The 56,553-nt window shown below is 69.1% G+C and carries 53 protein-coding genes (2 of these 53 only partly in view); 18 read left to right on the top strand and 35 right to left on the bottom strand.

The features are described 5' to 3' along the window. Together KEG38_RS14540 and KEG38_RS14535 are read right to left on the bottom strand one after the other, a co-directional pair. On the bottom strand, positions 1–776 hold the start of the coding sequence (locus KEG38_RS14540) for a sigma 54-interacting transcriptional regulator (RefSeq protein WP_272420030.1). 3,760 nt of this gene lie to the left of the window's left edge; 776 of the gene's 4,536 nt are visible here — the first part of the coding sequence; it begins with the start codon at positions 774–776; its stop codon lies beyond the left edge, outside the window. Between the two features lie 26 nt (positions 777–802). Next, positions 803–1,708, bottom strand: a complete 906-nt coding sequence (locus tag KEG38_RS14535) for a hypothetical protein (protein ID WP_272420029.1) — start codon at positions 1,706–1,708, stop codon at positions 803–805. A 281-nt stretch (positions 1,709–1,989) separates the two neighbouring features. On the opposite strand from KEG38_RS14535, the gene KEG38_RS14530 reads away from it, so the two are divergent. Then, the gene (locus KEG38_RS14530) at positions 1,990–3,033 is read left to right on the top strand and encodes an alpha/beta hydrolase (protein WP_272420028.1); all 1,044 of its coding nucleotides are present in this window, start codon (positions 1,990–1,992) and stop codon (positions 3,031–3,033) included. Positions 3,034–3,110: 77 nt separating this feature from the next. On the opposite strand, the gene KEG38_RS14525 is transcribed toward KEG38_RS14530, so the two are convergent. Continuing rightward, the gene (locus KEG38_RS14525) at positions 3,111–3,554 is read right to left on the bottom strand and encodes a hypothetical protein (protein WP_272420027.1); all 444 of its coding nucleotides are present in this window, start codon (positions 3,552–3,554) and stop codon (positions 3,111–3,113) included. A gap of 172 nt (positions 3,555–3,726) precedes the next feature. On the opposite strand from KEG38_RS14525, the gene KEG38_RS14520 reads away from it, so the two are divergent. After that, positions 3,727–4,005 carry a hypothetical protein gene (locus tag KEG38_RS14520; protein ID WP_272420026.1) on the top strand — a complete coding sequence of 93 codons (279 nt, stop codon included), beginning with the start codon at positions 3,727–3,729 and terminating at the stop codon, positions 4,003–4,005. Between the two features lie 6 nt (positions 4,006–4,011). On the opposite strand, the gene KEG38_RS14515 is transcribed toward KEG38_RS14520, so the two are convergent. From KEG38_RS14515 to dnaB, 8 genes are all read right to left on the bottom strand, one after another. Next, a complete protein-coding gene (locus KEG38_RS14515) occupies positions 4,012–4,446 on the bottom strand; it encodes a hypothetical protein (RefSeq protein WP_272420025.1) in 435 nt (144 codons plus the stop codon). A gap of 227 nt (positions 4,447–4,673) precedes the next feature. Further along, complete coding sequence (locus tag KEG38_RS14510) at positions 4,674–6,728, bottom strand: PrkA family serine protein kinase (protein ID WP_272420024.1); 2,055 nt, start codon at positions 6,726–6,728, stop codon at positions 4,674–4,676. Between the two features lie 21 nt (positions 6,729–6,749). Beyond that, complete coding sequence (locus KEG38_RS14505) at positions 6,750–7,934, bottom strand: hypothetical protein (RefSeq protein WP_272420023.1); 1,185 nt, start codon at positions 7,932–7,934, stop codon at positions 6,750–6,752. 62 nt (positions 7,935–7,996) lie between these two features. Further along, positions 7,997–9,271 (bottom strand): YcbK family protein, encoded by a 1,275-nt coding sequence (locus tag KEG38_RS14500; RefSeq protein ID WP_272420022.1) that lies wholly within the window; start codon positions 9,269–9,271, stop codon positions 7,997–7,999. 61 nt (positions 9,272–9,332) lie between these two features. Next, entirely contained in the window at positions 9,333–10,337 is a 1,005-nt protein-coding gene (locus tag KEG38_RS14495; RefSeq protein ID WP_272420021.1) for an L-threonylcarbamoyladenylate synthase, read from the bottom strand. Between the two features lie 40 nt (positions 10,338–10,377). Further along, on the bottom strand, positions 10,378–11,133 hold the full coding sequence (locus KEG38_RS14490) for a cysteine hydrolase family protein (RefSeq protein WP_272420020.1): 756 nt from the start codon (positions 11,131–11,133) through the stop codon (positions 10,378–10,380). Positions 11,134–11,231: 98 nt separating this feature from the next. Further along, complete coding sequence (locus KEG38_RS14485) at positions 11,232–12,485, bottom strand: hypothetical protein (RefSeq protein ID WP_272420019.1); 1,254 nt, start codon at positions 12,483–12,485, stop codon at positions 11,232–11,234. 40 nt (positions 12,486–12,525) lie between these two features. Further along, positions 12,526–13,989, bottom strand: coding sequence for a replicative DNA helicase (gene dnaB / locus KEG38_RS14480; protein ID WP_272420018.1), 1,464 nt, complete (start codon positions 13,987–13,989; stop codon positions 12,526–12,528). Between the two features lie 88 nt (positions 13,990–14,077). Between dnaB and KEG38_RS14475 the strand changes: the two genes are divergently transcribed. Then, complete coding sequence (locus tag KEG38_RS14475) at positions 14,078–15,097, top strand: PfkB family carbohydrate kinase (RefSeq protein ID WP_272420017.1); 1,020 nt, start codon at positions 14,078–14,080, stop codon at positions 15,095–15,097. Between the two features lie 64 nt (positions 15,098–15,161). Here the strand turns inward: KEG38_RS14475 and rplI are convergent, their stop codons facing one another. The 6 genes from rplI to KEG38_RS14445 form a co-directional block, all read right to left on the bottom strand. After that, positions 15,162–15,617 (bottom strand): 50S ribosomal protein L9, encoded by a 456-nt coding sequence (gene rplI, locus KEG38_RS14470; RefSeq protein WP_276072821.1) that lies wholly within the window; start codon positions 15,615–15,617, stop codon positions 15,162–15,164. 13 nt (positions 15,618–15,630) lie between these two features. Further along, positions 15,631–15,948 (bottom strand): 30S ribosomal protein S18, encoded by a 318-nt coding sequence (rpsR, locus tag KEG38_RS14465; protein ID WP_136929515.1) that lies wholly within the window; start codon positions 15,946–15,948, stop codon positions 15,631–15,633. A 3-nt stretch (positions 15,949–15,951) separates the two neighbouring features. Further along, the gene (gene rpsF / locus KEG38_RS14460) at positions 15,952–16,491 is read right to left on the bottom strand and encodes a 30S ribosomal protein S6 (RefSeq protein ID WP_272420016.1); all 540 of its coding nucleotides are present in this window, start codon (positions 16,489–16,491) and stop codon (positions 15,952–15,954) included. A gap of 123 nt (positions 16,492–16,614) precedes the next feature. Continuing rightward, positions 16,615–17,307, bottom strand: a complete 693-nt coding sequence (pth, locus tag KEG38_RS14455; protein WP_272420015.1) for an aminoacyl-tRNA hydrolase — start codon at positions 17,305–17,307, stop codon at positions 16,615–16,617. Between the two features lie 99 nt (positions 17,308–17,406). Continuing rightward, the gene (locus tag KEG38_RS14450; protein ID WP_272420014.1) at positions 17,407–18,144 is read right to left on the bottom strand and encodes a 50S ribosomal protein L25/general stress protein Ctc; all 738 of its coding nucleotides are present in this window, start codon (positions 18,142–18,144) and stop codon (positions 17,407–17,409) included. 168 nt (positions 18,145–18,312) lie between these two features. Beyond that, positions 18,313–19,257, bottom strand: a complete 945-nt coding sequence (locus KEG38_RS14445) for a ribose-phosphate pyrophosphokinase (RefSeq protein ID WP_272420013.1) — start codon at positions 19,255–19,257, stop codon at positions 18,313–18,315. 194 nt (positions 19,258–19,451) lie between these two features. Here KEG38_RS14445 and ribF point away from each other — a divergent pair, with 194 nt between their 5' ends. After that, on the top strand, positions 19,452–20,441 hold the full coding sequence (ribF, locus tag KEG38_RS14440; protein ID WP_272420012.1) for a riboflavin biosynthesis protein RibF: 990 nt from the start codon (positions 19,452–19,454) through the stop codon (positions 20,439–20,441). 10 nt (positions 20,442–20,451) lie between these two features. On the opposite strand, the gene KEG38_RS14435 is transcribed toward ribF, so the two are convergent. Genes KEG38_RS14435 through KEG38_RS14425 form a run of 3 tightly spaced genes read right to left on the bottom strand, consistent with a single transcriptional unit; the run spans position 20,452 to position 23,814 of the window. Then, positions 20,452–21,465, bottom strand: a complete 1,014-nt coding sequence (locus KEG38_RS14435; protein ID WP_272420011.1) for an Lcl C-terminal domain-containing protein — start codon at positions 21,463–21,465, stop codon at positions 20,452–20,454. Beyond that, the gene (locus tag KEG38_RS14430) at positions 21,462–22,358 is read right to left on the bottom strand and encodes a tetratricopeptide repeat protein (RefSeq protein ID WP_272420010.1); all 897 of its coding nucleotides are present in this window, start codon (positions 22,356–22,358) and stop codon (positions 21,462–21,464) included. The genes KEG38_RS14435 and KEG38_RS14430 overlap by 4 nt, the downstream gene beginning before the upstream one ends. 46 nt (positions 22,359–22,404) lie before the next feature. Continuing rightward, the gene (locus KEG38_RS14425) at positions 22,405–23,814 is read right to left on the bottom strand and encodes a serine/threonine-protein kinase (protein ID WP_272420009.1); all 1,410 of its coding nucleotides are present in this window, start codon (positions 23,812–23,814) and stop codon (positions 22,405–22,407) included. A gap of 307 nt (positions 23,815–24,121) precedes the next feature. Between KEG38_RS14425 and aroA the strand changes: the two genes are divergently transcribed. The 9 genes from aroA to KEG38_RS14380 all read left to right on the top strand — a co-directional run bounded on the left by aroA (position 24,122) and on the right by KEG38_RS14380 (position 33,837). Beyond that, positions 24,122–25,486, top strand: coding sequence for a 3-phosphoshikimate 1-carboxyvinyltransferase (gene aroA, locus KEG38_RS14420; protein ID WP_272420008.1), 1,365 nt, complete (start codon positions 24,122–24,124; stop codon positions 25,484–25,486). Further along, on the top strand, positions 25,483–26,205 hold the full coding sequence (cmk, locus tag KEG38_RS14415) for a (d)CMP kinase (protein ID WP_272420007.1): 723 nt from the start codon (positions 25,483–25,485) through the stop codon (positions 26,203–26,205). Before aroA ends, cmk begins: the two co-directional genes overlap by 4 nt. Continuing rightward, a complete protein-coding gene (locus KEG38_RS14410) occupies positions 26,174–27,148 on the top strand; it encodes a hypothetical protein (RefSeq protein ID WP_272420006.1) in 975 nt (324 codons plus the stop codon). Before cmk ends, KEG38_RS14410 begins: the two co-directional genes overlap by 32 nt. 18 nt (positions 27,149–27,166) lie before the next feature. Further along, positions 27,167–28,327: a hypothetical protein gene (locus KEG38_RS14405; protein WP_272420005.1), complete on the top strand. Its 1,161-nt coding sequence runs from the start codon at positions 27,167–27,169 to the stop codon at positions 28,325–28,327. A gap of 231 nt (positions 28,328–28,558) precedes the next feature. Next, a complete protein-coding gene (locus KEG38_RS14400) occupies positions 28,559–30,340 on the top strand; it encodes a 30S ribosomal protein S1 (RefSeq protein ID WP_272420004.1) in 1,782 nt (593 codons plus the stop codon). A gap of 89 nt (positions 30,341–30,429) precedes the next feature. After that, entirely contained in the window at positions 30,430–30,825 is a 396-nt protein-coding gene (locus KEG38_RS14395) for a YfiM family lipoprotein (RefSeq protein WP_272420003.1), read from the top strand. A gap of 39 nt (positions 30,826–30,864) precedes the next feature. Beyond that, the gene (locus KEG38_RS14390; RefSeq protein ID WP_272420002.1) at positions 30,865–31,401 is read left to right on the top strand and encodes an HIT family protein; all 537 of its coding nucleotides are present in this window, start codon (positions 30,865–30,867) and stop codon (positions 31,399–31,401) included. Beyond that, on the top strand, positions 31,398–32,783 hold the full coding sequence (locus KEG38_RS14385; RefSeq protein WP_272420001.1) for an AI-2E family transporter: 1,386 nt from the start codon (positions 31,398–31,400) through the stop codon (positions 32,781–32,783). Before KEG38_RS14390 ends, KEG38_RS14385 begins: the two co-directional genes overlap by 4 nt. A gap of 58 nt (positions 32,784–32,841) precedes the next feature. Then, the gene (locus tag KEG38_RS14380) at positions 32,842–33,837 is read left to right on the top strand and encodes a tetratricopeptide repeat protein (RefSeq protein ID WP_272420000.1); all 996 of its coding nucleotides are present in this window, start codon (positions 32,842–32,844) and stop codon (positions 33,835–33,837) included. A gap of 6 nt (positions 33,838–33,843) precedes the next feature. On the opposite strand, the gene KEG38_RS14375 is transcribed toward KEG38_RS14380, so the two are convergent. Then, positions 33,844–34,242, bottom strand: coding sequence for a response regulator (locus tag KEG38_RS14375; RefSeq protein WP_276072813.1), 399 nt, complete (start codon positions 34,240–34,242; stop codon positions 33,844–33,846). A gap of 31 nt (positions 34,243–34,273) precedes the next feature. On the opposite strand from KEG38_RS14375, the gene KEG38_RS14370 reads away from it, so the two are divergent. Together KEG38_RS14370 and KEG38_RS14365 are read left to right on the top strand one after the other, a co-directional pair. Next, a complete protein-coding gene (locus tag KEG38_RS14370; RefSeq protein ID WP_308216883.1) occupies positions 34,274–34,783 on the top strand; it encodes an HIT domain-containing protein in 510 nt (169 codons plus the stop codon). 7 nt (positions 34,784–34,790) lie between these two features. Continuing rightward, positions 34,791–36,215 (top strand): hypothetical protein, encoded by a 1,425-nt coding sequence (locus KEG38_RS14365; RefSeq protein ID WP_272419999.1) that lies wholly within the window; start codon positions 34,791–34,793, stop codon positions 36,213–36,215. Between the two features lie 15 nt (positions 36,216–36,230). On the opposite strand, the gene KEG38_RS14360 is transcribed toward KEG38_RS14365, so the two are convergent. From KEG38_RS14360 to KEG38_RS14305, 12 genes are all read right to left on the bottom strand, one after another. Then, a complete protein-coding gene (locus tag KEG38_RS14360) occupies positions 36,231–38,900 on the bottom strand; it encodes a PEP/pyruvate-binding domain-containing protein (protein ID WP_272419998.1) in 2,670 nt (889 codons plus the stop codon). Next, positions 38,897–39,388: a MarR family winged helix-turn-helix transcriptional regulator gene (locus KEG38_RS14355; RefSeq protein ID WP_272419997.1), complete on the bottom strand. Its 492-nt coding sequence runs from the start codon at positions 39,386–39,388 to the stop codon at positions 38,897–38,899. Before KEG38_RS14355 ends, KEG38_RS14360 begins: the two co-directional genes overlap by 4 nt. Positions 39,389–39,445: 57 nt before the next feature. Then, positions 39,446–40,837 (bottom strand): asparagine--tRNA ligase, encoded by a 1,392-nt coding sequence (asnS, locus tag KEG38_RS14350; protein WP_272419996.1) that lies wholly within the window; start codon positions 40,835–40,837, stop codon positions 39,446–39,448. Positions 40,838–40,896: 59 nt separating this feature from the next. Further along, the gene (locus KEG38_RS14345; protein WP_272419995.1) at positions 40,897–41,748 is read right to left on the bottom strand and encodes a sulfurtransferase; all 852 of its coding nucleotides are present in this window, start codon (positions 41,746–41,748) and stop codon (positions 40,897–40,899) included. 11 nt (positions 41,749–41,759) lie between these two features. After that, positions 41,760–43,052, bottom strand: coding sequence for a hypothetical protein (locus KEG38_RS14340; protein WP_272419994.1), 1,293 nt, complete (start codon positions 43,050–43,052; stop codon positions 41,760–41,762). A gap of 8 nt (positions 43,053–43,060) precedes the next feature. Further along, a complete protein-coding gene (locus KEG38_RS14335) occupies positions 43,061–44,905 on the bottom strand; it encodes a serine/threonine protein kinase (RefSeq protein WP_272419993.1) in 1,845 nt (614 codons plus the stop codon). Between the two features lie 7 nt (positions 44,906–44,912). After that, positions 44,913–46,286, bottom strand: coding sequence for a hypothetical protein (locus KEG38_RS14330; RefSeq protein ID WP_272419992.1), 1,374 nt, complete (start codon positions 46,284–46,286; stop codon positions 44,913–44,915). Beyond that, entirely contained in the window at positions 46,283–47,638 is a 1,356-nt protein-coding gene (locus KEG38_RS14325; protein WP_272419991.1) for a hypothetical protein, read from the bottom strand. Before KEG38_RS14325 ends, KEG38_RS14330 begins: the two co-directional genes overlap by 4 nt. A 70-nt stretch (positions 47,639–47,708) precedes the next feature. Then, the gene (locus tag KEG38_RS14320) at positions 47,709–49,361 is read right to left on the bottom strand and encodes a DUF2254 family protein (protein WP_272419990.1); all 1,653 of its coding nucleotides are present in this window, start codon (positions 49,359–49,361) and stop codon (positions 47,709–47,711) included. A gap of 28 nt (positions 49,362–49,389) precedes the next feature. Then, a complete protein-coding gene (locus KEG38_RS14315) occupies positions 49,390–50,229 on the bottom strand; it encodes a RomY N-terminal domain-containing regulatory protein (RefSeq protein ID WP_272419989.1) in 840 nt (279 codons plus the stop codon). Between the two features lie 142 nt (positions 50,230–50,371). Beyond that, positions 50,372–50,719 carry a hypothetical protein gene (locus KEG38_RS14310; RefSeq protein WP_272419988.1) on the bottom strand — a complete coding sequence of 116 codons (348 nt, stop codon included), beginning with the start codon at positions 50,717–50,719 and terminating at the stop codon, positions 50,372–50,374. Continuing rightward, complete coding sequence (locus KEG38_RS14305; protein ID WP_272419987.1) at positions 50,707–51,042, bottom strand: hypothetical protein; 336 nt, start codon at positions 51,040–51,042, stop codon at positions 50,707–50,709. The genes KEG38_RS14310 and KEG38_RS14305 overlap by 13 nt, the downstream gene beginning before the upstream one ends. Positions 51,043–51,164: 122 nt before the next feature. Here KEG38_RS14305 and KEG38_RS14300 point away from each other — a divergent pair, with 122 nt between their 5' ends. The 3 genes from KEG38_RS14300 to KEG38_RS14290 all read left to right on the top strand — a co-directional run bounded on the left by KEG38_RS14300 (position 51,165) and on the right by KEG38_RS14290 (position 54,513). Then, the gene (locus KEG38_RS14300) at positions 51,165–52,082 is read left to right on the top strand and encodes a tetratricopeptide repeat protein (protein WP_272419986.1); all 918 of its coding nucleotides are present in this window, start codon (positions 51,165–51,167) and stop codon (positions 52,080–52,082) included. A gap of 62 nt (positions 52,083–52,144) precedes the next feature. Then, on the top strand, positions 52,145–53,542 hold the full coding sequence (locus KEG38_RS14295) for a protein-disulfide reductase DsbD family protein (RefSeq protein ID WP_272419985.1): 1,398 nt from the start codon (positions 52,145–52,147) through the stop codon (positions 53,540–53,542). Positions 53,543–53,589: 47 nt separating this feature from the next. Further along, entirely contained in the window at positions 53,590–54,513 is a 924-nt protein-coding gene (locus KEG38_RS14290) for a hypothetical protein (protein WP_272419984.1), read from the top strand. Between the two features lie 119 nt (positions 54,514–54,632). Here KEG38_RS14290 and KEG38_RS14285 read toward each other — a convergent pair whose 3' ends face one another. Together KEG38_RS14285 and KEG38_RS14280 are read right to left on the bottom strand one after the other, a co-directional pair. Next, entirely contained in the window at positions 54,633–55,559 is a 927-nt protein-coding gene (locus tag KEG38_RS14285; RefSeq protein ID WP_272419983.1) for a dihydrolipoyllysine-residue succinyltransferase component of 2-oxoglutarate dehydrogenase complex, read from the bottom strand. A 102-nt stretch (positions 55,560–55,661) separates the two neighbouring features. After that, on the bottom strand, positions 55,662–56,553 hold the 3' portion of the coding sequence (locus tag KEG38_RS14280) for a DUF4912 domain-containing protein (RefSeq protein WP_272419982.1). 542 nt of this gene lie beyond the right edge of the window; the window shows 892 of its 1,434 coding nt (coding positions 543–1,434); its start codon lies off the right edge, out of view — the gene reads right to left on this strand; the stop codon is at positions 55,662–55,664.

Below are 56,553 nucleotides of genomic sequence, written 5' to 3'. Positions count from 1 at the left end.
ACGATCGGCCAGACGAGCGCGTCACGCGAGGCGAACGATTCGGGCATCGGCAGGGAGGCGGCGCGGCGGATGGCGCTCGCGAGCTCGTCCGCGCTCGGGAAGCGGCTCGTCGGATCGGCCGCCGTGGCGCGACGCTCGACGTCTTCGAGCGCCGATACGACGGCCGGATCGAGCGCGGGCCCGACCGCCACGAGCGCCTCGCGCAGCGTGACGCCGAGCGCGTAGATCTCCACGCGCACGCCGAGCGGCGCGCCCGAGAGCAGCTCCGGGGCGGCGTACCGCGGCGTCATGCCCGACGGGAGCTCGCCGCCTTCGCGGAAGTTCGCCGCGAGCCCGAGGTCGACGAGCGTCGCCTTGCCGTCCGGCCCGACGATGATGTTCGCGGGCTTCAGATCGCCGTGCAGCAAGAGCGCACGGTGGAGCCGCGTGAGCTGATCGGCGGCCTGCGCGATCGCGTCGAGGATCTCGAGGGGCTCATCGGGTTCGGCGAACCGCGCGGCCAGGCTCTTGCCGACCACGAGCTCCCGCACGAGGTACGCGCGGCGGCTGTTCGGCAGACGTCCGAAGCCGAGGATGCGCGGCACGCCGAGGCCTTCGAGGCCGGAGAGCGCGACGGCTTCGCGGACGAGGGCGAGCATTTCCGCCTCGTTCGCGCCCTCGGCGAGGACCTTCACGGCGACGGTCACGCCGGTGATGCGGTCTTTCGCGGACCAGACCTCTCCACCGCCGCCCTTGCCAAGGGGTGCGATAGGCTCGTATCGGGGCGGGAGCTGCAACGTTCCCTGGGCTCCTCTTCCTTAGCTTAGAGGATGTAGTCGATGCTGGCGCCGAAGTACACGCCCGAGCTAATGGCGAAGCCCACGTCGGCGCGCGCCTGGAGCATCTTGATGGGTTTGTAGCGGAAGCTCACCTGCGGAAGGGCGATCCACGGGAAAATGAAGGGCTTCGAGCCGCCGTTCGCCCAGCTCGGCTCGGCGTAGTTGCCGAAGTGGCCGTTGTCGTTCGCGCAGTAGATGCCGTCCGGCTCGCCTTGGGCCGTGCAGTCGTTCCACTGCGACGGGACCCCGGGATCGTTCCCCGAGCCCGGGTAGACCTGCCGCCGATAGAGATCACCGATCACGCCGCCGATGCCCACGCCGCCGCCGAAGAGCAGGGAGAAGCGGCTCCGCTTGTCGAGCGGCACTTCGTAGAGGATCTCGACCTTGCCGAAAATCACGGCGAGATCACTCTGCACGCGCTCGTACGCCGTGTCCGGCTGGGCCTTGCCTTTGAAGAGCATCTCGGCGCTCGAGTAGTCGGCGTACGAGAGCGAGAAGATGTATTCGAGCCTGTCGCGGCGCGTGCCGAACTCGAGGCCCCCCATCGGCACGCCCACCGTCGCGCCGCCGTCGAGGAAGATGTTCAGGATCCCCTTCGGGATGATGGCGTGGCGGTAGCGGAGGCCGACGTAGCGGTACGCCTTCGTGGGATCCTCTGTCGTGTCCCAGATCCCGGTGTCGCCGCTCTCCGCCGTTTTCTTCTCCTTCTCGCCCGGCATCTTGTCGCCGGCCGCCGCCTCCTCCTTGTCGTTCGCCTTTCCGGCCAGCGTATCTTCGGCGTCCTTGTCGAACCCGTCCTCGGAGGCCTGCGCATACGCGGTGCCGGTCACGAAGAGGGACGCGCCAAGGGTCAGGAGGGCGAAGCGTGCAAGCAGGGCCTTCTGGAACATGGGACGCTCTTTCGTCGGTGTGTTCGAAGAAGAAGAAGGACGCCGAGACAGTACACGAGCCCGCCCGTCTTGAAAGCCCCCCCCGACGCACAACCCGCCAAGAGGCCCAAGGAGTGATCCATCCCACCTGAAGACGTGCACGTGCCATCCATTTCGGGATCTGCATCGCGCGGCTTCCCGGTTTTCCGGGAAAACGAAGGCGCGCGCAAGCCCCGAATGACCGGGAAGTGCTCGGCGCGTTGCATGCTCGGCACATTCTTGTAGGTAATCGGAGGGTACCGATGATCCTGCATCAACTCCGGGTCGAACAGGCGATCGATCGCGACGCGCGCGGGCGTTTCGTGAAGGAGCTGTGCATCGTACGGGGGGGCGCAGCCGATGACGGGATTCCGCTGGCGATGGTACGAAAGCGCTCAGCGGAGCTCGGCGGGACACGAGGGAGCGTGCTCCTCATTCACGGCTACGGGCAGAATCGGTACGCCTGGCATCTGCCCGCCCGGAGCCTCTCGAACTACCTGGCCCGCGAGGGCTTCGACGTCTTCAATCTGGACCTGCGTGGCCACGGCCGTTCCCGACATCTCGGCGCGCGGCGGCCGACGGACGTGAGCGAGTTCGTGAAGCAAGATGTGCCCTGGGCGCTCGAAGAGGTGCAGCGCCTCGCCGGTCCGCGGCCGGTGTTCCTCCTGGGGCACTCGCTCGGGGGGCTCGTCAGTTACGCGTCGGCGCCGCTCGCCCACGGCGCGGTGGCGGGCGTCGTGACCCTCGGCAGCCCGTACCATTTCACGCGCGGCTCGCTGCCGCTCACGCTGGCGGGGCACGTGCTCCTCGCCGTGGACCGGCGCATGTCGTTCGGGCATGGCGCGCTCGGGCTGCGCGCCTTCGGCGAGGTCGTCAGGCTCGCGCGCGTGCTCGTGGAGAGCCCCATTTTCCCCCTGCCGATCCGCGGCTTCCGGCCCGGATCGATGGAGCCCGTGGTGCTCTCGCAGCACATGTCGCTGGCGATGGATAGCGGCAGCATCACGGTGCTCCGGAACATGTTCCTCGCGGCGGCGGAGGCGCGGCAGAGCGGGCATCGGCTCGGCGGTTTGTCCGGATTCGTCGAGGGCTTCGAGGCGATGGACGTGCCGCTGCTCGTGGTCGCGGGCGAGAGCGACGACCTCGCGCCGCCGGCGTCGGTGGAGCCCGCGTATCGATCGAGCCGCTCGCGGGACAAGACGTACCGCATATTCCCGCAAGGGCACATCGATCTGATCATGGGCAGCCGCTCGACGCACACGGTATGGCCACTGCTCGCGCGGTGGCTCGGCGCGCGCGTCGCCCATTGAAGAAAGACCGATCGAGGAAAACGCGCGGGGGCTCGGCACGGCCTCGCGCGCCGCGCCCCCGCGCGCAAAGATTGCATTCACCAGTTGACGGTGATCGCCAGCGGATCGGTGGAGGACGGGGGCGCCGAATCCGGCGCGGGTTCCTCGGGCTGGCGGAGGACGACGCGGATCGGGCGCGGCGGCGGCGGCGTCGATTCTGCCTTGCGCCCGAGGGCCACGGCCACGGTGATGTCGGTGACGGGCATGATGACCTCGGCCCACGGGACGTAGCCCGGCGAAATGGCGCGCAGGACCCGCCAGCGCAGCTCGCACGGAATGCGCCCGCGATGCGGCCCGATCGAGATCAGCGTATCGTCGAGATAAATGCGCGCATCCGGGGGCGTGACATGGACGCAAAGCAGGACCGTGGAATCGGGCAACGCCTCGGCCGAGCGCTGGGTCCTGGGCTGGGTCGACGGCGGATCGTCGTCGGATTCAGGAACGCCCGGTACGCAGCGATTGGCGAGGCCGTTCGAGTGCATTCGCTCCCCTCCCGAGCACACGCGCGGGAAAAATCCGGCGCAAATGGCTCTGCAGGACTGTGACAAACGTAACCACAAACGCAAATCGAACCCACGCTTTTAGGGGAGGACGGGGGCCGGAGGCCGCCCTCGCTGAACCCCGGAGGTCGCGCGGGTCTGCTAGGCTCGGGCCATGTCCATCAAGGATCGAATCGTCTCCGAGGGGATGAAGCTCGCGGCGAGCCCGCAGGTCGCGAAGCTCATGCAGGACGAGCGCTTCATGAAGCTCGTGATGACGGCGATGAGCATGCCCGGGCGGGTGTCGACGTTCACGACGGAGCAAAAAGAAGCGTTCGCGAAGTCGATGGGCCTCGCGACCTCGGACGAGGTGCGCGATCTCCGGCGCGTCGTCTCGTCGCTGGAGCAGAGCGTGTCACGCCTGCGCGCGAAGCTCGAAAAGGACGCTTCGTAGCGGCAGCTAAGGCGCGGGCTCGATTTGTCGAACGGTGCGGAGGAGCGGCGCGTCCTGGGCAGGCTCCTCGCTCACGCTCTGCTCCTTGGCCTTCTCCTCGATGCCGGCGAGGCGCCCGCGCGCATCCTGGAGCTTTTGCTTCTCCTCGGGCCGCAAGGTCCCGGGGCGCTGCGCCTCGACCTGCTCGGTGAAGTCGAGCCAGCGCTCGGCGCCGTCGTGGTCCCCGAGCATGATCAGGGAAAGCCCCAGATACAGCCCGTAACTCACCTGCTTGCGCGGCGAGAGCTCGGCGACTTCGTCCTCGTGATCCCCGAGCTTCTCGGCCGCTTCGAGGTAACGGCCATCCTGGTATGCGCGCTGGGCGCTGCCGATGTATCCGCCGCAGCCCGCGGAAAACAACAGGAAGAGGGACGAACCAAGGAGCGCGCCGAGGCGTCGCATGAACGATCTATAACCTGGAAAAGACCAGGCCCCAATGGGGAGATCCGCGAAAATTGCCGCGAAATGGGTTTTGCGTAGCGCGAAGGCGGCTGCGCAGCGAGGGCCTTTCGCGAGGTTTCGCGTGTATTCGAGTGTGGCGCTGGGCTCACAGCGCACCGCGGCAAAATGAAAAAGGCTCCCCGCTCGGTGGGAGCGGGGAGCCTCGGGACGCGCTTCCGGAGACGGGGCTACTTGGTATCGCCGCGGGCGTAGATGCTCGCGACGTAGTCGAGGACGTCGCGCGCGGAGACTTCGTTGTAACCGAAGTATTTGATCATCCGCGTCTTGATGATGTCGATCTTCTCCTGGGTCTCCTTGTCGATGACGCTGGAGACGAGGGTCTGGAGCTTGATCGCGTCCTTCTGATCCTCGAACAGCTTGAGCTCGAGCGCGCGGCGCAGGCGGTCGTTCGTGTGCCACTCGAACTTCTTGCCGTCGACCGCGAGCGCGCCGATGTAATTCATGATCTCGCGGCGGAAGTCGTCCTTCCGGTTCTCGGGGATGTCGATCTTCTCCTCGATCGAGCGCATGAGCCGCTCGTCCGGCTCGACGTCCTCGCGGGTGAAGCGATCCTTGACCTTCTCCTTCAAGGTGTAGGCCTTGATCGAGTCGATGTAGTTCGCCGCGAGCTTCTGGATCGCGTCCTCGTCGGCGCTGATGGCGCGCTGGACCTCGTTCTTGACGATCTCCTCGTACTCGCGCTTCACCATGCCGATGCACTCGCCATAGCGCTTGCGCTGCTCGTCGCTCGAGATGAGCGAGTGGTGGCGCAGGCCCTTCTCGAGCTCGGAGAGCACCATGAACGGGTTGATCGTGCCCTCGCCGATGTCGTTCACGAGCGCGTTCGAGATCTTGTCCTGCACGTAGCGCGGGCTGATGCCCTCCATGCCCTCGCGCGGCGCCTCCTTGCGCAGCTCCTTCACGGTGTCCTGCGTGTAGCCCGGCAGGACCTTGCCGTCGTAGAGCTTCATCTTCTGCACGAGCGAGAGGTTGTGCTTCTTCGGATCCTCGAGCCGCGTGAGCACGGCCCACATCGCCGCCACCTCAAGGGTGTGCGGGGCGATGTGCTTGCCGCGGATCTTGTCGCGGTTGAAGTCCTTCTCGTAGATTCGGATCTCCTCCGACACCTTCGTGATGTACGGGATGTCGATCTTGATCGTGCGATCGCGCAGGGCCTCCATGAACTCGTTGGAGAGGAGCTTCTTGTACTCGGCCTCGTTCGTGTGGCCGAGGATGACCTCGTCGATGTCCGTCTGCGCGAACTTCTTCGGCTTGATCTTGTGCTCCTGCGACGCGCCGAGCAGGTCGTAGAGGAACGCGACGTCGAGCTTGAGCACCTCGATGAACTCGACGACGCCGCGGTTCGAGATGTTGAACTCGCCGTCGAAGTTGAACGCGCGCGGATCCGAGTCCGAGCCGTACTCGGCGATCTTGCGGTAGTTGATGTCGCCCGTGAGCTCGGTTGAGTCCTGGTTCTTCTCGTCCTTCGGCTGGAAGGTGCCGATGCCGATGCGGTCCTTCTCGCTGAGCACGAGGCGACGCACGCGGATGTGCTGCATGACCTTGCCCCAGTCGCCGCCGTACCGCTCCATCAGCTTGTTGAAGATGAAGCGGCAGGCCGGATCGAGATCACCGTCGACGCGCACGTTGAACGTGGGGTTACTGAGCTCGAGCTCTTTGATCGCGCGATCGCGCCACGAGGGCGGGATGAGGCGCAAGGGCTCCTCGTGCATCGGGCACTTGAAGCGACCGCTCTCGGGGCCCGCCATGCCGACGCCGTCGAGGTTCACCCAGTCGAACGTGTAGAGCGCTCCGTCCGGGGACATCGAGTAGTGCTCGATGCCCTTCTTCATGAGCCGCGCGATCGTCGACTTCGAAGAACCGACAGGGCCGTGGAGCAGGATGACGCGCTTCTCGGGGCCGTAGCCTTCCGCCGCCGCCTTGAGCACGTGCACGAGGCGCATGAGCGGGATGTCGAGGCCGTAGATGGCGTCCTGTCCGCCGTTCAGTTCGTCCTTGAAGAAGTTGTACCGGACGAGCTTCTTCTTGTTGTCGGTGTACTCCTCGGTCCCGTACCGAATGATCATGTCGTACGCACGCTGGAACGCGTTGCGCGTGACTTGCGGCTGCTTGCGAATGAGCGCCAGGTACTCCTCGAAGCTCCCTTCCCAAGACAGGTCCCGATACAGGGCGTAGTCCTGCATCGCAGCGATCTTGCCCACCAGACTTTGCGCGTCGCCCATGTGGATACCTTACAACACGGATCACGGTGACGCGAACGCGGCCGCACCGTTCAGAAACGCCTTCCAGGAGGCCTTTTCCTGACCCTGCTCGGTGAAGAGCCCGAGCGAGCATGCATAAGCTGCGTAGGGTCCGTCTGCAGGCTCGCCCAAGACGGCCACGCGCTCTCCGCACCGGACGGGACCAAGGTCGTGCAGCGCTTCGATGTTCACGAACACGAAGCGATCCCGCCTGGGCGCAAGCGCGCCGAAGAACGTCTCGAGGAAGAGCGCCTGCTTGTCCTCCGATCCCCCGACGACGGACGAGCTCGGAGACCCCACGGATTCGAGCACCACGGCCTTGTCCGCAGCATGCGCGAGGATCGTGTCGGCATGCGCGGAGATGTCGCTCGCACGCCCCGCCTCCGCGGCGCCAAGGCCAGGGAGGTACGAAGCGACCGCGACGTCGCTCGCGTCGAGCAGCGGCAAGAACGAGGGATCCGGAGCGGACACGCCCTCGAACGAAAAGCCCACGCCCGCGCGGATGTCCGGCGCGGCGAGCGGATGTGCGCGGACGTAGTCGAGGACGTCGCTCGCGAAGAGCTCGAAGGCCGCGCGCTCGTCGGGGTGAGCCGCGAGGCGAACGTCGACGTCGCGGCCGAGCACGAAGAAACGCGCCGAGGGGCCGAGCGCCGAGAGCGCCGCGTCAATCGAGGCGTGCGCGAAGGAGAGGACCTCGGGCGCGGTCCAAGGCATGTCCGCGAGCTCGGGCGGGAGGTGCAGGGCAGCGCGATCGACGATGACGAGCGAGAAGCCGAGGACGACGCCGCGGCTGTTGAAGAAGGCAGCCTCCTCGGCGAGCGCTTGGACGCCCTGTTCCGTGGCGAGCTCCATCGGCGTGCGTCGCACCATCGTGGCCCGCGCGCCGAGCGCGAGCGCGCCGAGCCGCGCCGTGATCACGTCGCCAGGCTTCGGCGGTCCATCACCCATGGGCGTCGGCGTGAGGCCAATCCAGACGGGCGCGGAGGGGACATCCGGTGCGTCGGGATCGCCGGCGTCGCCGTCCGGGAAGGCGTCGGCCGAGCCGCCGTCGGAGGAGGGACCGGCGTCGCCGGGATCACCCGGAAGGCCGATGATCACGGGGTAGCCGCTGTCGTCACACGCGAGCGGCGCGAGGGCGACGCCGAGGGGCACGCCGAAAAACAAGAACCAGCGAAGCAAAGCGCGCACGAAGAGGAGCGTAACGAATTCTTCGCGTGGTGGCTCGCGCGCGCGGACGCGCGAGGCGCGCGCTACGGAGGCCCGCCGTACCGCGGCGGCGCAGGCATGCTTGCCCCGGACGGGAGCCGTCCGGACCACTCCACGACACCCGGCGTGGCGTGCGCAGGCGCCCAGGCCATGCCGCCCTTCTCGAGCACGCCCGGCCACGAGTCGACGTACTGCGGAGGCTCGGAGGGGCCGGACGCGTCGATCCAGAGCGCGTGTCCCGTGCCGGGCCTGCGCACGTCGACGTGGACGAACTTGCTGTTCGGATAGAAGCCGCAGCCGACGTCGTCGAGGGTGCGGCAGAGCTGGAAGACCGTGGCGTTCGGGATGCCGTGGACCTGGATGTCCGCGGCGCGCGCGGCCGCGTGCATGCTCTGGTGGCTCGTGCCCGCGACCTTCGCGCCGGGGCGATAGCCGCTGTAGATGTAGATCGGCCGCCACGGGAACGAGTCGGCGATGCGCTGCAGCGCCCAGAGCAGGCGCGGGTGCACGAGGCGCACGTCGGAGATCCACTCGCCTTTGCGCACGGCCTCGGGATCGGGCTCGTCGGGAAGGAGGTCCGCGGGGCGCGCGACGTCGGCCGGGCGCATCATGAGCGAGAGGCGATCGAGGGCCTCGGGGGCGACGGATCCGTCACAACGCACGAGCGGGAAGACGTCACGCTCGCCGGGTCCGCGGACGAAGGTCACGGGGCGACGACGGCATCGCCAGTCGCGGACGGGCTTCGGCGGCGGGGCCCAGAGCGAGTCGAAGCCGTTCGAAGCGAAGCTCGGTCCAGTGGACGCAAGGAACGCAGGTGCACGCGCGGGATCGAGGCCGTTCCACGACCAGGACGGCAGGACGTCGGGCTCGATGCGAAGGAGCTCCGCGCCCTCGGAGGCCGCGCGGAAAAACGGGAGCGCCGCGCCGGCCGCGGGCTCGACGTCGAGGAGACGAACGCGGCTCGATGCGAACGCGTGGAGGTCGTCGTGCTCGTCGTGGGGTTCGTCCGCGGCGTCGTCCGCGGCCTGCGCGGGGCGCCACGCGAGTTGCCACCACGGCTCGTTCCGCCACTGACCGAAGGGCCCCCAGATGTAGCGGCGCAGCGGGCCGGGGCTCTCGACCTCGGCGTTGAGGTACGACCGCAGGAGGCCGAGGCGCGGCGCGGACGGGTCGTCGAGCTTGAAGGTGTAGAGCTTGGGCGGCTGATCGAGGAGCGGCCCCGCGTGGGCCTGCGTCGCGGCTGCGAGCACGATCGCCGCGATGCACGTCATCGCGAGACGCGGTGCCTTTTGATCCGAACGAACCACGAGCTTCGTCATCCCAAGAGCCGACTCCCTCGTTTTGCCACAACCCACGAGGAGGCGTCAGCAATTCCCGCGCTCAAGCCGAAGAGGCGCGGCGCAGGCGATCGTGGACGGCAGCCCACGCAGAGCCCGCCGGAGGTGCTTCGACCACGACACTTTCGCAGCCAGCATCGTCGAGTCGATGGAGCGCCGCATAAAGCGCGGCCGCGTAACCTTCGGGGTCCGCGGGCAAGATCTCGACGGGAGGATCGAGCGCGGTGCCGGGCGCACGGAGCGCGGCGCCCGTGACGAGGCCCGCCGCGCGGCGCTTCGCGATCTCGGCGCGCGCTTCGTCGGCAGGCACGATGACGAGCGTGGCACGAGGCGCGTAGTGCCGCGCGGAGGTGCCCGGCGCGGGCGCGCGTTCGTCGAGCGAGACGGTGATCGCACCGGGATCGACGACGTCGACGTGACGACGCAGTTCGTCGAGGGAGATGGCGCCCGGGCGTAAAAGAACCGCAGGGCTGCGCGAGACGTCGACGATCGTGGACTCGATGCCGTGACGGCAAGGGCCGCCGTCGAGCACGAGCGGGATGCGTCCGCCGAGCGATTTGAGGACGTGCTCGGCCGTCGTTGGCGAGAGCGAGGTCGTGCGGTTCGCGCTCGGCGCCGCGATGGGCAAACGGCACGCTTCGAGGAGAGCGCGCGCGACGGGAGCCGCAGGCACGCGGAGCGCAACGGTGGGTCCGCCGGCCGCGACCTCGTCGGCGACGGCGCCCGGCCTGCGCGTGACGACGAGCGTGAGCGGGCCCGGCCAGAAGAGCTCAGCGAGGCGCTCGGCGACGGGCGGAAAGTCGAGCGCGAGCGCGCGTGCCTCGGCGACGTCGGCGACATGCACGATGAGCGGGTTCGTCGCGGGACGACCCTTCGCTTCGAAGATGCAACGCACGGCGGAAGGTTCGTCGGCGCGCGCGCCGAGGCCGTAGACGGTCTCGGTCGGGAAGGCGACGAGACGCTTGCCGCGGAGGAGCGCGGCCGCGCGCGCGATGGCCGGTGGGTCGAAGGGCAGGAGCTCGGTGCGGATCACGGGCGCGGCGATCATGGAGCAAGGCGAGCCGCTTCGCACGCGGCGCGCGAGTTCTTCAACGCGCGGCGCGTAGGTAACGCGGCTCGAACGGCGCGAGCGCCGCGAGGGTCACGAGCGTGACCTGCTCGGCCACGACACTCGTGCCCGCCTGGCAGTCGGGCGGGATCGTCACGACGAACCCACGCTCGAGCGCATCCTTCGCGGTGGCGAACATGCCGATCTCGGTCGAGCAACCCGTGAGGATGATCTGATCGGCGTGGAGCTCGTCGAGCAGCGGCCCGAAGGAGCTGCCCGTGAACGCGCTGTACGTCCGCTTGTGCACGACGTGATCGCCGGGCGAGGGCGCGATCTCGGGCCACACCTCGGCGCCCGTGGTGCCGGCGACGGCGTGGCGCGGCCAGTCGCGGAAGTCCTCGTCGTCGGGCTCGTGTGCGTCGCACACGTAAATCACGGGAACGTTTTTCTCGTGCGCCCACGTGATGCGCTTCTTCACCGCCGGCACCACGTCACGCGCGCGCGGGACTTCGAGCGGGCGGCCAGGCGTGAGGTAGTCGTTGATCATGTCGAGCACGACGAGCACGGGCCGCCTCGGGCCGCGTGGTCGCGGACGCGTCGCGAGGAGGCGCTCGCGCAAGCGCTTCGGCGGCTCGACGGGCGGCGCGGCGTGCGCGACGAGCGCGAGGTCTTCATGCAGCGCGGCGAGGTCGGACGTGTCCTCGGGCGACGCCGCGGCGAGCGACGCGAGGGCCCTTTGGGGCGTGCCCGCGAGCGTGAGTTCGAGGAGCCGTTCTCTGCCGAGCCGATCCACCATGGAACGCGCTTTTTTTTCGTAGCACGTCCGTGCGGACGAACCCACGGCGGAGGCGCGCGCGGGCACAGTTCCTTGGGTCGGGCGGGGAGCCGCCGCGGTCAGGGCGCGGGCGTACCACCCTCGGGGGTGCCCTGCGCAGGCACGGGCGCAGGTTCTGCGCCCACGACGATCGTCGCCTGCGTCACCTCGCCCGACTTGACCTCGATCGGGACGCGGGCGAGCGCGCGCAGGCCTTTTCCGCGGAGATCGAGCTCGTACGCGCCGGGAGGCGCCTCGGCGGCGACGCCGGCTTCCGCAACGGAAGGACCGATCCGAAGGAAGGGGACGAGCGTATCCCGCGGGGACAGGAGCTCGACGCGCGCATCCGCGGGCGGAGGAAACGGCTTGCCTGCTTCGTCGACGAAACGAAGCTCGATCGCGCCCGGGACGCGCTCCTCGCGGACGAGGGCGAGCTCGGTGAGCACGCCGAGCGTGTCGCCACGCGGGGCCACCACGAAGAGACGCTCGTAGCGCGCCGAGCCGCCGGGCGGCAGCGTGACGTTGCGGCCAAAGCGAAGGCTCGTCGTCCCCGCGGCGCCTTCGATCTCGAGCGTGGGTCGATCGCCGGCGGGCGCGATCGCGTACGCGACGGAGCTCGCGAGCGCAGCCGCGAACGGGGCTTCGGCCACGGCGTTCGCGGGGGGTGATGGCTCTTTGCCGACCGAGGGCACAGGCTCGGCCGCGCCCCAGTGGACGGCGTCTCCGAGGCTCGGGATGACAACGGGCTCGTCGGCCTTCGAGGCGATCAGGGTCGACACGAGGATCACGCGCGCGCCCGGGACGAGCATGTACCGCGTAGCGATCGTCACGCGCGGATCCCCCTCGGCGTGGCCACGCGCGAGGATCTGCGCCGATCCGTCACGCCCTTGCGAGAAGCTCATCGTCACGCCGGTCAAGCAGCCGAGCGGCGCGCCGAGGCACGTCGCGACACGCCCGAACGCGTCCTCGCGGACCTCGGCGTCGGCCGCGTCCACGAGCGCGCCGTCCGAGGCGCTGATCACCGCCGCGATCGCGCCGTTGTCGACGAGGACATCCCCCGCCTTCGCCTCCACGAGCGCGCCCGCGAACGGCTTCTTGTCGCCTCCGATCCGCGCGAGGTTGACCGCGGCGGGCGCTTCCGGCTCCGGCGCGCAGAACCCGGCTTTGCCCTCGGCGCCGCGGCGAAAGCGGCACATCGCGGCGACACGTTCGCTCTCGCCGCCGTACATGACGACGCCGCCGTTCTGGATCGGCTCGACGCAGGCGGCGAGGCCCGTCAGGCCAAGACAGAGAGTTCCGATCGCGAGGCGTTTGCGGGGGAAGCCGGGCGGCATGATGAGCCTCCGACGCGCGAACGCGCCGGATCTTGGGACGTCACTCGTCGTCGACCATCTCGGGGTAGTCGCCGGGCGCGAGGTTGTCGAAGCGCGTGTACGAGGACGCGAACCGCACGAGCACCTTGCCCGTGGGACCGTTCCTCTGCTTCGCGATGATGATCTCGGCGATGCCCTTCGCGTTCGTGGTCTCCGGGTTGTAGTACTCGTCGCGGTAGATGAACATGATCGTGTCCGCGTCCTGCTCGATGGCGCCGGACTCGCGGAGATCGCTGAGCTGAGGGCGCTTGCCGTTGTCCTTGTTCGTGCGGGTCTCGACGGAGCGGTTGAGCTGCGAGAGCGCGATCACGGGGACACGAACCTCCTTGGCGAGCTGCTTCAACCCTCGGGAGATCTCGCTGATCTCCTGCTCGCGGCTGGTCACGCCGTCGCGGCCCTTCATGAGCTGGAGGTAGTCGATGATGACGAGCCCCACGCGCCTGTCGGGCTGGCCCGGCCCCGCCGAGCGGTTGTATTCGGCCTGGATGCGGCGGACCTTGGCGCGGAGCTCGAGGAGCGAGATCGCGGGCGTGTCGTCGACCCAGATCGGGAGCGTCGACAGATAAGACGCGCTCTCGGTGAGCCTGCGCCAGTCGTCCGGCTGCAAGAAGCCCTGGCGCAGCTTGCCGAGATCGACGCGGCCCTCGGTGCAGACCATACGACTCGCGAGCTGCTCACGCGGCATTTCGAGCGAGAACACGCAGACGCCGTAGCCGGGCTCCTGCCGCTCGTAGCCATGGTCCGGCTCGCCGGGGCCGGCGGCCACCGTGCGCGGCGAGGCGACGTTCACGGCGATGTTGAGAACGAACGACGTCTTGCCCATGCCGGGGCGCGCCGCGACGATCATCAGATCACCGTCGTGGAGGCCCGCGGTCTTCGAATCGAGCCGCTCGTACCCCGTGGAGATGCCCGTGATGCGATCGCCACGCTCGGCCGCGGCCGTGATCTGCTCGAACGCGGCCTTCAGGACCTGCGCGATCGGCTGCACGCTCGTCGACTGCGCGGTGCGCGCGAGCGCGTAGATCGATTGCTCGGCGTTGTCGATGAACTCCTGCACCGTGCCGACGTCGCCGTAGCCCTCGGCCGCGACGCGCTGGCAGGTGGCGATGAGCTGCCGCAGCCGCCACTTTTCGGAGACGACCTTGGCGTGCGCTGCGACGTGCGCCACGGCGGGCGTCGCATCGGCGAGCTGTGCGAGATAACTGGGGCCGCCGATCTGAGCGAGCCACTCGCGATCGCGTAGCCAGGAGGCTATGGAGACGATGTCGATCGGCGTGCCGGAGAGAGCGAGCGCGGTCGCCGCCTCGAAGATGCGCTTGTTCGCGTCACTGTAAAAGTGTTCCGGCTTCAGGATCTCGAGGACTCGATCGAGCGCATCACGCTCGAGGAGCACAGCCGAGAGCACCGCGGCCTCGGCGTCGAGGTCATGCGGAGGAACACGACCCGCGACAGGGGCCGGTTCCATCGGTTGGTTCGAACGTCCACGACGCTGCTGAGCGATCTGCATGGCACTTCTTCACCAGATGGCCCCAATCAATCCCGAAGATCTCCACATGGTGAGGCCCCAAATGGGAGACGCCCCGAAGGGCGGGCCCTCCGAGGCGTCGGGATCGACGAGCGATCTACCAGGAAACACCCGCGCGCGGTACCCGGATCGGCAAGACGATCGCGAGGAAACGACGACATCCGCCGACGTGGTGTGTGTGGGTGAGGCACTCTGGGACCTCTCCACATCACCGGGTACGTCCCTCGACGATGCCACACAACTCTCCCTCACGCCGGGCGGTGGCGCGGTGAACGTGGCGCTCACGCTGGCACAGCTCGGCCTGCGTGCAGGGCTCGTGGCCTCGGTGGGGGACGATCCGGTGGGCCACGCGCTCGTGGCACATCTGTCGCGGCGCGGGGTCGACGTGTCCCGCGTGCGCGCCGTGAAGTCGACCCGCACGGGGCTCGTGTTCCTGACGCACGCGCCGCCGCGCGCCGTGGCGTATCGCGCCGTGCTGGAAGAGGCGCTCGCGCTGCGTGACGCCTTGCCGCACGCCTTCGGCGCGAGTGTCGTCCACTTCTCCGGGCTCCTGCCCTCGCGTGCGTGCTTGCTCGCGCTCGAACGAGCGGCACGGCAGGCGCAACGCGAGGGAGCGCTCGTCACGATCGACGCGAACCTCCGGCCTCGGCTCTGGGCCGGCGATGCGCTCGGGCGCGCGGATCCGCGGAGGCTCTTCGCGGCGGCCTCCGTGCTCAAGGTGAGCGAGGACGATCTACGGCTGCTCGGCGTATCCGATCCGCGGGATCTCGCGCCCCTGCTCCGGCCCGAGGCGATCGTGGTCGCGACGTTCGGCGCGGCGGAGACGCGAGCGCTCGGGCCCTTCGGCGAGGTACGCGCGGGCGGCCCGGCGCTCGCGGTGGCGAGCACGTTCGGCGCGGGAGACGCGTTCGTCGCGGGGCTCCTCTCGGTGCTCGCGCGCGAGGGGCGGACAGCGCTCCAGGATCGCGCGGCGATCGAACGCGCGATCCAGCGTGGCAACGAGGTCGCGCGGACGTCTCTCCTGGAGAAATCGTCGGGGGTCAAATGAACGAAGGCCCGGACCGATCGGCTCTTCGCCTTTCGACCCGGGCCAACGCCTGACGCTTACGAGATCAGGACTTCGCGGCCACCGTGACGTCGATCGTCGCGGTGACGTTCGTCGCGAGGCGGATCGGAACCTGGTAGGTGCCGAGCGCCTTGATCGTGTCGAGCTCGATGCGACGACGATCCACCGTGTAGCCCTGCGCCGCGAGCGCCTCTTCGATGTCGCGCGACGTCACCGAACCGTAGAGCCGATCACCCTCGCCGACGGGCTTCGTGATCGTGATCTTCACGTTCGTGAGCTTCTGCGCGAGCTCCTCGGCCGCCTTCTTGGTCTTCGCCGCGCGCGCCTCGGCGACCTTCTTCTCGTGCTCGATGCGGGCGACGTTCTCCGCCGTCGCGCCGACCGCGAGGCCGCGGGGAACGAGGAAGTTGCGGGCGTAGCCCGGACGAACCCGGACGAGCTCGCCGCTCTTGCCGACGTTGGGGAGGTCCTCGGTCAGGACCACGTGAATGTAGTTGGCCATGACGTCCTCCTCGTTACGCCGTCACGGTGAACGGCAAGAGCGCGATGTTGCGCGCCCGCTTGATGGCGAGCGTGACCTTGCGCTGATGCCGCGCGCAGTTGCCGCTGATGCGGCGCGGGACGACCTTGCCGCGCTCCGAGATGAAGTACTTGAGCGCTTGCGGGTCCTTGTAGTCGATGAAGAGCGCCTTGTCGGCGCAGTAACGGCAGACGCGCTTGCGACCGGTGCGGCGGCGTCCGGGGGCGTCGGCGTTCAGATCCGGCGTCCGCCCGAAATCGCGGTCGTCCATGTCCATGTTGCGGCTGCCCGAATCCATTCCTCGTTGATTCATGGCTCAGCCTCCCTCTTCTTCGGTGCCGGCGATGTCCGCCTCGCCCTCGAGGTCGTCGAACTCGCCCGAGGCCGGCGCCTCGCTGGTCCGCTCCTGACGACGCTCCGGCTCGATCAGGCCGAGCTGACGCTCCCTCGACTCGTCGCGCTCCTCCTCGATCGGCGGCAGCTCGACGCGCTCGAACTTCACGTCCTCCTCGGCGATCGCGATCCCCGCGACCTCCACGTCGTTGCGGACGAGGACGGTCTGGTACTTGATCACGCCGTCCATCAGGCGCAGGTTGCGCTCGATCTCGGAGACCACGCGGCCCGTACCGAGGTACTTGAGGTAGATGTACACGCCGCGGCGGTGCTTGCGGATGTCGTAGGCGAGCCGGCGGCGGCCCCAGTTCTCGACCTTGGTCAGCCGGCCTTGCTCACGGCCGATCACGTCGGACAGGCGCGAGCCGACGCGCTCGGCGGTGTCCGCGTCGACGTCGGGCTTCAGGATGTAGATCGTTTCGTATTCTCTGGCGCGGTTCGGCGCCGTCACGAGTCGACTCATGCTTCTCCTCTTGGACAATGGCCCCGGAGACGTCGTGCCCCGGAGCGAGGACGGCGCGTCCGCCGGCCATCCACAGGGACAAACCGACGTTCGCGCCTCACGAAGGTGCGGAAAGCGTCCGGGTTACTCTCCCTCGCGCTTTTCGCCAGGCGAAACCGACGGTTTGTCCACCGCCGCCTTCGCGTTCGCGGGCTCGGGCGACGTAGGCGCCTCGCTCCGCTCCTTCGCTTGCTTCTTGCCGGCTTTCGGCCGGCTGTTTCGAACGTTCATCGCGGCGTCGAAGCCGCGGGTCGCGACTTCTAGCACAGAATCCGTCACGAGCTTCAAGATGTCGGGCAGGCGCGAGCGTTCGACCGCGTCGAACGGCGACAGCACGTAGTCCGCCACCTCCCCGCGATACCCCGGCGGGGGTCGCCCGACGCCCACGCGGACGCGCGCGAAGTCGCCCGTGCCGACGTGGGACATGATCGACCGCAGCCCGTTGTGCCCGGCGTGTCCGCCGCCAAACTTGAGGCGAACGTCCCCGAACGGAAGGTCGAGCTCGTCGTGGATCACGACGAGCTCCTTCGGGGCGATCTTGAAGAACGCGAGCGCGGGCTGAACGCTCCGGCCCGACTCGTTCATGTACGTCATCGGCTGCAGGAGCACGCCCGGCTCGTCTCCGAGCGTCGCGCGCGCCCACACGCCGGAAAACTTCTCGCGGAAGGCATCGGCGCGAGCGCGCGCCGCGAGCGCTTCGACGGCCATGAAGCCGACGTTGTGCCGGTGCGACGCGTATTTCTCGCCCGGATTGCCCAGGCCAACGACGAGCAGCATGACGAGGAAGTCGAGGCCCGAAGACGAGCGTGCCCCGCGGAGCTGCCTCGCAAGAGGCGCGCGCCACGGGGCGGATCACTCGGACCGTTGGTGCTGAAACTACTTCTTCTTGGCGTCCTTGGCGGGGGCCGCAGCCTTCGCCGCGGGCGCCGCGCCCTTCGCGCCGGCCGCAGGAGCCGCAGCCTTCGCCGCGGGCGCCGCGCCCTTCGCGCCGGCCGCAGGAGCCGCCGCCGCAGCGCCCGGAGCGCCCGGAGCCGCAGCCGCGCCTTCCTCACCCTTCTCGGGCACGGCCACGACGACGACCGTCTGATCCTCGGGCAGACGCGTCTTCACGCCCTCGGGGAGCGGAACCGCGCCGGCCTTCACCGTGTCGCCGAGGTCGAGCTCGGAGATGTCGATCTCGACGACGGCCGGGATCTTCTCGGGCAGGCAGCGGATGGGCAGCGTGCGGAAGATCTGCTGGAGGATGCCGCCGCCCGCGACGCCCTTCGACTTGCCGACGCAACGGACGGGGATGTCCACGTCGATCGGCTGGTCGAGCTTGACCTGGAGGAAGTCGGCGTGGACGAGCTCGCGCGAGATCGGGTGGTAGCCGTAGTCGCGCACCATGACGGTGAGCTTGTCGCCGCCCTCGACGGCCAGCTCGATGACCGAGTTCTTCCCGTGCGCCGACTTCAGCACCTCGAGGAGGGCCTTCGGAGAGACGGCAACCGCGAACGCTTCGAGGCCCTTGCCGTAGCAGATGGCAGGGATGTTCCCCGTGCGGCGGAGCCTGTTCGACGGGCCCTTTCCGCTTTCCTGACGACGGGTGGCGCTGAGCTGGATGATTTCCATCATGGGACGACTCTCCGGTTCCGATCCGAGACGCGGCGCTATAGCAGAGATCGATCGGGTTGTGCGCCTCTTCCGACGATCCTCCGAGGCGAAGCCAGAAGCCTGAGAGGAAACTGCACGGTTGTCCAGGCGCTTAGGGGGATACGAAACGACGAACGGGGGGCGAGGACGCTAGACGAAGAGGGAGCTCACCGAGTCCGAGTGGTGGATCCGGCGGATGGCCTCCGCGAGCAGGCGCGCCACGCTGACGACCTTGAACTTCCCGCACGCCTTGGCTTCCTCGGAGAGCGGGATCGAGTTGGAGACGATGACCTCGGCGAGCGGCGACTCCATGATCCGCGACAGCGCCGGGCCCGAGAGCACGGCGTGCGTGGCGCAGGCCGCGACGCTCTTCGCGCCCGCCTTCATGAGCGCGTTCGCGGCGTTCACCAGCGTGCCCGCCGTGTCGATGATGTCGTCGAGGATGAGGCAACGCTTGCCCTCGACCTCGCCGATGATGTTCATCACCTCGCTCTCGTTCGCGCGCTCGCGGCGCTTGTCGATGATGGCGAGCGTGCCATCGAGGCGCTTCGCATAGGCGCGCGCGCGCTCGACGCCGCCCGCGTCCGGCGAGACGATCACACAGTCGCGGCTGTAGTGCTCACGAAGGTGCTGATCGAGGAACGCCGGCATCGCGTGCAGGTGATCGAAGGGGATGTTGAAGAACCCCTGGATCTGGCCCGCGTGCAGATCGAGCGCGACGATGCGGTGCACGCCCGCGGCGACGAGGAGGTCGGCCACGAGCTTCGCCGTGATCGGCGTGCGCGGCGCGGCCTTGCGGTCCTGCCGGGCATAGCCGTAGTACGGGATGACCGCGGTGATGGAGCCCGCGGAGGCGCGCCGGAGCGCGTCCACCATGATGAGAAGCTCCATCACGCTGTCGTTTACCGGCGAACACGTCGGCTGCACGACGTACGTGTCCACGCCACGAACGTTCTCCTGGATCACGCAGAACGTCTCCCCGTCGGAGAACCGCGAAACGCGGCATTTGCCGAGCGGGAACTCGAGGCACTGGCAAATCTCTTGCGTGAGCGTGGGGTTCGAGTTCCCCGAGAAGATGCTCACTCTCTTGAACATCGGCCAGCCTCCCTGCCTGCCGAGGGTCGACGCTCAGCCAGTCCGAGCGACCACGACAACCCCGAACGCCGAAGGGTCAACGGCGGCGCGGCTCTACCAGCCACCACTATCTCCGTCAAGGATCTTCTGGTCAATGCATGATGGAACGACCTCGGCTTTGCGCGGGGCCTCGGGTTTGACTAGGTAGCGCGATCGTGGATCGGCAGAGCGGCTCCCAGCGCGGCGAGACGAGCGGACGTACCGGCACGGTCGTCGTGATCGGCAACTTCGACGGTCTCCACCGAGGCCACCGCGCCGTCCTGGAAGAAGCCGCTCGGATGGCCCGCGATCGCGGGCTCGATCCCGTGGTGCTGACGTTCGATCCGCACCCGGCCGAAGTCCTCGGCCGCAAAGCGCCGCCGCTGCTCACCCCGCTCGCGCGCAAGATCGCCCTCTGCGAACGCGCCGTGCCGGGCCTCCGGGTCTCCGTGGCGCACTTCGATCGCGCGTTCGCCGCGCAGAGCCCGCGCGTGTTCGCCGAACGCGTGCTCGGCGATCTCGGCGCGCGTGTGGTGATGGTCGGGCAGAACTTCCGCTTCGGCGCGCAGCGGGCCGGCGATTTCGCCGAGCTCGAGCGGCTCGGCAAGGAGCTCGGCTTCGAGACGCGCTCCCACGCGCTCGTCGGTGACGCGACCGGGCCCTGGTCGAGCACGCGCGCGCGAGAGGCGATCGCGCGCGGCGATCTCGACGAGGCGCGGCGCATCCTCGGTCGATGGCACGCGCTCTCGGGGACCGTCGTGGCCGGGGACCAACGCGGGCGGACGATCGGGTTCCCCACGGCGAACATCCTCGACGCGCCCGAGGCGTTCCCCCCGTTCGGCGTGTACGCGGTCTTGATCGATCGTTTGCCTGCGGAGGGCGAGCGCGGCGCGAAAGTGCTGGGCGTAGGCGTCGCGAATCTCGGCGTGCGGCCCACGGTGGATCCCACGGCGGCGCGCCCGCGGCTCGAGGTACATGTCTTCGATCGGAACGAGGATCTGTACGGCGCGCGGCTGCGTGTGCACCTCGCGCGCCACATCCGCCCGGAGCAACGTTTCGCGGGGCTCGACGCGCTGAAGGCGCAGATCGCGCGGGACGCCGAGGAGGCGCGCCGCGCGCTCGAAGGCATCACGCCGGATCCCGAGGCGGGTTCGGCCTGGGCTTGAAGCGCGCGCGTCATCGCACGCAACGCACGCGCGCCTTCACGGCTACCGACTGGTGATCGATGCGGCCCGTGAGGCCGTCGAGGAGCCACGCTTCGGACGGCGCGGCGGCGACGGGCGTCGACGACCAGAAGCGGCCTTCCTCGTCGAGAAACGACGTCGCCGCGGACGTGGGATCTTCGCCCTCGCCGTGGCCGAGGCTCACGAGCTCCTTGATGCTCGGCAGTCGGAAGCCGCTCGCACCGCCGAGCATGAGCGACGCGCAGAACGCGAGCGCGCCTTGCCACGAGCTCACCTCCGGCGTGCTCACCCGTTGCCACACGAGGCCCGTGCGCTCGTCGATCAGCGTCTCGCCGTCCGCGCCTTCCTCGAAGCACAACGCGCGCGGAGGACCGATGACGCAGCGGGTGCGCGCCGTGAGCGTGCGATCGAGGGACGTCATCGATCCATCGACGAACCCGACTACCCACACGCCATCCATCGCCGTCGTCGCCGTCCAGTAGAGATCCGTGGACGACGTGGGCACGGAGATCATCGAGGGGTTGATCGCGGGCCCGTCGCGCCCGTAGTCCACGAGCGAGACGAGCTCCACGCGGGAAGGCAGCCGTGCGCCGCCGCCGAGTTTTTCACAACGCGCGCGCGCTTCCTCCCACGAGACGGGTGCCGGTGCCGCATCGCTCTCCCACACGAGATCGAGGATCTCGTCGCGCACGCCGCCGTCCTCGACTTCGCCGAACGAAGCCTCCGTGTAGCTCGGCAAGACACCGAGCACGTGACCATCCTGCCCCGCCCCCAGGCTCGTGTCGTCACAGGACACCGCGAAGGCGCCATCGGAGCAGAACCGCGTCGCCGAGTCGGGAAAGCCCGCGCCCGTGATCTCGGTGCACACGCTCTCGGGCGCGGCCGCCGGCGCGAGCCTGCGTGGCTCGATCCCCGCCACGATCTCGCAGCCGAGGGGGCTCGCGAGGAGGAGCTGCCACGCGACATACCGGGCGAACGGAGGGACCACCGTTCGTTTTGTGCTCAAAATGTTCCTCCCAGGAGCAACGTCGCGCCCGATCCCGCGGACGGCGCGATTGCGATCGACGCGCGTGGCTCCGACGGACTCTTCGAGCGCGACACCCAGTAGAGGGTCGCGGACGTGACCAGGCAGATCGCGCCCGCGCCGAGCGTCACGTTGGCGATCCGCGCGGCCGTCCGCCCCTCCTCGGCCACGCCGAACGACGCCGCGTCGGGGCAAACCGAGCCCTGACACTGCGCCCGTGCCTCGTTCTCTTTCACCAGCGCGCGGATCCCGAAAAACGCCCCCGCGCCGAGCGCGACCGCCGAGAGCCCCGCGGTCACGTGCGCCGCGATGCGCGCGCCCGAAGGCCCCCGTGACGGCGCGAGCGCGGGCACCACCACCGTGATCCGCGCGCCCGGCGCAACCCGCACCGTCGTGCGAAACGGCTCCTTTCCGTCGGCCGTCGCGACGACCACGTGTTCGCCCGGATCGACCGGTGCGGGATCGCCGAGCGACGCCTCCGCGATCGGCGCCCCGTCACGCTCGATCACCATCCCTGCGGCGCGCGCGCCGGGCCCGAGCACCACCACGAGCCGCGCGAGCTTGTCTTCGAGCGCCTCGAGCCGCTCGTGAGCGATCTCCGCGCGATCGGGCCTCGCGTCCGTGCGCGCCCACGCGAGGGCCTCGCCGAGCTCGCGGTAGGCCGTCGCCGTCTTGCCTTCCGCCTCGTGGCAGCGGGCGAGGTTCAGGATCGTCCCGCCGCCCGGATCGAGCCGATGGCTCTCCGCGAACTTCGAGCAAGCCTCGGCATACCGCTTCTCCGCCATGAGCTGCTTGCCCTCGCGGAAGAGGGCCTCTGCCTCCTCCGCTGCGGAATCGTCCGCGCGGGCGGTCCCTCCGGCGGTGATGACGAGCATCACGAGTCCGGGGAGAAGAAGTCGGTTGTCTAGACGAACGTATCTCCTATTTGCGACTGCCCAGCGGATCAAGGAAGCTCCCTCCTTTGCGGCGCCCCGCAGGGGCCCCAGAGGTTCGATAAGACGAAGTCGTGGAAGTCTTTGGCTCCTTGGCCCCCTGGCTCGGCGCGGGGGCCGCGGTCTCCTCGGAGCTTTCGGCGGCCGGGGCGCGCTGCTCGGCCGGCGCGACCTCGGCCGAGGGCTCGTTTCGCCGCTCGGGGGCCCCGTGGGCCTGCCCCGGCGCGGGCGCGATTTCCTCGGGCGTGTCTCCGCTCGACGCGACGAGCGCCCCCACCACGAGCAGCGTCACACCGAGCAAGCCGAGCCCGGCGCGGATGCGCGCCGAGCGCCGCAGCGCTGCAGGCAAAAGGGCCGTCGAGAGCGCGCCGGGCGGGCTGTCGGCCTCGCGGCTCCCGGTCCATCCTGCATACGTGGACAATTTCTCCGGCGTTATGCCGAGCACGCGGATCGCCCGTCGCACGCTGGTCTCGCTGCGCTCGGGCGCGAAGGGCCGGAGCGACGCCGCGAGCTCGGCCACGTCGGGCGTGCGCTTGCTCGGATCTTTTTGCAGGCACTGGAGAATCGCCTTTTCGAGCCCCTCGGGTACGTCGGGACGAACATCCCGGACCCGCGCGGGCGGGTCCGCGGCGATGCGGAAATAAAGCGACGAAATGGTCTTCGCCTCGAAGGGGCTCTGGCCGGTCAGGAGCTCGTGCAAAACGATGCCGAGCGACCAGATGTCGGTGCGGGGATCGACATGCGTCGGATCCCGCAGCCGCTCGGGCGAGGTGTACCGCGGCGAACCCACCACGAATCCGTGGCCCGTGAGCGTCACCATGTCCTCCGGCTGCGCCGCGCCGCTCGGGCGCAGGACCTTGGCGATGCCGAAATCGAGGACCTTGATGAGCGGCGAGCCGTCGGCACGGCTCGTGAGAAACAGGTTCGAGGGCTTGATGTCGCGATGGACGATGCCCAGGGAATGCGCCTCGGCGAGCGCCTCGCAGGCCTGGAGGATGTAATCGACCGCATCCTCGACGGGCAGTGGGCCGCGGCGGCCGAGCACGCCCCGGAGGTCGATTCCGGTGAGATATTCCATCACGACGAACGGCGAGCCCCACGACAAGGTGCCCATGTCGAGGACGCGCGCCACGTGCTCGCTCTTGATCGCGCTCGCGGCCCGCGCCTCGCGGAGCAGCCGCGTCACGGAGACGTCGCTCGCTGCCACCTTTGGGTGCAGGAACTTGAGCGCGACGCGCTGCCGGAGGCTCGTGTGCTCCGCCTCGACCACGACGCCCATCCCCCCGGCGCCGAGGGCCCGCAGGACCCGATATTTCCCCGCGACCACGTCACCCGGGCGCGGCAGCGAGGCCTCGCCGAGATCGACGTCGACGTCGATCGCATATTCCGCGCTCTTCATACCCCCCATGATCCCCGTGTTTTACGATAGCGCGCGGGGGCGGAAACACAATCGATGGCGGGCGATCCCGGCGCATCCGCGAGCCGCGCCGTTCCGGCTGAAACCCGTGGAAGGAGGACGATCCATCAATGGTTTGTCGACAGCGAACAATGAAAAAGATGCCCCGGACGGGGCGTCCCGCTCCCCTGCCCTGCCGCGCACGGACCGAGCCGCCCCGGGCAGCCGCCCCGGAGGCGGCTTCCGTGCGTCCCACCTGCCGCGCGCGACAGGCATCCCCTCGGCCCTCGGCTTCTGCTAGAGCCTGCCCGTGACCGACCTCGTCGTCTTTCCATCTGAACGCCCTCTGACGGGCAGCGTCCCGGTCCCCGGCGACAAGAGCATCGCCCACCGGGCCATCCTGCTGTCTGGTCTCGCCGAAGGGCAGAGCCGCATCGAAGGCGGCGCGCTCGGTGCAGACAACATGTCCACGCTCGGCGCGCTCCGTGCGATGGGCATCACCACCGAGCAGCAGAACGAGACGCTGCTCGTCGACGGCAAGGGCCTCTACGGCCTGCGCGCGCCGAGCGAGCCCATCGACTGCGGCAACTCGGGCACGACGATGCGCCTGCTCGCCGGCGTGCTCGTCGCGCAGCGCTTTGCCACCGTGCTCATCGGCGACGAGTCGCTCTCGCGCCGGCCGATGGAGCGCATCGCGAAGCCGCTGCGCCTGCGCGGCGGTCGCATCGAGGGCAAGCTCGATCCGAAGCGCGTCGGAGAGATCACGGCGCCGCTCCAGATCGGCCCGCTGCCCGAGCCCAACGTGCTCGGGCCGCTCGAGTACGAGATGCCCGTCGCGAGCGCGCAGGTGAAGAGCGCGATCCTGCTCTCGGGCCTCTACGCCGACGGAAAGACGTACGTGCGCGAGCCGCTCGTGTCGCGGGATCACACCGAACGGCTCTTGCTCGCGCTCGGCGTTCCGCTGCGCACGGTCGGCGCGATCATCGAGCTCGACGGCCCCGCGTTCTCGGGCAAGCTCCCGGCGTTCTCGATCACGGTGCCGGGCGATCCCTCGTCCGCGTCGTTCCTCGTCGCGGCCGCGCAGCTCGTCCCGGGCAGCCGCGTGACCGTGCGTCGCGTGGGCCTGAACCCGACGCGCACCGGGCTCTTCGAGGTGCTGCGCGACATGGGCGGCTCGCTCGTGCTCGAGCCGAAGGGCGAGGAGATGGGCGAGCCGATCGGCGACCTGCACGCCGGCGCGTCGGATCTGCATCAGGGTCGGCTTGGCGGCGAGCTCGTGGCGCGCACGATCGACGAGGTGCCGATCCTGTGCGCACTCGCAGCACGCGCGAATGGCACGACGCTCATCGAGGACGCGGCCGAGCTCCGCGTGAAGGAGAGTGATCGCATCGCCATGATGGCGCGCGTGCTGCGAGCGTTCGGCGTGACGTGCGAGGAGCGGCCGGACGGGCTCGCCGTCGAGGGGAAGCCGGAAGGCAAGCTCAAGGCGGCGGACATCGAGAGCGGCGGCGATCACCGCATCGCCATGGCATCGTGCGTGCTCGGGCTCCTCGCGGACGGACCCACGCGCGTGCGCGACGCCGACAACATCGCAACGAGCTTCCCGCGCTTCGTCGGTACGATGCGCGCGCTCGGAGCACGGATCGAGGTGGAGTCGGGCGGAGGAACTCCATGAGCAGCGGACGGAGGAGGGCAGTACGCGTCGCGATCGACGGGCCGGCGGGCGCGGGCAAGAGCACGGTCGCGCGAAGGCTCGCGGAGCGGCTCGGCTACCTGCTCCTCGACACGGGCGCGCTCTACCGCACGGTCGCGCTCGCGGCCGTGCGCGCGCCCATCCGCTGGGACGATCGCGAGGCGCTCGGCGCGCTCGCCGAGGATCTCGTGGCCCGCAAGCGCATGGTCATCGAGCGCGCCGAGGGCGCGACGGGCGGCGGCAGCGGCATGCGTGTCCTGCTCGACGGCGAGGACGTCTCGACCGCCATCCGCTCGCCGGACGTGAGCCTCGGCGCGAGCCGAGTCTCTGCCGTGCCCGCGGTGCGCGCCGCGTTGCTCGACATGCAGCGCGGGCAAGGCGCCGAGGGCGGCGTGGTGCTCGAAGGTCGCGACATCGGCACGGTCGTCTTCCCGGACGCCGAGGTGAAGTTTTTCCTGACCGCATCACCCGAGGTCCGCGCGCGAAGGCGTTACGAGGAACTCGTCGCGCAGGGCAAGGACGCGACCTACGAGGCGACGTTCGCGGACGTCGAGCGCCGCGACAAGGCCGACACGGAACGACCCGTGGCGCCACTCCGGCAGGCCGACGACGCGATCGTCGTCGACTCGAGCCACAGGGACGTCGCCGAGCTCGTCGAGGAGATGGCGCTTGTCGTCGAACAGCGCGAGCGCGCCGGCTGAGGTTTTTCGACGCGCGTTCGTGCTCGGCCTCGGCGCGCTCGTGTTCGCCGCGGCGTGCGGCGGCGAGGTGCCAGCCCCGAAGACCGCGTCCCGGGGCAAACACGACCTCCTCGATCCGGCCGAGCTCTTCCCTGCCGATCTCGATCTCGTGCTGCGCGTCGATCTCGGCCGCATGCGCGCGCAGCTCGGCCCTCTGGCGGATGCGCTCTCCGCGCGCGTCGAGGAGGAGAGCGGCGGCGAGGAGGCGCTCGTTTCGCAGGCGATTGCGCGCGCCAAGGTCGTGTGGATCGGCCTGCGCGCTGCGGACGCCGAGGTCGGTGATCGTGTGCTCGTCGTCGAGGGCGAGGTGGAGGACGTGCGGCCCGATCCAAGGCTCTTCCGTCTCGTCGATCCTCCGATCGCGGACGATGTTCGAACGTGGGAGCGCCAAGGGCCCCTCGGCCGCGCCACGACCGCGCGCATCCACGCCTTCGCCGGCCGCATGATCGTGTTCGTCACGCCGGTCGAGGTCGACAGCGTCGAGCGCGTGCTCCTCAAGGGCCCGGACGACCGCCGGCGTGATCCCGCAGCCGAAGGCCTCGTCAGCGCGGATCTCCGCGCACGGCGCTTGCCACCCTCGCTCGAACGGCGCTTCCCCTCCATCGCGTCGATCATCGGCGGCCTCGAGCGCGCCCGTGCGAGCGCGGTCATGGTCGGCGACGCGCTCCGTGTCGACGCCGAGATCACGGCCGGTACGGGGCAAGCCGCGGGCAAAGCCGAGAACCTGCTCCGCGCGCTGCGCGAGGGTGGGCAGGGCAGCCGGTACGCGGCGCTCTTCGAGGACATCCGGATCGAGCGTGTCGATCGCGCCGTGCGTGTGCGCTGGGATCTCTCCTCGGAGGTCCTGCGCGCATTGCTCGAAGGCAAGCTCGCGGCACCGGAGAGGATGCAAGGCGAGCGCTGAACGCTTACGCTCGGGGCGATGGCCGACACGCTCGTGGATCCGATCGAGCCCGTCCCGCCCACGCAGCGCGATCCCGACGCGCTCGGAGCGGCGCCCGCACCTGCGCCGGAAGCGCCCGCGGTCGCTCCACCCGAACCGCCGCCGGAGTCGCCGCCCGAGCCGCCGCCCGAGCCTCGCGCCGAAGCGCCGCGTCCGAAGCCGCGCACGTCGCGCATCGTGCTCGTGGCCGTGGCCGCCGTTTTCGTGGTCGCGGCGATCGCGGCGCTCGTGTTCTGGAACTTCGTCCTGCGATATCGGCCCACGGCGCGTGCGCACGTGCCTGCGGGGACGAACGTCGCGATCCGGATCGAAGCGGCGGACCTCGTGCTCTTCGGCCCCGTGCGCGAGCACCTCTTGAAGCTCGCGCTCGATGAAGGCAGCACGCCCGAGGCCTCTGCGCCGTCGCGCCCCTCGCGCGCCTCGCGCATCCACGATCACACGGGCGTGCGTTTGCCCGCGGACCTGCGCGAGGTCGTCGTCGCGTCGATGGACGGCAAGAGCTGGGTCGCGCTGCTCGGCGGTCGCATCGAGCATGGGAGGTTCGTCAAAGGACTCGCGGAGGTCGCGCGCGAGGAGGGCTGGACCGGATTCCGCCGGGAAGGCGAGCTCTTCGTGGGACCTTCGATCGTGATCGGACAGGCGGACGACGGGACGATCCTCGTCGGCACGGATCGATCGATCGTGGAGGCGGCGCTCCCGGCGACGGAGGAAGGACAGAAGCTCGGTTTGCCCGAGAAGGGCGCGGTCACGTTCGCGATCGCGCGGCAGGCGTTCGAGGCGCTCTCCGGAACGAGCGCGATCACGCCGCGCGCGTCTGCTCTCGGCACGGTCGAGCGAGCCACGGGCACGCTCGCGCTCGGCAGTTCGCCGGAGCTCGTCGTTCGTCTCGAACCGACGAAAGCCGCGGACGCGCCGAAGCTCGAAGAAGCCACGCGCGCGCTCCTTTCTGATCTCGGGCTCGCGCTTTTGCTCGTGCCGGACGTCGCGGGGGAGAAGGAGGCGCTCCGCGCGACCACCGTGAAGCGCGAGGGAGATGTCGTCGTGCTCCGCGCGGCCTGGCCGTACGCCGGACTGGATCGGGCGGCGGAGACGCTCGCGGGCAAGCTCCGAGGGGCGGAAATCCCCGATAAAAAGCCTTGATTTGGGTCGCCCCGGCCGAACGGCGTGCTCTCGGGTCGGGCGGACAAAACGGACGCGCGCGGGGCACCGCATTGACAAGGCGCTGGCACCGGACTAGAGGGACCGCTCTCCCGGATCCGGCTCGATGCCCGACGTGTGCCCGAGGCCGGCTCAATTCGAGCCGCACGCTCGCGCGGCGCATCGCATCCGAGCTCCGGGAAATCCTAGGGAAGGACGGTTTCAAAAGACCAGATGGCTAGTAACGCGAACGTGGAGATGACGGGATCCGACATGGGATCCAGCATGGAGAGCTTCGCCGCGCTCTTCGAGCAGCGGGTCGAGTCCGATTTCGCGCGCGAGGGCGAGATCATCGCAGGCACGGTCGTTCAGGTCGGCCGTGACTCGGTGGTGGTCGACATCGGTGGCAAGAGCGAGGGCGTAATCCCCCTCCGAGAGTTCGCGGACGCCACAGGTCAGGTCGGCGTCAAGCCCGGCGACAAGGTGGACGTCTACATCGAGAGCCGCGAGAACGACGACGGCCTCGTCACCTTGTCGAAGGAAAAAGCCGACAAGATGAAGGTCTGGGATGAGATCTCGAACGCCTGCGAGGCGGACGAGCTCATCGAGGGCACCATCAGCCAGCGCGTGAAGGGCGGCCTCTCGGTCACCATCCGCGGCGGCGTGAAGGCGTTCCTCCCGGGGTCGCAGGTCGACCTCCGCCCGATCCGCAACTTGGACAAACTGATCGGCCAGACCTACAAGTTCAAGGTCATCAAGTTCAACAAGAAGCGGGGCAACATCGTCCTCTCCCGCCGCGTCCTGCTCGAGCGCGAGCGCGACGAGATGAAGCAGAAGACGCTCGAGACCCTCACCGAGGGCATGACCGTCAAGGGCACGATCAAGAACATCACCGAGTACGGTGCGTTCGTGGACCTCGGCGGCATCGACGGCCTGCTCCACATCACGGACATGAGCTGGGGCCGCGTGAATCACCCGAACGAGGTGTTCAACGTCGGCGACGAGGTCACCGTCAAGGTCCTCAAGTACAACCCCGAGACCGAGCGCGTCTCCCTGGGCCTCAAGCAGACCCAGGAGGATCCGTGGAACCACGCCGAGGAGGCCTACCCGGCCGGCAAGAAGGTCCGCGGCAAGGTCATGTCGATCACGGACTACGGCGCCTTCGTGGAGCTGGAGCCGGGCGTCGAGGGCCTGATCCACGTGAGCGAGATGAGCTGGACCAAGAAGGTCAAGCACCCGTCGAAGCTCCTCGAGGTCGGTCAGGAGATCGAGTGCCAGGTCCTCGAGGTCGACGCGCGCGCCAAGCGCATCAGCCTCGGTCTCAAGCAACTCGAGCCCGATCCGTGGATGCTCTTCACGGACAAGTACCACCCCGGCGACAAGATCGCGGGCAAGGTCCGTTCGCTCACCGATTACGGCGTGTTCGTCGGGATCGAGGAGGGCGTCGACGGCATGGTCCACAAGAGCGACCTCTCGTGGACGGTGCGCGTCAACAACCCGAGCGACCTGCACCACAAGGGCGATGACGTCGAGGCGATCATTCTCTCGATCAACCACGACGAGAAGAAGGTCTCGCTCGGCATCAAGCAGCTCTGGGACGACCCGTGGCCGACGATGCTCAGCGAGTTCGCGCCCGGCCGCGTGATCGACGAGTCCCAGGTGATCAGCATCGTCGAGTACGGCATCTTCGTGCGCCTGCGCGAGGGCGTCGAGGCGCTCGTCTCGACGGGCGACATCCTCGAGCCCGAGGGTACGAAGATCAAGGTCGGCGACCTCGTGAAGGTCGAGATCTCGAGCGTCGACACGATCGAGCGCCGCCTCTTCGCGACGATGAAGAACATCGGCGTGGAGAAGCCGCAGCCTGCCGAGCGCCCGAAGCGCGCGAAGGGAGCGGGCGGCGGTGGCAGCACGGCGGCCGACGAGGAGAAGAACGTGCCGGGGACGATCGGCGATCTCATCAAAGAGAAGCTCGGCGGCAAGCTCGACCTCAAGAACAAGGCGAAGGATCAGGAGTAATCCTGCCCCTTCTCGGGTGACCGTTCGCGGCGCCTTCCCCCTCGCGAGAGGGAGAGGCGCCGCGCGCGTTTTGTCCCTACGATCGGCGCATGAAACGCCTCGTCGCGCCCGTCGTCCTCGCTGCACTCGTCACCGCGCTCCCGGCGCGCGCGGATCCACCGAGCGATCCCGATCCTTTTTTTGGTCGCGACAAGGCGCTGCACTTCGGCTTCTCGGCCGCGCTCGCCGGCGGCGCGTATGGCGCCACCGCCCTGTACGGGCTCGACGGGCGGGCGAACCGCGTCGCGGTCGGCATGGCCGTCGCGCTTGGTGCTGGGTACACCAAGGAAATCCTCGACGCCGCGGGGTTCGGCACGCCGTCGTGGAAGGATTTCGCCTGGGATCTCCTGGGGACGGCGGTGGGGCTCGGCGTCTCGGTCGCCATCGATTACGCCCTTTCGCCTTCCCCGAGCGAGAAATCCGGTAGGCCGGCGCCCGCGCGTTGATCGCCACCGGCCGGTGCCGGTGCTAGCGTGCCGCGATCGATGGGCAATCCGCTCTGGGCGCCGTGGCGCATGGAGTACATCCTTTCGAAAAAGGGTGGATCCTGCGTGTTTTGCGGCATTGAGGCTGCTCCGCCGGAGGAGCTCCGCGCGCGGCTCGTGGTGTGTGACACGCCGCGCGCGTTTGTCGTGCTCAACCGCTATCCGTTCGCCGCGGCGCACCTCTTGGTCGTGCCGCACGCGCACGTCGACGCGCTCGAGAAGCTTTCGCACGAGGATCATCACGCGCTCTTCGATCTCGTGCGCGAGGCGACGGTGCGGCTGCGCGCGGCGGTGAAGCCCGAGGGGCTCAACGTCGGCTTGAACCTCGGCGCGGCTGCGGGCGCTGGCATCGCCGAGCACCTGCACGCGCACATCGTCCCGCGCTGGAGCGGAGACACGAACTTCATGCCGGTGCTCGCCGACGTACGCGTCGTGCCGCAGGCCCTCGAAAAGACGCGCGACTACCTCGTGCCGTTCTTCGCGGATCTGCCGGGCGTGCGTTTGCCCGCGGCGAGCGAGGGAGCCGGAAACCCGTGAGCGAAGCGTCGCCGCCCGTCACCCCCCTGCCCCCGGAGCGCAAGACCGCGCGCCGCATCTTCCTCGCCACGAGCGCGGTGCTCGTCGTCTCGCTGTGCATCGTCGCGCACGAGGTGATGCTGCCGTTCGTGCTGGCGCTCGTCGTCGCGTACGTGCTGACGCCCGCGGTGCTGCGCGTCGAGCGCATGCGCGTGCCGCGCTGGGCCGCGATCCTGCTCGTCTATGCGATGACGCTCGGCGCGATCGGCGGGTTCATCGGGATGATCGTCCCGCGCCTCGTCACGGAGGGGCAGGCGCTCGCGAGCGAGTGGCCGAACCTCACGCGCAAGATGCGGAACGAGTGGCTGCCGGCGATCGACTCGCGGCTCGTGCGCTGGTCGGGGCAACGCCCCGCGGAGGAAGCCACGCCGGCTCCCACGCCGAACCCGAGCCCGGAGATCGGCGCGGGCGAGCCGAGCAAGCCCGAGGCACGTGCAGACGAGCGTCCGCCGCTGCGGATCGTGAAGCGCGACGACGGCTCGTACGATGTCTTCGTGAGTGAAGATCTGCGCCTGCACGAGGTGCAGCACGGCACGTGGGAGGTCTTGAACCAGGAGCCGAAGCGCCTGTCGAGCGCGGGCCTCTTGCGCGAAGGGTTCGATAAGGGGCTGCTCTACCTGCGCCAGAACGCGACCGTCGTGCTGCAGATCGGCCAGCGGATCGCGGGCGCGATCTCGCGCGGGATCTTCAACCTCTTCATGACGTTGATGCTCGCGGGTTACATCATCCTGACCCACGAGAAGATCCTCGCCTTCTTCCGCGATCTCTGGGACCCGACCTCGCACCACACGTTCGAGCGGTTCATGCGGAGGCTCGATCGAGGCCTGTCCGGCGTCGTGCGCGGACAGCTCCTCATCTGCCTCGTGAACGGCGTGCTCTCGGCGATCGGCTTCTGGCTCTTCCACCTGAAGTACTGGCCGATCCTCTCGATCCTCGCGGCCGTGATGTCGCTCATCCCGATCTTCGGCTCGATCCTGAGCTCGGTGCCGGCCGTGCTCATCGGCCTGACGCAGTCGCCCATGACGGCGGTCGGCGTGCTCGCGTGGATCGTCGGCATCCACCAGCTCGAAGCGAATTTCCTGAACCCGAAGATCATCGGCGACGCGGCGAAGATCCACCCCGTCCTCGTCGTCTTCTCGCTTCTCGTGGGCGAACACTTCTTCCAGATCACGGGCGCGCTCTTCGCGGTGCCGTGCATGTCCATCGCCCAGACCATCTTCCTGCACTTCCGCGAGTCCACGATGGGCCTCACCGATCCCATGTCGACGCACCCGCCCTCCGCGAAGGTGCGTCCGGACGTGAAGGCGACGCCGCCCGAGCCCCAAGCAGGCGCCGCGGGCTGACGAAGTCGGGAGGGCCCGCGCTACTGTTTCCCGTGGCACGTGGTATGAAGCGCTCGCCTTGAAGACGTCCGACAAGCCGAAGAGCAACACCCAGGAGAAACCGAAGACCGCGGACAAGCCGAAGGCCGCGGCGAAGCCGGCGAGCGCGAAGGACGCACGCGAAGCGCTCATCGCGTCCGCGCGCGACAAGCAGGCCGCGCAGCCGGATCCGCTCCAGATGCTCGAGCCGAAGAAACTCGCGGTCCGGATCGGCATCCCGCTCGCGATCGTCTGGATCATCGCGCTCTTCATCTCGGGCTGGATCTCGAAGGTCGTGGCGCTCGTCGTGACGATCGCGGTCGCGGGGCTCGTCGTCTGGGTGGTCCGGTACGCGAAGCGCTCGCGCGCCGTGGCGAACCTCGTGCGCGGCGCGGACACGCCCGAGGCGCGCAAAGAAGCGATCGAGAAACTCGAGAGCGAGTTCGGCAAGGACGACCCCGCGGCCGTGTTCGCGCGCGCGCAGCTCGAGTTGCAGGAGGATCCCAAGAAGGCGCTCGCCACGCTGGAGAGCATCAAGCTCGACCGCGTGATGCCGCCCGTCGCGGACGAGGCGCGGGCGCAGCGCGCGATGATCCACCTCGTGCTCGGTGAGACCGAGGCGGCCAAGGGCCTCGTCGACAAGATCGATCTCAGCCGGCACAAGGACGCGAAGAGCCGGGCGACGATCGCGGCGATCGTGGGTGAGGCGTGGGCGCGCGGCGGTCAGGCGAAGAAGGCCGTGGAGCTGCTCGACACGCTCGATCCGAACGACGCGACGTTCGCCGACATCAAGCCGCAGCTCCTGCGCTCGCGCGCGTTCGCCTACGCGTGGACGAACGATACGAAGCGGATGAAGCAGATCCTGCGGCAGCTCTCGGCGATCAACCCGCAGTACCTCGCGTCGTTCATCACGAAGAAGAAGATCCCCGGCGGCGTGTCGCCGAAGGGCGTGCACCCGCTCCTCGAGAAAGAGGCCTTCGAGATGATCTCGAAGAGCGGCATGATCCCGCGCAAGATGGAGTACCGCAGGTCGTAGCGAGAGCTACGGCTTCAGGTAGCGCGCGACCGTGCTGAGAAGCGTCTCGATGCCGACGGGCTTGCGCAGGTAACCGTTCGCCGCGATCTTCGTGGCCTGCTGCCGCAGGTTCCCGTCGGCCGAGATCACGATGACGGGGATGTCGGCGATCCTCGGATCGCTGCGCTGCTCGGCCCGGAAGCCCCAGCCATCCAGGATGGGCATCATCAGGTCGAGCAGGATGAGTTGTGGGCGCGCTCCCTCGCGAAGCAGGTCGAGAGCCTGCTTGCCATTGCTCGCGCCGCGCACCTCGTACCCCTCTTCCTCGAGGATCTGCGCGATGGTCTCACGGATGTCCGGATCGTCCTCGACGATGAGGACGCCGCGGCTCCCCTGCTCGATCGTGCCCATGGTCCCCGCCGGCAAAGGCGTGCCACTCTACTGACCTGCCCACGGCATCGCCAGCCCCCGCCCCGCCGCGCTGGACGAATCTTCGTGCGTAGGCGAACGAGCTCACCAACCTGTAACGCGAGTCTCCGCCATGGCCCAGGCATGCACCTTTTGTCGTATTGCGATCGGTGAGCTTCCTGCCCACGTCGTGCTCGACGAACCCGAGGTCTTCGCGTTCCTCGATCGCAGCCCTCTGTTCGTGGGCCACTGCCTCGTCGTGCCGCGTGCTCACGTGCCGACGCTGCTCGATCTGCCCGAGCCCTCGATCGTGCCGCTCTTCGGCGCCGCGCAGCGCATCGCCCGCGCGATCGAGCCGGCGCTCTCGGCGGAGGGTTCTTTCGTCGCGATGAACAACAAGATCAGCCAGAGCGTGCCGCACCTGCACGTGCACGTGGTGCCGCGGCGCAAGAAGGATGGATTGCGGGGGTTCTTCTGGCCTCGCGCGAAGTACGAGAGCGACGACGAGATGGCGCGTGTCGCGGAGGCGCTACGTACGGCGCTGCGATCTCCCGCATAATGCGCCCATGAGTGACACACCTCCCTCGTCCCGCCCACGCTCGCCCGTGCGCGAGGTGGCGAGGCTCTGGTTCGGCCTCGAAGCGCCTGTTGGCAGGCGCGCTTACCTGATCACGGGCGTCACGTTGATGGCGCTGAAGTACGGCATCGACGCGCTGCTCGTGTACCTCGCGTCGGGCGTGGTCTTCTCGCCGCTCGCCTACCTGAACCCGATCTTCACGTTCCGTACGAAGAGCATCCCGGTCACACATCCGTGGCTCTTCGTGGCGATGGGTATCGCGACGCTGCCGTTCCTGTGGATCGGCGTTTCGATGAGCATCCGCCGCGCGGCGAACGCGGGCCTGTCGCCGTGGGGAGGGCTGACGTTCCTCGTGCCGGGGCTGAACTACCTCGCGATGATTGTCCTCGCTGCGATCCCCGAGCGCGGGGACGCGTGGAAGCCGGACCCGACGTCGCCGTATCGCGCGGGCGGGCCGCAGGAGAAGATCCAGCCGAAGATCGAGGGCACGCTGCGGAGCGCGCTGCTCGGCGTCGCGACTGCGGTCGCGGTGGGGCTCGGGATGGCGGGGCTCAGCGCGTGCACGATGGAGCTCTACGGTTGGTCGCTCTTCTTCGTGACGCCGTTCGTGATGGGCGCTGTGAGCGCGTTCCTCCTGAACCGCGACGCGCCGCAGCCGCTCCGCCGCGCGGTCACGGTCGCGTGTTTGTCCGTGGCCCTCACGGGCGCGGCGATGCTCCTGTTCGCGCTGGAGGGGCTCGTGTGCCTCTTGATGGCCACGCCGATCGCAGGTGTGGTGGCGGTGATCGGCGCGATCCTGGGACGCGCGATCGCGCTGCAGGCGAAGACGCCGCGATCCCACGCGGCAGCGGCGGTGCTGATGCTGCCGGGGATCGTGAGCGCGGAAGCGGCGGTCGCGAAGCCGGAGCTGCGCGAGGTGAAGACGGTGATCGAGGTGGACGCGCCGCCGGATCGCGTCTGGGAGAACGTGATCGGCTTCGGCGAGCTCGCGCCGCCCTCGGAGTGGTTCTTCCACACGGGGATCGCGTATCCGGTACGCGCGCGTCTCGAAGGCGAGGGCGTGGGCGCCGTGCGGTACTGCGAGTTCTCGACGGGTCCGTTCGTCGAGCCGATCACGGTCTGGGACAAACCGAACCGGCTCGCGTTCGACGTGTCGAAGCAGCCGCACGCGATGAAGGAGTGGAGCCCGTTCCAGTACGTGCACGCGCCGCACCTCGACGGTAGTTTGAGGTCCAAGCATGGACAGTTCCTGCTGACGGAGCTGCCTGGCGGGCGAACGCGGCTCGAAGGGACGACGTGGTACGAGCTCGAGATGTCACCGAACGTGTACTGGGCGTTCTGGTCGGACAGCGCGATCCACGCGATCCACACGCGCGTGCTCGAGCACGTGAAGAAGCTCAGCGAGAAGAAGTGACGCCGCGGGGGCGGGCTATGCCTCGACGCCCACCTGCCCCGCCCCTCCATCCACGGTGATCATCTGCCCCGTCGTGATGCGCGCCGTCGCGCCGGCGACGCCGACCACGGCCGGGATCCCGTACTCACGCGCGACCACCGCGCCGTGCGACATGCTCCCGCCCATCTCCATCACGAGCCCGCCCGCCGTCAGGAAGAGCGGCGTCCAGCCAGGATCCGTCGACGGCGCGACCAGGATCTCGCCGGGCTCGATCTTCGCGCCCACGGGATCCAGGACCACGCGCGCCTTGCCTGTGACACGCCCCGCCGAGGCAGGCGTACCTGACAAACCTCCCTCGCTCGACGCGGCGGCGGCGATCGTCTCGGGCTCCGTGCCGTCCGAGAGCAGGATACGCGGCACGTGTTTGCGGCCGAGCTCCTGCGTGTTCAGGCGGCGACGTTCGGCCACGAGCGCGCGGAAATCCGTGCCTCCGGTGACGGCGCGTAGCTCGCGCAGGTCGAGGAAAAACACGTCGTCCTCGGCGGCGAGTTTGCCCTCCTGGGTGAGCAATCGACCGGCCTGGAGCAAGAGCGAGCGCGCGTGCGCGATGATGCGCACGATGCCGAACTTCGGTGCCTCGCGAACCCCCATGAGCCTGCGCACACGGCTCGCCGCGAACCGCACGACCTCACCACGCAGGACGCCCTTCGCGCGCGCACGCGACACGAGCTCCTCCGCCTTCCGCTCCGCCTCGCGCGCGCCGCGCTCGAAGGCCACGTCCGGCGGGGCCGCGTCCTCGCCGAGCGAGAGGTAATTCGCGACGCTGCCGAGGATGTGCGTCGGATCGTCGCGCCACCGCGGCACGCCGATGTCGATCTCCGCCACCCCGCGCGCGCCCCAGCGCGCGAGGAACGCTTGGAGCTCACGTTGAAGCACGGCCGGCAGCGAGCGATCGGCGTAGCGCTTCGCCAGCGCAAGAGGCGCCTCCTCGCGCAGCGCGCTCCGGGACGCGGGATCAGCGCCCACGCGGCGCGAGAGCGCCCAGAGCTCGAGATCCATCTCCGTCGTTGGGTTGTTCGGGAGCGACCGCAGGAGCGTGTGGACCTCGGCCTCGTCCAGGTCGTCTCCCAGCAAGCCGCGGAGGACACGCAACGCGACGAAGCCAACCGCAACGCTCGGCATGTTCAGGAAGATGAAGAAGGGAGCGCGGAGCATGCGCTCGACCGCGTCGAGATAGGCCGACGGAGGCGACCCCTCGGCAACCTCGCCGAGCGCGATCGTGGCATCGGCATCAGCCGCGATCTTCGCCGAGACGGCGTCGGGCTTCACGAGCCCCCGCAAGACCATCCGCGGGGCACCGATCGACACGAGAGCACGAGCGACGCTCCGCGCAGTCTTCCAGGAAGGCGTGTGCACGAGGCCGAGGCGCTCGTCTTCCAGGAGCGTGCGCACCACGGCGCCCGTACGTGCCTCCATCCGTGTCGAGGCGAAGAGGAAGACGCGGCGGCCGAGCGGATTACGAAGGACGCCCGTGATGTCGAGGAACAACCGGTTCGCGCCGATGGCCCAGAAGGGCGCGCCGTCCAGAGGATCGCCGTCCCAGAGGCCCGTCGCTCTCGCGGCATTGCCCGAGAACGCGCGCCAGAACTGAAGGCCCATCGGCGAGAACGGGCGAAACACCCCCTGCGCCACGTTGAAGCTGAAGTAGACGCGCGGGCCTTCCTTGGAGGACCAAGGACCTTCGGGGATCGGGAACAACGTGGTGATCGGGCGCGACTGCACGAGGAGGATCTTTCCTTCGGGATCGATCGCCCACTCGATGTCCTGCGGCGCGCCGAAATGCGCCTCGACGCGCGCGCCCATGGCCGCGAGCGCACGCGCCTCCGTGTCGGAGATGCAGGCCTCTGCCGAGCCATCGGCGCGCTGTTCGTGACGCGTTCCTCCGCCGGGCAGCGCCTCGATCACGACACGTTTGTCCCCGAGGCGACGCGTGACGATCTCGCCCGTATCGACGCGCACCTCCAGGTGATCGGGGTTCGTCGCGCCGCTCACGACGGCCTCACCGAGCCCCGGCGCCGCATCGATCACCGCCTCGTGGCGCCGACCCGTCACAGGGTTCGCCGTGAAGAGCACGCCCGCGGCGCGTGCATGCACGAGGCGCTGCACGACGACCGCGAGCGAGACCTCGCGCGGATCGATGGACCGATCCGCGCGGTACACGACGGCACGCTCGGTGAAGAGCGACGCCCAGCAACGACGAACGGCATCGAGCAAGGCATCCTTGCCGAGCACCCCGAGGTACGTGTCCTGCTGCCCGGCGAAGCTCGCATCCGGCAGATCCTCGGCCGTGGCCGACGAGCGCACGGCCACGGCCGCGCCCCCGAGCTCGACGTCGTACGCGCGGACGCACGCCTCGGCGATCGCATCGGGCACGGTCACGGACGAAAGCGCGGCGCGGATCTCGGCCGCGAGCTCTGCGAGGCGGTCGCGATCGCTCGGATCCGCCGACGCGAGCGCTTCGAGCTTCGGGCCGATGTTCGCCGCTTCTGCTGCGGCGCGGAACGCGGAGGTCGTCAGGACGAACCCCGGCGGGACCGGCACCCCGGCGCGGAGCATCTCGCCGAGGTTCGCCGCTTTTCCGCCGGCGATGGGGAGCGAGGATCGATCGAGCGCCGAGAGCGGGAGCACCGTGCCTTCTGTCGTCATCGTCGGACCTCCTTCGTCGTCTTCCTCTTCGCGGCCTCGCCCAGGAGGGTGAAGGCCCGCAGTACGAGCGCGCGCTCTTCGTCCGAGAGCGCCTCCATCACGTGGATCTGCGCATCCGTGCGTCGATCCAAGAGCTCCGCGACGAGGCGCGCCGCGCGCGGGCTCCTCGTCACGCGCCGCGCGCGCCGATCCTCGGGATCCTCCTCGCGCAGGAGCAGCTTGCGCCGCACGAGCTGATCGACGAGGCGGCTCGTCGCCGAGGGAGAACGGCCGATGAGCTCCGCGAGCTCTTTCAACGTGCGCGGCACGCCGTCGTCGAGCAGGAGGAGCACGCCGAGCTGGAGGAGCGTCAGCTCGACCTCGTCGAGCGAGGCGATCGCCCCGATCAGGAAGTCGCGCGCCGTCGCGATCCGCGTGACGCGGATGCTCTCTCGCAGCGCTCGGCGGTCCTCGGCGTTCATGTGCACGGATCGAATGATTGCATCCATGCACCTAATTTTCCAGAAAAAAGGAGCCCGGATGCGCCGGGCTCCTTCGTCGTGGCCTCAGAACTCGCAGTGGCCGGGCGTGCGCGGGAACGGGATGACGTCCCGGATGTTGCCCATGCCCGTGCAGAGCAGGACGAGGCGCTCGAAGCCGAGACCGAAGCCCGCGTGCGGGGCCGTGCCGTATTTGCGGAGGTCGAGGTAGAACTCGTAGTCCTCGGGCTTGAGGCCGGCCTCCTGCATGCGCTCGAGCAGCACGTCCAAGCGCTCCTCGCGCTGGCTGCCGCCGATGATCTCGCCGATCTGCGGCACGAGCACGTCCATGTTGCGCACGGTCTTCTTGTCGTCGTTCAGGCGCATGTAGAAGGCCGTGAAGTCCTTCGGATAGTCCGTGAGGATCACGGGCTTCTTCAGGTGCACCTCGGTCAGGTACCGCTCGTGCTCCGTCTGCAGGCTCGATCCCCACTTCGCCGGGTACTCGAACTTCTGGCCGGACTTCTCGAGGACCTCGATCGCCTCGGTGTACGTCATGCGCGCGAACGGGCCCGCGACGATGTTCTGGAGGCTCTCCTTGAGGCCCTTCTGCACGAAGCTGTCGAGGAGGTTCAGGTCCTCCTGGTTCTGCTCGAGCACGGCGCGGATGACGTGCTTCAAGAACTCCTCGGCGATGTACGCGTTGTGATCGAGGTCCGCGAACGCCATCTCGGGCTCGATCATCCAGAACTCGGCGAGGTGGCGCGTGGTGTTCGAGTTCTCGGCGCGGAACGTGGGGCCGAACGTGTAGATGTTGCCGAGGGCCATCGCGTAGGTCTCGCCCTCGAGCTGGCCGCTCACCGTGAGGCTCGTGCGGCGACCGAAGAAGTCCCTCGTGTAGTCGATCTTGCCCTCGGGCGTGCGCGGGAGTTTGTCGAGGTCGAGCGTCGTGACCTGGAACATCTCGCCCGCGCCCTCGGCGTCGTTGGCCGTGATGATCGGGGTCTGGACGTAGAAGAAGCCGCGCGAGTGGAAGAAGTCGTGCACGGCCATCGACAGGGTGTGGCGGATGCGCGTGACCGCGCCGAAGGTGTTCGTGCGCGGCCGGAGGTGGCCGATCGTGCGCAGGTAGTCGAAGCCGTGGCGCTTCTTCTGCAGCGGGAAGTCCTCGGACGCGAAGCCGTAGACGTGCACGCGCTCGGCCTTGATCTCGATCGCCTGCTCCTTGCCCTGGCTCGCGACGACGATCCCTTCGACACGCAAGCTCGAACCCGTGCCGAGCTTCTTCACCTCGGTCTCGTAGTTCTCGAGCGTGCCGTCCGCGATGACCTGCAGGTTCTTCAAGCAGGAGCCGTCGTTGATCTCCAGGAAGGAGAAGTTGTTCTTCGCGTCGCGGCGCGTGCGGACCCAACCACACACGCTCACGCGCTGGCCAACGGGCGACTGCTTGAAAAGCTCCTGTACGCGATGGATCTGCATGGTGCCCTTCCCCAAAGCACCAGACTCCGAGGGGCGCAAGGGGCTTCCCCGATCGAGGCTCAGCCGGTCTCGATCGAGAGGGATGCGTCCCGTGCCCAGTCGCTCCAGGACCCCTCGTACAGAGCGACGTCCTCGCGGCCGAGGATCGCGAGGGCGAGGAGATCGTGGCAGGCGGTGACGCCGGAGCCGCAGTAACAAACGACGTTCTTCGCATCGAGCGCGCCGAGCGTCCGGTAGCGCGCGTCGAGCGCATCGCGCGAAAGGAAGGCGCCGCCAGGCGAGACGAGGTTCTCCACGAAAGGCGCATTCCGGGCGCCGGGGACGTGCCCGGCACGCGCGTCGATCGGCTCGGAGCGGCCCTCGTACCGCTCGCGAGCCCGCGCATCGAGGACGAGGGCCGCCGGCAAGCCGAGCGCGGCGAGGCGAGCGACGTCGGCTTTGTCCACGACGGGAGCACCGCCGGGCCGAAGCGCGAGGGGCGGCGTGGGCGTGATGTGGGGCGGGTCGGTGCTGAGCGCGCGGCCGGACGCGATCCAGCCACCGAGGCCGCCGTCGAGGACACGACCGCCGGAATGCCCGAAGTAGCGAAGTAGCCACCACATGCGCGCTGCGATCGCGCCGCCGGCGTCGTCGTAGGCCACGACGATCGAATCCTCGGTGACGCCGAGGCGCGCGAGCAGCGAGGCGAATTTGTCAGGTTCGGGCAGCGGATGACGACCCGGGCCTCGCGCAGGATCCCCCGCGAGCTCCGCGTCGAGATCGACGAACGACGCGCCGGGGATGTGGCCCGCTGCATACGCATCGACGCCACGCTTGCCCGAGAGATACCAGCGCACGTCGACCACGCGGACACGCGGATCGGTTGCATGCGCCGCGAGCCAATCCACCGTGACGAGCGGGCCTTCGGACATCGGCGCTTCTCCTAGAACGTACCCGACAAACCCACGCTCCCCGGCCCGATGTACGGCACGACCACGGGCGCGAGATGCGCGTCCTTCTTCGCCGCTTTCTTCCCACCGCCCGAGGGCAAGAGCCAGAACGTGAGCGCGAGCGCGCCCATCACGCCGCCGCCGATCGCGAGGCCGAGGCCCACCGTCTGGAACGTCCGCCGCTCGTCGTCCCGCGCCTTGATCTCGGCATAGTCCGTCGCGGGCAAGCTCGTGCCCGGCTCGCGCAGCGCCGCGAGGTCCTCGATCTCGCTCGTGCGTGAAGCCGCCGTGTAGAGAAACACGCCCGAGGCGGCGCCGAGCCCGACGGTCAAACCTGTCGCGATCCAGGCGAACGTGCGCCCTCCGCCCTTCGTCGGCGAGAGCGCCACGCGCGCCACGCTTCCGCGCTGCACGGTGACGGTCGTGCTCGACGTCGCGCCGTCCACCTGCATCTCGACCTCGTGTTTGCCCGGCTCGACAGCGACGCGGCCGTCGTCGTCCGGATCGACGGGCTTGTCATCGACGAGCACCACGGCCGAGCCCGGCACGTCGCCGAGCGCGACGATCGCTTCCTGGGCAGGCACCATGAGCGACTTCGTGAGCGCGGTCGTCGCGAGATCACCGAACTTGTCCTGCGCGACGATCGTGATGTCGAGCTTGGCCTTCGGCCGGATGAACGAAGGATCGAGCGTGCCGCGCAGAGGCCCGTCGGGCGAAGGCGCGAGCGGCAGATCGAACGATCCCTCGATCGCGCTCGATCGAACCCGCGCGATCACGCGCAGCCACGGAGGCGCGACGCTCGCCGTCGCAGAGATCCGCACCGGCGCCCACGCCACCTCGGGCGCTTCGATCTCGAGGTCCGAAAGTTTCACGCCCGCACGTTCGATCCGCTCTTTGCGCGCGCTCTCCGCGGCCGTGCGACAAGCCGCGCGCACCTTCGGCGATTGATCACGCGCGACCTCGGGATCGTAGCCCGCCGCCACGACCGCCTTCGTGCACGCCTGCGCGCCCGCGGCCTCGCCGCGCGTGACCAGCGCGGCCTGCGTCTCCAGCAGGCCCGCCTCCACCGCGAGCGTCGGCGGGAGCTCCGACTTCGGCAGCGTATTCAGCGTGCGGAGCGCATCCGCGAACGCGCCGCTTTCGACCTGCTCGCGCGCCCTCGCCACGACGCTCGCGAGGTCCTCCCCTCGCGCCTCCGTCCCGGCGGCGCCGAGGGCCACACCCACCGAAAGAGCCAACGCGACTCGCCCGAGCCGAGCGCCCATGCTCCGCTTCCCGTTCTTCATGGCAAACCTTACTCCGCCCTGCGCAGATCCACCCGGACCGACGACGGTTTGCCCGGCTTGATCGTGACCGACAGGCTACGCGACGCGCCGAGCTCGCTGTTGCGCAAGACCACCGAGTGCGGGCCCGGCGCGAGCGAGATCGGCGCGAGCGGTGTGGTCCCGACCGAACGACCATCCACGGTCACGTCGGCCCAAGGCGAGACGGACACGACGAGCGTGCCCGGCTCGTTCGAATTCGCTTCCTCGGCCGCCGCAGACGCGGTCGACGCGGCCGTCGATCCTTGCGCCGTTCGTTTGGGATCGAAACGCCCGCCGGTCCCCTGCGCGACCGTCGCCGTCGGCGTGGCCGAGGGCGCGCCCGTCGACGTGGTCGTGGGCTGCGCGTCAGGCGCCGTCGTGCTCGGCGCCGCGGCGATCGTTTCGGTCGGCGCAGGCGTGATCGCGGACGGCGACGCCGACGTGACGGCTTGATCCGTACGCGGCCCCGACGCGCTCCGCGAGAGCACGAAAAACGCCGTCACGCCGCCGAGGATCGTGAAGCCCGCGAGCGCGAGCACGGGCAGGACCATCGAGCGTCGCCCCTTCGCCTGCAAGCTCGACGGCGCGCCCGCATCCGCGAAGGTCCCGACGTTCGTCACGCCAAGGCCGCCGCTCATCGGGTTCGATCCAGGCGCCGATCCTGGCGCGCCCACCATCGACGGGTGATATCCGGGCGCCGAGATCCGCCCCGCGCCCGTCCCCGGCTGCGCCATGCCCCCGTGCGTGCCGTACGAGGGTTGCACCGGCGCGTCGGACGAACGCGTGATCTCCGTCGGAAATCCGCTCGGCCGCTGCGCGCCCGTGCCGAGCTGCATGCTCCACTCCTGCGGCCGCTTCGCTTGCCCCGTGCCCGGCGCGCTCGATCCACCGGCAGGCGCGCCCGCCACCTGCTCGACACGCGCGCGAAGCTCGGCCTGCGCTTCCTTCACGGCGCTCGGCCCGAGCGCGCGCAGGGCCTCGTCCATGAGATACGCGAGCTCGCCGCCGTCCGCGATGCGCCGGCGTGGATCGAGCTCTGTCGCGCGATCGATGGCATGCGCGAGCGCATCCGGGACGCCCGGCAAGAGCTCGTGCACGCGCGCGACCGGCTCGCTCGCGATCATCATGAGGAGCTGCGTCTGCGTCTCGGCCTTGCGCAACCTGCGCCCGAGCAGCCCTTCGAAGAGCGTGATGCCGAGCGCGAACACGTCGGCGCGACCGTCGAAGGGCTCGCCGCGCGCCTGCTCGGGCGGCATGTACGGGAGTTTGCCCTTGAACACGCCGGTCTCGGTCTTCTCGCCGCCGAGGCCCGAGATCCGCGCCACGCCGAAGTCCGAGAGCCGCACGCGGCCGTCGCGCGCGACGAGGATGTTCGATGGCGTGACGTCGCGATGCACGACGCCGACGTTGTTGCCGTTCTCGTCGCACATGCCATGCACGGCCTCGAGCGCGCGCGCGACCTCGCGACCGATGTACGCGACCGTCGCGGGCGCGAGCGTGCCCGTGCGCTTGAAGATGCGATCGAGCGCGGCGCCGTCGACGAACTCGAGCACGAGGTAGAGGCCGCCCTCGGCGTTGCCGAGCTCGATCAGGCGCACGACGTTCGGGTGATCGAGGCGCGCGATCACCTGCGCTTCGGCGACGAACGAATCGGTCGCGACGTCGCCGATGTCGCCCGCGGTGAGCAGGCGCTTCACCGCGACGCGGCGGCGGAAGTTGCGCGGCCCTTCCTCCTCGGCGAGCCACACCTCGCCCATCGCGCCCTTGCCGAGCATGCGGAGGAGGCGGTACTTGCCTGCGAACAGAGGCTGGGAGCCAACGGAGCCGATGCTCATACGCGCCTCAAGGTGCCGCCGGGGGCTCGGGCTCGGGTAGGACGGCCATGCGGATCGTGGCCGACGTTTCGTCCGTCTCGAGCCAGCCGACGAAGAGCTTGCCCGAGGTGAGGACCGCATGGAGCGCGCCGATGCTGCGCGTGGAGAGGCGCGGAATCGAAGCCACGCGCGACGCCTCCGCGCTCGCCGGATCGACGAGGTAGACCGCGATCTCCGGCGCATCGACGGCTTCTCCGGGCGTGACGAGGATCGGCTTCGCGCCATCACGTCCGATCCACGCGGGGCGCGGCGTGTCGCGCAGGCCCGGCAGCGCGCCGATCGAAGTCTCGACGGGCGGCGTGGGATCACCCATCACGGGCGCCGCGACCGTGCGCAGCCCGGCCGGGCCCGACACGGGATCCGTCGGCTGCTTGTCCCCCTGACGCGCCGAGGGCTCGATGTACGTGAGCGAAGCGTCATCCGCGGCGACGGGGATCGCGAGGCGACCGAGCTTCACTTCGGCGGCGCCGCCGTCGTCGGGCAAGAGCAGTGCGCTCGGCCGCTCGTTGTCGAGGATCCACCACGCGCCCGTGCTCACGCGGAACGCGCCGAGGACACCCACGGCGACGGGCAACTTCGCGCGCGCCGAGTGATACGTGGGCTCCGGCGCGAAGAGCGTGCCGTCTTCCTGCATCGAGAAGACCGTGAGCTCAGCGACCGTCTCCAGGTTGTTGTCGATGGTCGCCGTCCGCGAACGCACGTAGCCGAGCTCGACACGATCGCCGTGGTGAAGGAGCTTCGGAAAGCTCACTGCGCCGTACCCCACGGTCGCGAGTCGTTCCTCCTTGGGCCACGCGGATTCGAACGCGGCCGGTTGATCCTCGCGCCCCTGGGGAGGCAGATCGACGCGGTACGTGACGAGGCGCGGCTCGACCGTGGGATCGTCGGGGAGCGAAGGCGCGCTGATCGCCACGAGCACGCGATCACCGCCCACGGGCAGGACATCGAAGTAGGGCTCGAGCGAGTCGGCATCCGCGACGTAGCGACCCACGATGTCCATGCGCGGGCTCACGGCGCCGTCAGGCGCGACGCGCGCGCCCACGAAGCGCTGCCCTTCGTCGGAGTACGCGTACGTCTCCCACACGACGAGCACGCCCGAGGCTTGCGGCACCATGCGCACGTCCGGGCCACGCAGATACGGGACGACGCCGACGGTGATGGGCACGGGCGTACCCGGCAGCGCGCAGACGCCGTGGATGCAGTCGTATCCCTCGGGGCAAGCGCCGCCCTCCGCGCAGAGCGCCGGCATCTCCCCGAACGAAGGTTCCCCGCAGCCCGCCCCGAACATCCCGAGCGCGGCCACCACTGCGCCCGAAAAAACCCGTCCCCTCGATCCCCTCAAGGTGCCCCCTGTCCTTGCGCCGCCTCGATCCGCGGCCCTTCGCTCGGCCGCGCGAACCCGCGCGCGCGCGCCGATCGACCGAGGAGCGTCCCCACGCCCTCGCGACGCAGATCCGACACGCCGATCCAGAGGTCCATGTTCGACTCGTAAAATTCGGTCCACGCGACGTACGCCTTGTTGCCGAGGCCAAAGGCGCGCGCCGTGAAGATCGATCCGGTGCTCGTCCGCGGCACGCTCGCCACGATCCGCAGAGGCTCCGTCGGCGAGCGCCACGCGACGTCGATCGTGGGCAACTCCGGATCACGCGAGACCGGCGCCACGAGCGCGCCTCCCTCGAACGGCGTGCCCACGAACGGCGTGGCCGTCTCCGGCATCGTGAAGCCCTTGTCCTCGGTGGGCATGCCCGTCGCGGGGGTGAAGACGTAGCTCACCGCGTACGTCGCCTTCGCGGAATCGTAGTCGCCGACCCGCAACGCGAAGACGCCGTCTTTCCAGCCGAAGAGCGGCTCGTCGGTGGTCGGCGCAAACTCGGTCATCGAGCCCATGCCGCCCATCGCGGTCGCGGGATCCACCGTCGAGAGCGCGTAGCTCTCGAAGCCCACGCGCACCGTGAGCAGGCCGCTTTCGTCGCGGAAGATCTGACAGTCGCCGGAGAGCGGCGGCACGTCCGGCGGCAGGTTCGCCGACGCCTTCCACGTGGGGCTCCAGAGCGAGCCTTCCCGTTCGAGGTGCAGCACCTCCACGCGACCGCCACCCGAGGGCACGGTCCACGCGATGTTCAGCGTGGTCCCGTCGATCACGGCGCCCACGTACGGAGGCTCGGCGCCGCCGAGGAACGGCGTCGTCGTGGAGAAGAGTTTTTCCACCGCAGGCGTCGAGCCACTCGTCGACGTGCGCTCGATTCCGAGGAGCTCGAGCGTCATCTCGTCGGATTCGACGTTCGGGAACCGCACGAGCACCACGCCGTATCGGCCGTCGGGCAGCGGCACCACGGACGAGGAGATCGTCCCGCCGGCGTACGTGAAGAGCGCGCGCGGCTCGGACACCTTGCCGTCGGGCGCGACGCGGATCTCGTAGATCCCGCGCGCGCCCGGGGTGAAACCGTCGTTCACGAGGAGCGTCGCGCCCTCGCCCTCGGACGACAGCCAGAACATCTCCGGCGGATTGATCCAGGCAACGCGCTTCGGCCTGCGACTCGTGGGGTTCGCGCCGTCGCGCACGCAGACCGTGGCCTGGCACGCGTACCCTTCGGGGCAGACGCCGCCGGTTTCGCACGCGAACGGCACGTCGCCGAGCTCGGGCGTGCAGCCCGTGCCGAGGAGCGCCGAAAGGACCCAAACGTAGCGGGCCATCCGCCCGAGCATGCCGAGCAGTCTACCCCCGGATCCGGCCGCTTTGCGTGGGAAATGCGCGGCGGCCGGCTCAGCCTTCGTGCGCGCCGCCGGGCGTGAGGGCCACGGGCGCGGGCTGCTTCGGCCCGCCCGCCTCGCGGGGGTGCCCTTCGAGGTGGGGAAACCACTCGAAAAACTGGTGCAAGTGAGCGTGCCTCTCCGGCTCGATGTACTCGAAGACGACCCCCCGATCGTTGATCTCCCAGAACTCGTTGGTGGTCACGGAGAGCATCTCGTTCTTGATCGAGCGCAGCCGATCAGGCCGCTCGTCGCGCATGTCGCGGTGGATCCGCCGCGCGAGATCGATCTCGCCCTTCTGCAGATAGTACGTCGCGAGCTTGACCTGGGCCTTGCGCACGCCGCGCAGCGACAGCTCCTGCTGCGCCACCTCGGCCTCCTTGTCGACCTCGAGGAAGATCTGCAAGAGCTCGTCCCGCACGCCCGCGCCGAGATCGTAGGCGAGCTCGTTCAGCGCGCAGAGATCGAAGGCCACGGTCTCCGTGACGAACGCGAGCTTCATCGCGTGGGCCGTCTGCGCGTAGTACTTGAAGTGCCCCGCGATCCGGAGCGCCTCGTCGCCCCAGCCCTGCGAGAGGATCTTCTCGCCGAGGTAGCGGTACTGGTTCAGGCAGTTGTAGGCCGCGGGCACGTCCCGCGCGTTGAGCGCGCGGCGCATGTACGTGTTGAAGAACTTGATCACCGTCGCGAGCGCGGCCCGATCCTCCGCCGCGAGCGCCGCGAGCCCGATGTACCGCGTGTCGATCGCGATGCGATTGACGATGTCGGGCATCTCCGTGAGCGCCTCGCGGTAGACCATCAAGAACTGCCGCAGCGCCTTGTATTCGAGCCACGTGCGATCGCTCTGGAGCTTGCCGAGCGCCATCTCGTTCATGCTCACGAAGTCGGCGTCCTTGAGCAGCCGCCCGCGGATCGAGAACCATCGATCGTCGAGCTCGCGCTTGTGCGGCATGTACGCGACCACGAGGTCGCAGATCGCGTCGACCGTGTTCGAGGCGATCCCCTTGTCCTTCTGCTCGATCGCGTTGAGCCCGATGTCGGCGAGATGCTCGAGCGCCGAGAGCGCCGTCATGCGCCGACCGTCGACCTCCTCCTCCGACTCGTCGCTCGATTTGCGCAGCGCCTGCGCCACGCCGCCTCGGCGGATGCGCTCGACGATCTTGTCGGGCTCGAGGAAATCGAAGACGTAATTGAAGTACGGCGCCATCACGAGAAGGCTCAGCGTGAGCAGCACGATCGAGCCCATGACGCCGAAGCGCGGGACGAAGGACTGCGCAGCGTCGGGCGCCTGCCGGATCGCGTAGTTCACCCAGAGCGAGAAGACCGCCGAGACCACGAAGAACGCGATCACCGCGCGATTCGTACGGTCCCGGAAGAACATGTCCGTGATGCGCGGCGTGTACCTCGTCGCCGCGAGCTGCACGATGATCGACGCGACCGTGATGACGATGCCGAGGATCGCGGCGATCACCTCGCCCGTGCCGCCCATGATCCGGCTCGCGTCGTCGGGCGACATCTCGCCGAAGAGCCCAGTCACGCCGCCGGGCTGCGTATGCGAGAGATCGAGGAGCCGGAACGCGACGAACGCCGTCACGCTGACGATCGCGAGGATCGACAGCGGGTAGAGCCACAAGCTGTTCGAGAACGCGAGGCGAGCTTTACGCACGAGCCTCCTCGAGAGGACGAGAGCGCGGCTACGGGCTCTCGCCGCCCTCGAGGTCCTCGGCCAAGTAGCTCAGGATGACCTCGTCGAGCGATTTCTCGCTGATGAGATCCTCTCCGAAGATCGAGGTTCCCTGCGCGGGACGCGCGGTCGCGAAGATGGCCGGGGGACGGGTCTGCGCGTAACGACCCGCGGAAGACGGCGACGACGCGGGCTCCGGCGTGCCGAGCGCGCGGTAGACGCCCGCCGTGAAGAGCGCGCCGCCCTTCTTGACCGACGTGGGCGGCGGCGGGAGGTCCTGCGTTTGCTGCACGAACGCCGGCGTCTCGGGCGCCTTCGTCTGCTCCTCGAGCCCGGCCAGCGAGGCATCGATGTCCGCAGGCGATACCGACGCCAGCGGCGGCCGCGGCGAAGGCGGATTGCCCCGAAGCGCGGCCTGCAGATCCGACGCGTTCATCAGCACGGAGGGGCGCTGCGGCAGATCCGGCTTGAAGCTCGGCGGAGGCGCCGCGGGCTCGGGCGCCGGAGGAGGCGCCGCGGGCGCCGCGGCGGCAGGCGCGGGCGCCGGAGCGGGTGCCGACGCCTCGGTCTTCTCCTCGAAAATGTGATCGAATTGTCCGTCTCGCAAAGCGACGAACATCGCCTTGTGCTGATCCTTCATCAGCTGACGGACGATCTCCTGCACGTTCGCCTCGTTGAGGTGCTCCGCGTAGGAGGTCTTCAGGGTCTTCAGGATGCGCCCGCCGTCCGCAAAAAGATGCGTAATTACATGCGGGTGACGGTGCCCCGAGTCTTCCGTTTGAATATGGAAGACACGTCCCTTGTGTTTGACGTTGTTGTTGAAGCCGAGAAGCGGTGAGATGACTTTCACGGCGATCGATAAGGCTCCTGAAGGCCCGAAGAGACCCTACCATAGGGTCCGCCGAAGCGACCAGGAAACGACGCGCAGATCGACACGACCGCTGAAATCTTGCGCCCTGGGAGGCGACGCTCTCCCGGGTTGTCGTCCTTCCTCACGGCAGACATCGCTCGAACTCGTCGGCGTTGTTCGCGCGCAGCGCACACTCGGCCTCGTCCACCGTGAGGTAGGTCGGGCAGCGGGCAAACTTGGGATCCGTCGACGCAAGCGTGCGCGCTTGGGCCTTGCGCGAGGCGAGCTCGGAGGCCGGCGGCTTATCGTTGATCGCGTGGACGATGTGCTCCACGTAACGATCGAGCAGGGCCGCGCACGTGTCTCGAGAAGGATGCGCTGATAAAGAGCGTCGGAGCGGCTTCGACAGGACGAACCCGAGGGCGGCGAGCACGATCAGGAGCGTCGCGACCACCTCCGCGCGGGTCGCGGGCGAGCTCAATCGAGGCACAGATCGACCTGCTCGGCCGTCGTGGCCTTGCGCACGCACTCCATCGCGCGCTGCGTGATCCGTCGGCCGACGCACTTGCTGACGAGCTCCTCCCCCCGCGCGGCGCGGACGGCGGCCGTCCTCTTCTGCACCTCGGCCGGGTCGGTGACGTTCTGCGCGGCGAGCTCGATCGCGGCGCTCTTGTCGAGGATCTCCTCGCACTCGGCGCGCGTCGCCGGGCGACCACACCCGACCCCGAAGAACCCGAGCGCGAGCATCAGGGAGGCCCCGGCGAGGCCCCTCCTCGCCTTCGAACCACCCTGCTCCGTTACCCGCTGGCCCATGGCGTCGAGACCTTGGCGTGCCTCCGCCCGAGGCGCAACCTCGCCGCGCGAGGGGCCACGACCTCGCACGAAGGGCCCCGTCGAATTCTGGACGCTTGTATAGGCCTTGCTAATCTCGATCCGTGAGCAAGGCGAAGGACAACCCAACTTCCTTCGCCCCCGCAGGAGCGGGGAAGACGGCCAAGCCAAAGGCGCCGCGGCGCGCGTCGCGTGAACCCGAGCGCGAGCGCGAGGCAGACGTCGCCGTTGCAACCACGAAGAAAACTTCCGCGCGCCGCGAACGCGCGAAGGCGCCGACGAAGAAGCGGCCCGCGCGTCCGAAGTCCGTGCTCGCCGAGGACATGCTCCGCCGCGCGCTCGAAGCGACGACGCCACGCTCGCGCGCGCTCTGGGCGAGGCGTGGCCTCGCCACACGCGCGCAGCTCGATCGCACGACACAGGCGATGCTGCTCCGTCAGCTCTACCTCGCCTACTACGAGGAGTGCCGCTTCGCGCAGGCCGCCGCGATCGCCGAGCAAGCGCTCACGCTCGACGTGTTGCCCGACGTCGCGCATCAAGACGCCGCGCGCGCGAAGCAGGCGCTCGGCGATGTCGAGGGCGCGGCCGCGCATCTGCGGCTCGCCGCGCGCATCGGCCCCGCGAGCCGCAAGGCGTTCCACTACTGGACCCTCGGCAGCCTCTTCTACCTGCACCACCGCTACGCCGAAGCGATCGCCGCGATGTCACGCGCCGCGCGCTGGGGTACGACGGACAAGCCGCTCTATCACGGGCACCTCGCGCTCGCCCGCATCGCGCTCGGGCAAACCGTGGAAGGCATCGGCGACCTCATCGACAGGCTGCTCGTCGCGCCCGCAGGCAACGGATACGGCCGCTTCGTGCTCGGCTTCCTGGCCCTGCATGCCGGCCGACCGGACGACGCCCGCCGTTGGCTCGAAGCCTTCGTCGACCGCACCATGTCCGGCCGAAGGGCCGCCGCCGTCGCGCTCCGCGGGGAGGTCGAGGTTGCCCGCCAGGCGCTCGCTCGCCTCCCAGCCGACTGAATCGAAGATCGTGTCGCTCGCGGATCGGGCCGAACGTCCGACCCTTTGGTAACATACGCGCCGTGCGACCCGCCTTCCGACGTGCTCAGTCTCTCTTCGGGCCTCGATCGCTCGCGCCGCTTTGCCTCGCCGCGCTCGCGCTCGGGGTGCTCTTGCTCTCGCCCTCCGCGGCTTTCGCGGCGGAGGACAGCCGCGACCTCTTCACACGCCTGCGCGAGGACTACGGCCTCGTCGGCGGCGCGGTGGGTGCGTTCGCCGGCGGCCTCCTCACGTGCCTCACACCCTGCGTCTACCCGATGATCGCGATCACGGTCAGCGTCTTCGGGGCCAAGCAGGCGTCGAGCCGGAAGCAGGCCGTTCTGCTCTCGCTCTCGTTCGTCATGGGCATCGCGGTCCTCTTCACCACGCTGCTCGTCGGCGCGGCGCTCACGGGCGGCCTGTTCGGCGCGGCGCTCCAGAAGTGGTGGGTCAACGTCGGGATCGCGCTCGTGATGGGCGCGATGGCCGCGTCGATGTTCGGCGCCTTCGAGCTCACGCTCCCCGACAGCTTGATGCAGCGGCTCTCCAGCGTCGGCGGTGTCGGTTACGGCGGCGCGTTCGCGCTCGGCCTCGTGAGCAGCTTGATCGCCGCGCCGTGCACGGGCCCCGTGCTCACCGGCGTGCTGCTCTGGATCGGCAAGACGCAGAACGTGGTGCTCGGCGCGCTCGTGGGCTTCTGCTACGCGCTCGGCCTCGGCCTGCCCTTCTTCCTCGTCGGCGCGTTCGCCGTCGGCCTGCCGAAGAGCGGCAAGTGGATGGTCTCGGTGAAGTCGTTCTTCGGCACCGTCCTGCTCGTCTGCGCGCTCTACTTCCTGCGTTACGCGATCCCGGCGATGACCAAGGTGGCACGCCATGACACGATGTTCATGGTCGCGGGCGGCGCGGCGATCCTGTTCGGGATCCTGCTCGGCGCGGTGCACCTCGACTGGCACGACGGCGGCCTCGGCGTGAAGATCCGCAAGGCGCTCGGCATCACGGCGGCGACGGCCGGCGGCTTCATCCTCTGGGTCAGCATCGAGCTGCCGCCCGAGATGCCGCACGTCGTGGCGACGGCGGAGGCCGCGGCCGGCAAGAAGCTCCTCGCGTGGGAGCACTCGGAGAAGGACGCGACGGAGAGGGCGCAACGCGAGAAGCGGCCGCTGATGGTCGACTTCACGGCGGACTGGTGCGGCGCTTGCAAAGAGTTCACGAAGCACACCTTCTCCGATCCACGCGTCATGGAAAAGGCGGGCAACTTCGTCGCGGTCAAGTTCGACGCGACCGATGACGAGGATCCGCAGGTCGAGCAGGTGAAGAAGAAGTACGGGGTGGTTGGGCTTCCGACGGTGGTCATCTTCGACTCGAACGGCAAGGAGCGGCAGCGGTTCACCGAGTTCGTCCCTGCCGACAGGTTCCTCAAGGCCATCGAGGGCATCGACTGACGGACGCGCCCACGCCACCTCGCATCCCCTGCATCGCGAGGTCCGTCATGGGTAACGTCATCCGGCTTCTCCCCCTCCTATTCACGCTCCTCCTCGTCCTTCCTAGCTGCTCCGGCAGTGCGCCCACACGGGGCGGCCTCGTCGTCGGCGTCACGAGTGATCTGCGCGTCGGCGTCGACGTCCTGCGCCTGCACGTGATCCGCAAGGTCAACGGCGCAGTCATCAGCGACGAGGAGCTCTTCTCGGACGGTGCGTCTCCCTTCCAGATCCCACTCGAGATCGGCTTCGCGGATCTCGAAGACGGCGATGACGTCGACGTCGAGATCGAGGCCTTCGGCAGCACGAGCACGCCGCTCGTCATCCGCACCGCGGGCAGCACCATCCAGGCAGGCCGCACGCTCCTCTTGCGGGCCGACCTCGCCTCCGCGTGTGCCGGCTCGTCGGCGCCGACCTGCGACGCGCCGCAGACGTGCACAGGCGGCGTCTGCGGAACTTCGTACGTGAGCCCCGCGATGCTGGAGGAGTACAGCTCCGGCTGGTCCAAAGGAAAGACGGACATCTGCAAGCCGAACGACGGCCCGCCGACGCTCTTCGTGGGCAAGGGCCAGGCCGATTACCTGCCGACGAGCGATTACGATCTCGCGCAGATCGAGGCAGGTCCGCAGGGCGGGCATCACATCTGGATCGCGCTGCGCATGAAGAACCTGCGGCAGTCGGGGAGCATCACGACGCTCACAGGCCACGTCGAGGAGCTCGACCTCGACATCAACCCATTCACCGTGATCTTCACGTTCGATCCCGACGAAGGCGGGTTCTGCAAGCTCTACGGTCTGCGGTTCCAGATCGACGGCGCAACGGACATCGAGTCGCTGCTCGGCAAGACGCTCCTCGTGAAGGCCAGCGTGAAAGACAAGGACGGCGATGTCGGCACGGCAGAGCGCTGGGTGAAGTTGTCGTCGGATATTCTCTGAGGGCCGTTTCGCCGGGGTTTCACCCCGGGCCCGACCAGGGGCTCTTCGCCCCTGGACCCGAACCAGGGCGCAGCCCTGGACCTCGGGTGCAAAGGCCGCGATGCGGTCGATGCAACGGATCAACGTGTTGCTGTCGCGTCCTCGCCGAGACGCGTCGTCTTCCATCGCGACCAGAAGCCCCCCGTCAGCACGTCGAGCGTGCCGTCCGCCTCCATCACCGTGAGCACCGCGCGTGTGCGTGCCTCGGGTTCGCGCGTCTCGTCGTCGCGCTCCACGCACGCGCGTTGCCACGTGAAGAGCGCTTCGAGCACGCGTGCTTCGAGCTTGTGCCTCGCGGCAGCGCGCTCCTCGCGGAGCCGTTCGAGCGCGACTTCCTCGTCAGCAAAGACCAGCCGATCGAAGCGAAACGTCGCGCGCGCTTCGAGCCACAAGCTCGATCCACCGGCAGCCGTGACGCGATCCGGATCGTACTCCGTCGGCGAGAGCGCACGCGACTCGTCGAGCAGGCGCGTCACGCGCAGCCGAAGCTCGGGCAGGAGCGCGGACGCACGTGCGCGGGAGGCCACGCGATCGATCCGCGTGACGTGCTCCTCGAGGCGCGCATGTTCGATCGCCGCCGACACGACGGCACGCGCGACGGACGGCGAGATCAAGATTCGCGGCGGAGCAGGCGGAAGCTCCGGTGTCGTCTCGGCAGCGGTGGAAGGCGCGGGCTCCGGCGAAGGCGCGAGCGGATCGGCGTTCGTGGCCTTGGCGATGCGCCCACGCGCGCGCCGCGTCCCTGCAGGCTCGGCGATCCGTTCGATCGGAACCCCGACGAGCACCATCGCGCCGAGATCGTTTTTCCCCTCATCGCGACGCACGAACGACACCTGGAGGGAGACCCACAACGATCCCTGCGAAGCGCCGTCACTCCAGAGCTCGTGCGCCTCCGCGTCATCGAGATCCGCGACCGCGTGAAACGCCCAGTCGTCGTCCAGCAACGTCGCCGCAGCGCGCGCCGGCGTCACGTGGAGCAGCGCGGCGAGCGCAGCGGCGAGGGCCAAGAGAAGAGGAGAACGTACTTCGAGGCAAACTCGTTGGACCATGCACGTACATCGACGCGGCCCGCGACGAGTTGCGCACGATCCAACGATTGTCGTCGCGCTCTACCGTTCGCGTGATCCGGGACGAACCTGCTCGCTCGCGCCGCCACGCGGAAGCTCGCTCGCGCCTCCACGCGTAGGCGCGCTCGGCCTCGATGCCTCGACGGGCAGGCCGCGGTCGCCAAAGTCGAGCGTGGGCCAGCGATCACCGCTCGCCTCGATCCGCCCGCCGCCACCCGTATGCACAGGAGCCGCCGTGCCCGAGAGGATCGGCGCGAGCATCGACTCGATCTCGGCAGGCGCGGGCGCACCGCCAGAGGCGCGCACCGGCGCAGCGGCCGCGACGCCGGCTTGTACAGGCGCGCCTCGCTCAGGCGTCCATCGCGCGACGCGGATCGACACCGCCGAGGTAGGCTCGCTCCGCGACGTCACGACCTCAGCACCGATGGCGAACGGCTCGAACATGCCGTGCGCGAGCCAGCCGATGCTCACGCGTACGTTGGATCCCGGCTGCAAGTTGCGGAGGTACGCGTCGCCGAAAAGCGCGTCGATGCGGAGATCCCGCTGCTCGACGATCGGACCATCCCAGCTCGGCGTGACCTGGATCATGCGCACGACGAGCGCGCCGTCGGTGTGCCGACCCCGCGCCCGCGCAAGGCTCACGGGACGAACTTCCCAGTAGAGGTAGAGCGTCGTGGGATCGACGGCGATGGCCACGATCTCGTCGACGTCGTAGCGCTCGGGCAGCGGCAGCTCCTCGATGGCATCCGCCTCGGGCGCCGACCAAGCCGGCTCTTCGGGCTCCGCTTCCGCTTCCGCAGCCGCTTCCGCAACCGGTGCCGCTTCCGCTTCCGCGACCGCTTCCGCAACCGGCGCCGCTTCCGCTTCCGCGACCGCTTCCGCAACCGCTTCCGCCTCCGTCTCCTCGACCGCCTTCGCCTCTATCGCGGCCTCG

The sequence above is a fragment of the Polyangium jinanense genome (assembly GCF_028435265.1).
GTDB classification, from domain to species: domain Bacteria; phylum Myxococcota_A; class Polyangia; order Polyangiales; family Polyangiaceae; genus Polyangium; species Polyangium jinanense.
Note: the sequence above shows the minus strand (reverse complement) of the source record. Positions and strands in the feature narration are given on the sequence as shown.

Excerpts from the sequence above, each read along its gene's own strand:
- KEG38_RS14355 (WP_272419997.1), bottom strand. The coding sequence starts at position 39,388 with ATGGATGCAATCATTCGATCCGTGCACATGAACGCCGAGGACCGCCGA.
- KEG38_RS14400 (WP_272420004.1), top strand. The coding sequence starts at position 28,559 with ATGGCTAGTAACGCGAACGTGGAGATGACGGGATCCGACATGGGATCC.
- KEG38_RS14430 (WP_272420010.1), bottom strand. The coding sequence starts at position 22,358 with ATGCTCGTCATCACCGCCGGAGGGACCGCCCGCGCGGACGATTCCGCA.
- KEG38_RS14500 (WP_272420022.1), bottom strand. The coding sequence starts at position 9,271 with ATGACGAAGCTCGTGGTTCGTTCGGATCAAAAGGCACCGCGTCTCGCG.
- KEG38_RS14395 (WP_272420003.1), top strand. The coding sequence starts at position 30,430 with ATGAAACGCCTCGTCGCGCCCGTCGTCCTCGCTGCACTCGTCACCGCG.
- KEG38_RS14365 (WP_272419999.1), top strand. The coding sequence starts at position 34,791 with ATGAGTGACACACCTCCCTCGTCCCGCCCACGCTCGCCCGTGCGCGAG.
- KEG38_RS14450 (WP_272420014.1), bottom strand. The coding sequence starts at position 18,144 with ATGATGGAAATCATCCAGCTCAGCGCCACCCGTCGTCAGGAAAGCGGA.
- KEG38_RS14510 (WP_272420024.1), bottom strand. The coding sequence starts at position 6,728 with ATGGGCGACGCGCAAAGTCTGGTGGGCAAGATCGCTGCGATGCAGGAC.
- KEG38_RS14525 (WP_272420027.1), bottom strand. The coding sequence starts at position 3,554 with ATGCACTCGAACGGCCTCGCCAATCGCTGCGTACCGGGCGTTCCTGAA.
- KEG38_RS14425 (WP_272420009.1), bottom strand. The coding sequence starts at position 23,814 with ATGAAGAGCGCGGAATATGCGATCGACGTCGACGTCGATCTCGGCGAG.
- rpsF (WP_272420016.1), bottom strand. The coding sequence starts at position 16,491 with ATGAGTCGACTCGTGACGGCGCCGAACCGCGCCAGAGAATACGAAACG.
- cmk (WP_272420007.1), top strand. The coding sequence starts at position 25,483 with ATGAGCAGCGGACGGAGGAGGGCAGTACGCGTCGCGATCGACGGGCCG.
- rplI (WP_276072821.1), bottom strand. The coding sequence starts at position 15,617 with ATGGCCAACTACATTCACGTGGTCCTGACCGAGGACCTCCCCAACGTC.
- KEG38_RS14340 (WP_272419994.1), bottom strand. The coding sequence starts at position 43,052 with ATGAAGAACGGGAAGCGGAGCATGGGCGCTCGGCTCGGGCGAGTCGCG.
- KEG38_RS14335 (WP_272419993.1), bottom strand. The coding sequence starts at position 44,905 with ATGAGCATCGGCTCCGTTGGCTCCCAGCCTCTGTTCGCAGGCAAGTAC.
- KEG38_RS14535 (WP_272420029.1), bottom strand. The coding sequence starts at position 1,708 with ATGTTCCAGAAGGCCCTGCTTGCACGCTTCGCCCTCCTGACCCTTGGC.
- KEG38_RS14345 (WP_272419995.1), bottom strand. The coding sequence starts at position 41,748 with ATGTCCGAAGGCCCGCTCGTCACGGTGGATTGGCTCGCGGCGCATGCA.
- KEG38_RS14495 (WP_272420021.1), bottom strand. The coding sequence starts at position 10,337 with ATGATCGCCGCGCCCGTGATCCGCACCGAGCTCCTGCCCTTCGACCCA.
- KEG38_RS14305 (WP_272419987.1), bottom strand. The coding sequence starts at position 51,042 with ATGGGCCAGCGGGTAACGGAGCAGGGTGGTTCGAAGGCGAGGAGGGGC.
- rpsR (WP_136929515.1), bottom strand. The coding sequence starts at position 15,948 with ATGAATCAACGAGGAATGGATTCGGGCAGCCGCAACATGGACATGGAC.
- KEG38_RS14520 (WP_272420026.1), top strand. The coding sequence starts at position 3,727 with ATGTCCATCAAGGATCGAATCGTCTCCGAGGGGATGAAGCTCGCGGCG.
- dnaB (WP_272420018.1), bottom strand. The coding sequence starts at position 13,989 with ATGGAACCGGCCCCTGTCGCGGGTCGTGTTCCTCCGCATGACCTCGAC.
- KEG38_RS14290 (WP_272419984.1), top strand. The coding sequence starts at position 53,590 with ATGGGTAACGTCATCCGGCTTCTCCCCCTCCTATTCACGCTCCTCCTC.
- KEG38_RS14445 (WP_272420013.1), bottom strand. The coding sequence starts at position 19,257 with ATGTTCAAGAGAGTGAGCATCTTCTCGGGGAACTCGAACCCCACGCTC.
- pth (WP_272420015.1), bottom strand. The coding sequence starts at position 17,307 with ATGCTGCTCGTCGTTGGCCTGGGCAATCCGGGCGAGAAATACGCGTCG.
- KEG38_RS14475 (WP_272420017.1), top strand. The coding sequence starts at position 14,078 with ATGGTGAGGCCCCAAATGGGAGACGCCCCGAAGGGCGGGCCCTCCGAG.
- KEG38_RS14405 (WP_272420005.1), top strand. The coding sequence starts at position 27,167 with ATGGCCGACACGCTCGTGGATCCGATCGAGCCCGTCCCGCCCACGCAG.
- KEG38_RS14490 (WP_272420020.1), bottom strand. The coding sequence starts at position 11,133 with ATGGTGGATCGGCTCGGCAGAGAACGGCTCCTCGAACTCACGCTCGCG.
- KEG38_RS14485 (WP_272420019.1), bottom strand. The coding sequence starts at position 12,485 with ATGCCGCCCGGCTTCCCCCGCAAACGCCTCGCGATCGGAACTCTCTGT.
- KEG38_RS14390 (WP_272420002.1), top strand. The coding sequence starts at position 30,865 with ATGGGCAATCCGCTCTGGGCGCCGTGGCGCATGGAGTACATCCTTTCG.
- KEG38_RS14515 (WP_272420025.1), bottom strand. The coding sequence starts at position 4,446 with ATGCGACGCCTCGGCGCGCTCCTTGGTTCGTCCCTCTTCCTGTTGTTT.
- KEG38_RS14325 (WP_272419991.1), bottom strand. The coding sequence starts at position 47,638 with ATGGCCCGCTACGTTTGGGTCCTTTCGGCGCTCCTCGGCACGGGCTGC.
- KEG38_RS14530 (WP_272420028.1), top strand. The coding sequence starts at position 1,990 with ATGATCCTGCATCAACTCCGGGTCGAACAGGCGATCGATCGCGACGCG.
- KEG38_RS14360 (WP_272419998.1), bottom strand. The coding sequence starts at position 38,900 with ATGACGACAGAAGGCACGGTGCTCCCGCTCTCGGCGCTCGATCGATCC.
- asnS (WP_272419996.1), bottom strand. The coding sequence starts at position 40,837 with ATGCAGATCCATCGCGTACAGGAGCTTTTCAAGCAGTCGCCCGTTGGC.